Annotated in this window: 45 protein-coding genes (2 of these 45 cut by a window edge); 31 read left to right on the top strand and 14 right to left on the bottom strand. The window is 74.2% G+C overall.

Annotated features, from left to right (window positions below; all coding sequences use genetic code 11):
* A protein-coding gene (locus tag ACFY0X_RS09690; protein WP_387751290.1) for an ArsR family transcriptional regulator crosses the window boundary here: on the top strand, positions 1-722 show its 3' portion. The gene continues 277 nt to the left of window position 1, outside the view; 722 of the gene's 999 nt are visible here — the last part of the coding sequence; its start codon lies beyond the left edge, outside the window; the stop codon is at positions 720-722.
* Between the two features lie 114 nt (positions 723-836).
* Here the strand turns inward: ACFY0X_RS09690 and ACFY0X_RS09685 are convergent, their stop codons facing one another.
* The 3 genes from ACFY0X_RS09685 to ACFY0X_RS09675 are packed head-to-tail and all read right to left on the bottom strand — an operon-like array spanning position 837 to position 4,324.
* Positions 837-1,397 carry a flavin reductase family protein gene (locus ACFY0X_RS09685; protein ID WP_387751288.1) on the bottom strand — a complete coding sequence of 187 codons (561 nt, stop codon included), beginning with the start codon at positions 1,395-1,397 and terminating at the stop codon, positions 837-839.
* Positions 1,394-2,743 carry a cation:proton antiporter gene (locus tag ACFY0X_RS09680; protein WP_387751285.1) on the bottom strand — a complete coding sequence of 450 codons (1,350 nt, stop codon included), beginning with the start codon at positions 2,741-2,743 and terminating at the stop codon, positions 1,394-1,396. The genes ACFY0X_RS09685 and ACFY0X_RS09680 overlap by 4 nt, the downstream gene beginning before the upstream one ends.
* 30 nt (positions 2,744-2,773) lie before the next feature.
* Positions 2,774-4,324 carry a tryptophan halogenase family protein gene (locus ACFY0X_RS09675; RefSeq protein WP_387751282.1) on the bottom strand — a complete coding sequence of 517 codons (1,551 nt, stop codon included), beginning with the start codon at positions 4,322-4,324 and terminating at the stop codon, positions 2,774-2,776.
* Positions 4,325-4,617: 293 nt separating this feature from the next.
* Between ACFY0X_RS09675 and ACFY0X_RS09670 the strand changes: the two genes are divergently transcribed.
* From ACFY0X_RS09670 to ACFY0X_RS09660, 3 genes are all read left to right on the top strand, one after another.
* A complete protein-coding gene (locus ACFY0X_RS09670; RefSeq protein ID WP_387751279.1) occupies positions 4,618-5,745 on the top strand; it encodes a 2,3-diaminopropionate biosynthesis protein SbnB in 1,128 nt (375 codons plus the stop codon).
* A 309-nt stretch (positions 5,746-6,054) separates the two neighbouring features.
* On the top strand, positions 6,055-6,855 hold the full coding sequence (locus ACFY0X_RS09665; protein ID WP_387751276.1) for a BTAD domain-containing putative transcriptional regulator: 801 nt from the start codon (positions 6,055-6,057) through the stop codon (positions 6,853-6,855).
* 217 nt (positions 6,856-7,072) lie between these two features.
* On the top strand, positions 7,073-8,188 hold the full coding sequence (locus ACFY0X_RS09660) for a LysR family transcriptional regulator (protein WP_387751273.1): 1,116 nt from the start codon (positions 7,073-7,075) through the stop codon (positions 8,186-8,188).
* On the opposite strand, the gene ACFY0X_RS09655 is transcribed toward ACFY0X_RS09660, so the two are convergent.
* From ACFY0X_RS09655 to ACFY0X_RS09640, 4 genes are read right to left on the bottom strand one after another with little or no spacing between them, the layout of a single operon-like run.
* Complete coding sequence (locus ACFY0X_RS09655) at positions 8,080-9,438, bottom strand: ABC transporter permease (protein ID WP_387751271.1); 1,359 nt, start codon at positions 9,436-9,438, stop codon at positions 8,080-8,082. The two genes, ACFY0X_RS09660 and ACFY0X_RS09655, sit on opposite strands and share 109 nt — an antisense overlap.
* On the bottom strand, positions 9,438-10,253 hold the full coding sequence (locus ACFY0X_RS09650) for an ABC transporter ATP-binding protein (protein ID WP_387751268.1): 816 nt from the start codon (positions 10,251-10,253) through the stop codon (positions 9,438-9,440). Before ACFY0X_RS09650 ends, ACFY0X_RS09655 begins: the two co-directional genes overlap by 1 nt.
* 29 nt (positions 10,254-10,282) lie before the next feature.
* Positions 10,283-10,522, bottom strand: coding sequence for a hypothetical protein (locus tag ACFY0X_RS09645; RefSeq protein WP_387751265.1), 240 nt, complete (start codon positions 10,520-10,522; stop codon positions 10,283-10,285).
* 55 nt (positions 10,523-10,577) lie between these two features.
* Positions 10,578-10,901 (bottom strand): ArsR/SmtB family transcription factor, encoded by a 324-nt coding sequence (locus ACFY0X_RS09640; RefSeq protein WP_387751924.1) that lies wholly within the window; start codon positions 10,899-10,901, stop codon positions 10,578-10,580.
* A gap of 163 nt (positions 10,902-11,064) precedes the next feature.
* On the opposite strand from ACFY0X_RS09640, the gene ACFY0X_RS09635 reads away from it, so the two are divergent.
* From ACFY0X_RS09635 to ACFY0X_RS09595, 9 genes are read left to right on the top strand one after another with little or no spacing between them, the layout of a single operon-like run.
* Complete coding sequence (locus ACFY0X_RS09635) at positions 11,065-11,325, top strand: acyl carrier protein (RefSeq protein ID WP_387751263.1); 261 nt, start codon at positions 11,065-11,067, stop codon at positions 11,323-11,325.
* Between the two features lie 37 nt (positions 11,326-11,362).
* On the top strand, positions 11,363-12,634 hold the full coding sequence (locus ACFY0X_RS09630; RefSeq protein ID WP_387751261.1) for a beta-ketoacyl-[acyl-carrier-protein] synthase family protein: 1,272 nt from the start codon (positions 11,363-11,365) through the stop codon (positions 12,632-12,634).
* Entirely contained in the window at positions 12,631-13,434 is an 804-nt protein-coding gene (locus ACFY0X_RS09625) for an alpha/beta fold hydrolase (protein ID WP_387751258.1), read from the top strand. The genes ACFY0X_RS09630 and ACFY0X_RS09625 overlap by 4 nt, the downstream gene beginning before the upstream one ends.
* On the top strand, positions 13,431-14,393 hold the full coding sequence (locus ACFY0X_RS09620) for a hypothetical protein (protein WP_387751255.1): 963 nt from the start codon (positions 13,431-13,433) through the stop codon (positions 14,391-14,393). Before ACFY0X_RS09625 ends, ACFY0X_RS09620 begins: the two co-directional genes overlap by 4 nt.
* Complete coding sequence (locus ACFY0X_RS09615) at positions 14,390-15,511, top strand: beta-ketoacyl synthase N-terminal-like domain-containing protein (RefSeq protein ID WP_387751252.1); 1,122 nt, start codon at positions 14,390-14,392, stop codon at positions 15,509-15,511. The genes ACFY0X_RS09620 and ACFY0X_RS09615 overlap by 4 nt, the downstream gene beginning before the upstream one ends.
* A 53-nt stretch (positions 15,512-15,564) precedes the next feature.
* A complete protein-coding gene (locus ACFY0X_RS09610; RefSeq protein WP_387751250.1) occupies positions 15,565-15,960 on the top strand; it encodes a hypothetical protein in 396 nt (131 codons plus the stop codon).
* Complete coding sequence (locus ACFY0X_RS09605; protein WP_387751247.1) at positions 15,957-16,454, top strand: 3-hydroxyacyl-ACP dehydratase FabZ family protein; 498 nt, start codon at positions 15,957-15,959, stop codon at positions 16,452-16,454. The genes ACFY0X_RS09610 and ACFY0X_RS09605 overlap by 4 nt, the downstream gene beginning before the upstream one ends.
* Positions 16,454-17,194 carry a 3-oxoacyl-[acyl-carrier-protein] reductase gene (gene fabG, locus ACFY0X_RS09600; protein WP_387751245.1) on the top strand — a complete coding sequence of 247 codons (741 nt, stop codon included), beginning with the start codon at positions 16,454-16,456 and terminating at the stop codon, positions 17,192-17,194. Before ACFY0X_RS09605 ends, fabG begins: the two co-directional genes overlap by 1 nt.
* On the top strand, positions 17,191-17,904 hold the full coding sequence (locus tag ACFY0X_RS09595; protein WP_387751242.1) for a 2-hydroxychromene-2-carboxylate isomerase: 714 nt from the start codon (positions 17,191-17,193) through the stop codon (positions 17,902-17,904). The genes fabG and ACFY0X_RS09595 overlap by 4 nt, the downstream gene beginning before the upstream one ends.
* Before the next feature lie 93 nt (positions 17,905-17,997).
* Here ACFY0X_RS09595 and ACFY0X_RS09590 read toward each other — a convergent pair whose 3' ends face one another.
* Positions 17,998-18,726: an aspartate/glutamate racemase family protein gene (locus ACFY0X_RS09590; RefSeq protein ID WP_387751239.1), complete on the bottom strand. Its 729-nt coding sequence runs from the start codon at positions 18,724-18,726 to the stop codon at positions 17,998-18,000.
* A 188-nt stretch (positions 18,727-18,914) separates the two neighbouring features.
* On the opposite strand from ACFY0X_RS09590, the gene ACFY0X_RS09585 reads away from it, so the two are divergent.
* The 13 genes from ACFY0X_RS09585 (at position 18,915) to ACFY0X_RS09525 (ending at position 45,737) form a co-directional block, all read left to right on the top strand.
* The gene (locus ACFY0X_RS09585; protein WP_387751236.1) at positions 18,915-19,643 is read left to right on the top strand and encodes a DUF4097 domain-containing protein; all 729 of its coding nucleotides are present in this window, start codon (positions 18,915-18,917) and stop codon (positions 19,641-19,643) included.
* Between the two features lie 111 nt (positions 19,644-19,754).
* The gene (locus ACFY0X_RS09580) at positions 19,755-20,684 is read left to right on the top strand and encodes a 3-oxoacyl-[acyl-carrier-protein] synthase III C-terminal domain-containing protein (protein WP_387751233.1); all 930 of its coding nucleotides are present in this window, start codon (positions 19,755-19,757) and stop codon (positions 20,682-20,684) included.
* The gene (locus tag ACFY0X_RS09575; protein WP_387751231.1) at positions 20,684-22,075 is read left to right on the top strand and encodes an ATP-grasp domain-containing protein; all 1,392 of its coding nucleotides are present in this window, start codon (positions 20,684-20,686) and stop codon (positions 22,073-22,075) included. The genes ACFY0X_RS09580 and ACFY0X_RS09575 overlap by 1 nt, the downstream gene beginning before the upstream one ends.
* Complete coding sequence (locus ACFY0X_RS09570; protein WP_387751229.1) at positions 22,072-23,355, top strand: type III PLP-dependent enzyme; 1,284 nt, start codon at positions 22,072-22,074, stop codon at positions 23,353-23,355. The genes ACFY0X_RS09575 and ACFY0X_RS09570 overlap by 4 nt, the downstream gene beginning before the upstream one ends.
* 50 nt (positions 23,356-23,405) lie before the next feature.
* The gene (locus ACFY0X_RS09565; protein ID WP_387751226.1) at positions 23,406-23,675 is read left to right on the top strand and encodes an acyl carrier protein; all 270 of its coding nucleotides are present in this window, start codon (positions 23,406-23,408) and stop codon (positions 23,673-23,675) included.
* Between the two features lie 2 nt (positions 23,676-23,677).
* On the top strand, positions 23,678-24,592 hold the full coding sequence (locus tag ACFY0X_RS09560; RefSeq protein ID WP_387751223.1) for a hypothetical protein: 915 nt from the start codon (positions 23,678-23,680) through the stop codon (positions 24,590-24,592).
* Positions 24,589-25,287, top strand: a complete 699-nt coding sequence (locus ACFY0X_RS09555) for a hypothetical protein (RefSeq protein ID WP_387751220.1) — start codon at positions 24,589-24,591, stop codon at positions 25,285-25,287. The genes ACFY0X_RS09560 and ACFY0X_RS09555 overlap by 4 nt, the downstream gene beginning before the upstream one ends.
* The gene (locus tag ACFY0X_RS09550; RefSeq protein ID WP_387751217.1) at positions 25,284-26,462 is read left to right on the top strand and encodes an acyl-CoA dehydrogenase family protein; all 1,179 of its coding nucleotides are present in this window, start codon (positions 25,284-25,286) and stop codon (positions 26,460-26,462) included. The genes ACFY0X_RS09555 and ACFY0X_RS09550 overlap by 4 nt, the downstream gene beginning before the upstream one ends.
* A 131-nt stretch (positions 26,463-26,593) precedes the next feature.
* Complete coding sequence (gene sbnA, locus ACFY0X_RS09545; RefSeq protein ID WP_387751214.1) at positions 26,594-27,613, top strand: 2,3-diaminopropionate biosynthesis protein SbnA; 1,020 nt, start codon at positions 26,594-26,596, stop codon at positions 27,611-27,613.
* The gene (locus tag ACFY0X_RS09540) at positions 27,613-42,633 is read left to right on the top strand and encodes an amino acid adenylation domain-containing protein (protein ID WP_387751211.1); all 15,021 of its coding nucleotides are present in this window, start codon (positions 27,613-27,615) and stop codon (positions 42,631-42,633) included. The genes sbnA and ACFY0X_RS09540 overlap by 1 nt, the downstream gene beginning before the upstream one ends.
* Positions 42,627-43,445, top strand: a complete 819-nt coding sequence (locus tag ACFY0X_RS09535; RefSeq protein ID WP_387751208.1) for an ABC transporter permease — start codon at positions 42,627-42,629, stop codon at positions 43,443-43,445. The genes ACFY0X_RS09540 and ACFY0X_RS09535 overlap by 7 nt, the downstream gene beginning before the upstream one ends.
* A 23-nt stretch (positions 43,446-43,468) precedes the next feature.
* Positions 43,469-44,731: a cytochrome P450 gene (locus ACFY0X_RS09530; RefSeq protein WP_387751205.1), complete on the top strand. Its 1,263-nt coding sequence runs from the start codon at positions 43,469-43,471 to the stop codon at positions 44,729-44,731.
* Positions 44,732-44,795: 64 nt separating this feature from the next.
* Positions 44,796-45,737: an ATP-binding cassette domain-containing protein gene (locus ACFY0X_RS09525; protein ID WP_387751202.1), complete on the top strand. Its 942-nt coding sequence runs from the start codon at positions 44,796-44,798 to the stop codon at positions 45,735-45,737.
* Here the strand turns inward: ACFY0X_RS09525 and ACFY0X_RS09520 are convergent, their stop codons facing one another.
* From ACFY0X_RS09520 to ACFY0X_RS09510, 3 genes are all read right to left on the bottom strand, one after another.
* Positions 45,738-46,706 carry a Gfo/Idh/MocA family protein gene (locus tag ACFY0X_RS09520; protein ID WP_387751200.1) on the bottom strand — a complete coding sequence of 323 codons (969 nt, stop codon included), beginning with the start codon at positions 46,704-46,706 and terminating at the stop codon, positions 45,738-45,740. It lies immediately after the preceding gene.
* A gap of 52 nt (positions 46,707-46,758) precedes the next feature.
* Positions 46,759-49,395: a hypothetical protein gene (locus tag ACFY0X_RS09515; protein ID WP_387751198.1), complete on the bottom strand. Its 2,637-nt coding sequence runs from the start codon at positions 49,393-49,395 to the stop codon at positions 46,759-46,761.
* A 134-nt stretch (positions 49,396-49,529) separates the two neighbouring features.
* Complete coding sequence (locus tag ACFY0X_RS09510) at positions 49,530-49,724, bottom strand: hypothetical protein (RefSeq protein WP_387751195.1); 195 nt, start codon at positions 49,722-49,724, stop codon at positions 49,530-49,532.
* A gap of 238 nt (positions 49,725-49,962) precedes the next feature.
* Between ACFY0X_RS09510 and ACFY0X_RS09505 the strand changes: the two genes are divergently transcribed.
* From ACFY0X_RS09505 to ACFY0X_RS09495, 3 genes are all read left to right on the top strand, one after another.
* On the top strand, positions 49,963-50,322 hold the full coding sequence (locus ACFY0X_RS09505; protein WP_387751192.1) for a hypothetical protein: 360 nt from the start codon (positions 49,963-49,965) through the stop codon (positions 50,320-50,322).
* A gap of 133 nt (positions 50,323-50,455) precedes the next feature.
* The gene (locus ACFY0X_RS09500) at positions 50,456-51,310 is read left to right on the top strand and encodes an alpha/beta fold hydrolase (protein WP_387751189.1); all 855 of its coding nucleotides are present in this window, start codon (positions 50,456-50,458) and stop codon (positions 51,308-51,310) included.
* Positions 51,311-51,496: 186 nt separating this feature from the next.
* Positions 51,497-51,925, top strand: coding sequence for a hypothetical protein (locus ACFY0X_RS09495; RefSeq protein ID WP_387751186.1), 429 nt, complete (start codon positions 51,497-51,499; stop codon positions 51,923-51,925).
* Positions 51,926-52,121: 196 nt separating this feature from the next.
* Here ACFY0X_RS09495 and ACFY0X_RS09490 read toward each other — a convergent pair whose 3' ends face one another.
* From ACFY0X_RS09490 to ACFY0X_RS09480, 3 genes are all read right to left on the bottom strand, one after another.
* Positions 52,122-53,735, bottom strand: coding sequence for a tannase/feruloyl esterase family alpha/beta hydrolase (locus tag ACFY0X_RS09490; RefSeq protein ID WP_387751183.1), 1,614 nt, complete (start codon positions 53,733-53,735; stop codon positions 52,122-52,124).
* A 197-nt stretch (positions 53,736-53,932) separates the two neighbouring features.
* Positions 53,933-54,601, bottom strand: a complete 669-nt coding sequence (locus tag ACFY0X_RS09485; protein ID WP_387751181.1) for a cytochrome b/b6 domain-containing protein — start codon at positions 54,599-54,601, stop codon at positions 53,933-53,935.
* Complete coding sequence (locus ACFY0X_RS09480; RefSeq protein WP_387751178.1) at positions 54,549-55,271, bottom strand: molybdopterin-dependent oxidoreductase; 723 nt, start codon at positions 55,269-55,271, stop codon at positions 54,549-54,551. The genes ACFY0X_RS09485 and ACFY0X_RS09480 overlap by 53 nt, the downstream gene beginning before the upstream one ends.
* A gap of 510 nt (positions 55,272-55,781) precedes the next feature.
* On the opposite strand from ACFY0X_RS09480, the gene abc-f reads away from it, so the two are divergent.
* Together abc-f and ACFY0X_RS09470 are read left to right on the top strand one after the other, a co-directional pair.
* Positions 55,782-57,416, top strand: coding sequence for a ribosomal protection-like ABC-F family protein (gene abc-f, locus ACFY0X_RS09475; protein WP_387751175.1), 1,635 nt, complete (start codon positions 55,782-55,784; stop codon positions 57,414-57,416).
* Positions 57,417-57,495: 79 nt separating this feature from the next.
* Positions 57,496-57,671, top strand: partial view of an ABC-F family ATP-binding cassette domain-containing protein gene (locus tag ACFY0X_RS09470; protein WP_387751173.1) — the 5' portion only. 1,558 nt of this gene lie beyond the right edge of the window; only the first 176 of its 1,734 coding nucleotides appear in the window; it begins with the start codon at positions 57,496-57,498; the stop codon falls past the right edge of the window.

The following is a 57,671-nucleotide window of genomic DNA, read 5'->3' as shown; positions in this document are numbered from 1 at the left end:
AGCGCCCGGGGGCGGGCGTGGACGCCTGCCTGCTGGAGGCCTGGCGGCTGGCCGTGGCGCCGTTCTGGCAGCACCTGCACGCCTACCTGGTGGCCGAGTGCGAGGCGCGCGGCCGGATCGTGATGGCCGGCGGGGTGGAGCTGCTGCTGTCCACCGCGCACCCCCGGATGACCTGGCGGGCGCCGGTGCTGGAGATCCCCGGCGGGCCGGACCAGGACATCCGGCTGGGCGGCCGGGGCCTGGTGCTCACGCCCTCGGTCTTCCTCAACCACCGGCCGGGCGTGGCGATCGACGCCGAGGGTCCGGACGAGCAGGTGGTGCTGGTCTTCGCGGCCCCGCCGCACGCCCTCAAGGGCGCGCAGCTGTGGCAGGAGCGGGACCGCAGCTCGCGGCCGCTCGGCGCGCTGGTCGGCCAGACCCGGGCGGCCGCCCTCCGGGCCCTGCGGGCGAGTTGTACGACCAGTCAGCTCGCCGACCGGCTGGGCATCTCGGCGGCCAGTGCCAGTCAGCACGCGGCGGTGCTGCGGCAGACCGGGCTGATCACCACCCGCCGGGTGCGCAACACCGTGCTGCACTCGGTGACGCCGCTCGGCATGGCGCTGCTGGACGGCGGTCCGGTGCGGCCGGTGCCCGCGGTCGGGAACCGCGACCGGACCGACCGGGCCGACCGGCCGGGTTGCGGCGTCCGGCCCCGGAGCACCTCGCGCCTCCTCGCGTCCTAGCCGGCCGCCGGCCCCACCGCCGTGGCCCCCGGCGCCCCCGGCACCCGTCCCGTGCCGGGGGTACCGGGGGCGCCGGGGGTGCCGGGGGTCCACGACCGTCCCGGCCCGCCGGGATCAGCTCCGCGGCCAGGCCCGGAACTGGCGCAGCCCGTACAGCAGCGGCCGCTGGTGGTGGCGCCGTACGACCCGGCGGACCTCGCCGTACACGGTGACGTGGTCGCCCACCCGCTGGGTCAGCACCACGCCGCAGTCGGCCACCGTGTGGGCGTCGCGCACCAGGTGCGGCCCGGCCGCGTCCGGGGTCTGCTCCCAGGGGAGCAGTTGGAACCGGTCCGGGTCGCCGGAGGCGAACAGTTCGGCGGTCCCCTGGGCGTCCTCGTGCAGCAGGTTGACCGCGAACAAGCCGCTGTCGGTGACGGCTTCGAGCGTGGGGCTGCCCTCGCGCAGGCAGACCAGGAGGGTCGGCGGGTCGAGTGAGACGCTGCACACGGCGGAGCAGGTCATGCCCCTCGGGAGGCCGTCGGGGTCGGTGGCGGACACCACGCTCACGCCCGTGGGGAACCCGCTCATCATGGTCCGGAACTCGTCGGGAGCGGCCCCGGCCGTCTTCACGGCCCCTGCCGTCCCCACCGCCCCGGTCCGCGCGCGGACCGGTTCACCGGCGTACTCGGTCATCTCGCACCGCTTTCTGTGTCGACGGACTCCCTCGGCGCCACGGCCGTCGCGCTGATCGCTTCCACCTCGGAGGCCGCCTCCACCTCCGAGGGCGCCTCCGCGGCGGCCGGGCGGCCCTCCATCCGGTCGAACAGTTCCAGCAGCGGCCCGGTGGCCGCCGTGGTGGCCAGCGCCATCACCACCAGCGCCAGGACCATCGGCGCGGGCAGCACCCCGGAGGCGTAGCCGGCCTGGAGGACGATCAGCTCGGTGAGGCCGCGGGTGTTCATCAGCGCGCCGATCCGCCGGGCGGCGGGCGGCCGCTGGCCGCCCAGCCGGGCCCCGAGGTAGCCGCCGAGGCCCTTGCCGAGGAAGCCGAGCAGGACCGTGGCCGCGATCAGCACCGCGGAGGTGGCGGAGAAGGCGCGGGTGAGCACGGTGACCCCGGTGACCACGAAGAAGGCGGGGGTCAGGAACTGCCCGGACCGGGAGACCGTGGACACCACGCGGGTCCACGGTCCGCCGTCGTCGTGCGGGACCGCCAGCCCGGCCAGTGCGGCGCCGAGGATCGACGTCATGCCGAGGTGCTCCATGGCGAAGGCCACCGCGAGGGCGGCCGCCCCGACCAGGACGGCCATCCCCCGGGGCGAGCGGCCGCACAGCCTGGAGGCGGCGCGGGTGCCCAGCGCGTAGCGGATGGCCAGGGCGCAGAGCACGCCGACGGCCAGGGCGCGCAGCGAGTGCAGCGAGCGCGCCAGGTCCCCGGCGCCGAGGCTGATCGCCACCGAGAGCAGCAGCCAGCCGAACGCGTCGATGACGACGGCCGAGGCCAGCGAGAGCCGGCCCGGCACGGTGTCGCCCATCCGGCGGTCGGCCAGGATGCGGGCCATCACCGGGACGGCGGTGATGGACATGGTGACGGCGACCATCAGGAGGTAGGCCGGCAGCGGGGCGCTGCCGCGGGCCGCCCGGTCGCCGGTGAGCGCGATCAGTCCGACCAGCACGCAGCCGGTGGCCAGCGGCGGCACCAGGGCCCCGGCGGTGATCCAGGTGGTGGCGCGCCGGGGCAGGCGGTCCCGGCCCCGGCGCAGCTTGTGGGCGAGGCCGACCAGGAAGAGCACCAGGGCGGCCTCGGCGACGTTCTTGACGAGGTCGAACACCGGCCCCGGCAGCACGTCGTCGAAGGCGGGCCGGCCGACCAGGGCGATCACGGCGGGCCCGGCCAGCAGGCCCCCCGTGATCTCCCCGATCACCTCCGGCTGCCTCAGACGGCGCGCGACTCTCCTCCCCGCCACGGCGATCAGCAGCACGACGCCGAGGACGGCGGCCGCGTGCGCGACGTGGATCAGGAACTGGAGGACGTCCATGATGAACGGGCCCCTTCCCGGGGATCGGGGTCAGCGCATCCGGGCGAAGTAGTCGTACGCCTTGGGCAGGGTCGCCACGAGCCGCTCGGTCTTCTCCCGGATCTGGGCGAACTCCCGTTCCGCGGCGGCGCCGTCGGACAGGTCCAGGGCCGGCGAGTGCGCCACGTCGATGCCGCCCATGCCCAGCAGGACGCACATGTAGGAGTACGGCGGCAGGCCGTGGTAGTACGGGAAGACCGTCTCGGAGTCGGGGAGCCGGGACTTCCAGAGTTCGAGCCGCTCGGCCAGCGAGTCGGGGATGCTCCGGGTCTTGGTGTCCCGCCAGTACTGGGTGTCGGTGCGCTTGGCCGCGACGTAGTGCAGCACCAGGAACTCGCGCACCCCGTCCATGACGTGGGCGACGGCCCGGTTGTAGAGGTCGCGCGGGACCGGGTTCCAGTCCTCCGCCGGGAAGTACTTGACCAGTTGCTCGATGGCGTGGTGGATGAAGAAGATCCCGGTCGACTCCAGCGGCTCGACGAAACCGCTGGCGAGGCCGATGGCCACGCAGTTGCGGGACCAGGAGTTGCGGCTGCGGCCGATCCGCATCCTGATGTGGTTGGCCTCGACGTCGGCGGCGGCGGGGCCGACGAAGGAGCGCAGGGTCCGCTCGGCCTCCTCCGGGGAGAGGTAGTCCTTCGCGTAGACGTACCCGGTGCCGACCCGGCCCATCAGCGGGATCGTCCAGATCCAGCCGGCGTCCTGGGCGGTGGCGGTGGTGCACGGCAGCATGCCGCGCTTCTCCATGTCCATCGGCACCTGGAGGGCGACCGCGCTGTCGTTGGGCAGGGTGTCCTGGTAGGAGATGAACGGCTCCTCCAGCGCCTGGTTGAGCAGCACGCCGCGGAAGCCGGTGCAGTCGACGAAGAGGTCGCCGGTGAGCTCGCCGTGCTCGGCGGTGCGCAGTCCGCTGATCCAGCCGCGCTCGTCGAGCTTCACCTCCTGGACGTCGTCGACGATGCGCCTGACCCCTCTGTCGGTCGCGTACTGCGTCAGGTACTTGGCGAGCAGCGCGGCCTCGAACTGGTAGGCGTACGGGAACTGGGTCTTGCCCTGGTGCTCGGACATGGTGAGGCCCTGCATCTCGTCCGCGCCCTCGTCGAAGGGCTGGTCGATGAGGGTGCCGTCGAGGTGGCGCGGGCTGAGGCCGGCGTCGATGACCGAGGCCATCACGAAGCAGTCCTTGTCGAACCGGCCGGTGGGGCGCTGCTTGAGCCACCAGTCGGTGAGCGGGAAGCCGTTGACCGAGCGCATCTGCTCGAACGGGTGGTAGAAGTAGTGGCCGGGCTCGCGCCAGTTCTCGAACCGCACGGCGAGCTTGTACGTGGCGTTGCAGGCCGGCATCCAGTCCTTCTCCTTGAGCCCGAGGAACTCGAAGAAGTGGCGGATGTCGCTGAAGGTGGCCTCGCCGACGCCCACGGTGGAGACGTTGCCGGACTCCACGAGGGTGATGTCCACCCGGTCCTCGAACGCGGCCTTCAGGTACGAAGCCGTCATCCATCCCGCTGTTCCGCCGCCTACGATCACAACCCGGTCGAGCACTGGTGACTCCTCTTCGGTGGTCCACGTGTTCCGGCAGGGGTGGTGCCGGATACCGGCAGCGGTGGCACCGTCGGTCGTCACCCCGCTGGAAGAAGCTGAGGGCGGCGCCACCAGAGAGTGACTCTAGGCAACGGCGTAAGGTCCGACCAGGTCATTTGGCACTGGCCGAAAGTCGCAGGTCGGGTTGATCCGTACCTGTCGACGAATCGAACACCTGACGGTTCGTCAGCGCGGTGTCAGCGCAGGTCAGCGACACTGCTGTGGCCAGATCTCCCCCCGAGACGGAGCCAGCCATGACCCAGCAGAGGCCGATCCCGCAGTTCGCCGTGATCCCCGGCGCGCAGGTGCACAGCGTGCTGTCCGGCAACGAGAAGCACACCCTCGACCTGGTCGCGGCGACCTACCGGGTGCACGGCGAGGGCGGCACGGTCAACCCGCCCTCGTACTTCCTGCGCTTCCCGGACCGGCCCTCCTCGCGCATCATCGCGCTGCCGGCCTCGGTGGGCGGCGACACGCCGGTCGACGGGATCAAGTGGATCTCCAGCTTCCCGGAGAACGTGGCCTCCGGCCTGCCCCGGGCCTCCGCGGTGCTGGTGCTCAACGACCCCGCGACCGGCTACCCGATCGCCTGCCTGGAGAGCTCGATCATCAGCGCCGCCCGCACCGCCGCCTCGGCCGCGCTGGCGGCCGACCTGCTCTGCGCCGGCCGGCCCCGGCCGCGGCGGGTCGGCTTCATCGGCACCGGCCTGATCGCCCGGCACATCCACACCTACCTCGCCCGCACCGGCTGGGAGTTCGACGAGGTCGGGGTGCACGACCTGTCCGCCGAGCACGCGGCCGGCTTCCGCGCCTACCTCGAACGCGCGGACCCGGAACGCCCGGACGCGGAAGGCGCGGAGCCGGAAGGCGAAGGCCCGGCGGGCGCCGGCGAGGCGGGCGCCGGCGCCGCGCCGCGGATCACCGTGCACGCGAGCGCCGAGGAGCTGGTCCGCTCCTCGGACCTGGTGGTCCTGGCCACCGTCGCCGCCGCGCCGCACCTCACCGAGCCCTCGTGGTTCTCCCACAACCCGGTGGTGCTCAACGTCTCGCTGCGCGACCTGGCGCCCGAGGTGCTGCTCGCCTCGGCCAACGTGCTGGACGACGTCGAGCACTGCCTGAAGGCCGACACCTCCCCGCACCTGACGGAACAGCTCACCGGCAACCGGGACTTCGTCGACGGCACGCTCCACGAGGTGATGGCCGGGCGGGTGGCGGTGCCGACCGACCGCCCGGTGGTGTTCTCCCCGTTCGGGCTCGGCGTTCTCGACCTCGCGGTCGGCAGGTTCGTCTACGATGAACTGGCGGCACGGGGCGAACTCGCCGTGGTGGAGGGCTTCTTCCACGAGCTGGACCGCTACGGCCGGAACACCCGGCAGCCGTAGCCGCCGCCCCGACTCCCCATGGACAGCTCAACCCGTCACCTGTAGCATTCTTCTGACAGGTCGACAGATCAGGACCCGCCGTCACGGTGCGTCCCCGTCGACCCGTTCCGGGCGGTGCGGCGAGGCCGCGCCCCCGCCTCCGAGCAGGGCGCCGGATCGCTCCCCCGTCGATCCGGCGCCCCCCCGGCTGTCATGGACAGCGCGTGTCATACCACCCGTCCGCGGCTCCGCCGCCCGGCTGGTATCTCCCGCTCCGCACCGGCGTCGCGCAGACTCGCCTGGACGGATCGGAAATTGGGGGATGCTGTTTTGGAAATCAAGCTTCTCGGCCCGCTGCTCCTGTCGCACGAGAACGCGCACTACACCATGGCGTCGAAGCGGACCAGCGTCGTGCTGGCCCTGCTGGCGACCTCCCCGGGGATACCCGTCCCGTTCGACGAGATCGTGGACGAGTTATGGGGCGACCAGCCGATGGCCAATGCCCGCAACGCCCTCCAGGCGAATGTCGGCCGGCTGCGCCGGCTGCTGGAATCCGTGACCGGCCGCAAGGGCGACGAAACCCTCCGCACCGCCAACGGCGGCTACCTCCTCGACGTCCCGCCGGACGCCATCGACGCCCACCGCTTCCTGCGGCTCTCCGACGAGGGCGGCGACCTCGTCCGCCGGGACCCGGCCCGGGCCATCGCGGCCCTGGAGCAGGCGCTCGCCCTGTGGCGCGGCGGAGCGCTGATGGACTCCTGCGACGGCCTGCGCTGCCGGATCCGGGCGGACCACCTGGAGGAGCGCAGGATCAGCGCGTACGAGGACCTGACCGCCGCCAAGCTCGCCGTGGACTCGGCCCGCGTCCCGGTGTCCGAACTGCGGCAGCTCGCCGACGAGCACTCCGAACGGGAGCGCCTGAGCGAGCTGTTGATGCTGGCGCTCTACCGCGACGGCCGGCAGGCCGAGGCGCTGGAGGTCTTCCACAGCACCCGCCGGCGCCTCGCCGACGACCTGGGGCTGGAGCCCGGCCGGGCGCTGCACCACGCGTACCAGGCGATCCTGCGGCAGGCCGACCTGCTCGGCGAGCCGCGGCGGGCGCTGGACTTCGCCGGACCCGTACCGGCCTGATTCCGTTTGGCATATGCCCGTTCCGGAATCCCTGGAACGGCGCTCACCGTTCGTGCCGTTTCCGGGCCCGCAACCACCGCCCGATTTCACCCCGTTCGCGCCTGTCCGGCTGTGGACGCTCCAGGATCGCTCTGTTAGCGTGGCGACCGCCTTGGAATTTTCCTGGTGGTTGCGCGAGGAAGTGGAAATCGCGGACGGGGGCCCAGTGGACGTCGAGTTGAGGCATGCCAAGATCGTCACCACCATCGACCGGCTGGGCAGCATTTCCAGAGCCGCCGCCCAATTGAGCCTCCCGCAATCGAGTCTCACCGCGCAATTGAAGCGGATCGAAAGGGCGGTGGGCGGCGAACTGTTCGTGCGGACCAGGACCGGAATCATTCCGACCGCCTTGGGCGAGCGGATCATCCCGATGCTGGCCGAACTCGTCCGGCACGCCGACCGGGTGATCGCCGAGGCGACCGCGCACTTCACGGAGGTGTTCCGGTTCGGGAACGCCGAGTGGACGCCGCCGTCGCTGCGCAGCGCGCTCAAGTCCGCCCTGCCGGTCAAGGAGGTGCAGACCGAGACGCTCAGCCCCGACGCGGCCATCGCCCAGGTGTCCCGCGGCGCCCTGCACGCCGCGATGGTGCCCGGAGTCGCGCTGGCCGCCTCGACCGAGGCGGACGAACTCGCCCTGGCCAGTACGGTGATCGTGCGGGAGCCCGTCTGGGTGGCGCTCCCGCACGACCACTGCCTGGTCGGCCAGGACGCCGTGAGCCCGGCGCAGCTCGCCTCGCTGCGGTGGGTCCGCTACACCCGCGACCACTGGTTCCACCCGATCGAGAAGCAGCTGTTCGCCTCCGTCGGCCACGCCGAGCTGGAGGTGCTCCACTACGTCGACGGCCACCACGAGGCGATGAACTGGGTCCGGGACGCCCGGGCCGCCGCGCTGACGCCTCCCACCGGCGCCACCCGAGAGGTGCGGCTGGTCCCGATCTCCGTCGCCGAGGGCACCGACATGCTGCTGGTGTGGCGCAGCGACTCGGTGACCTGCGACATCCAGCGAAGACTCCTGAACACGCTCCGCCGCTACTACTGCGAGTACGCCCGCACGATCCCCTGGTACTGGTCGTGGGTCACCCAACACCCCGACGAGTTCACGGAGTTGGAGTCGTTCCTGCCGCCCCGGGCGCCGTTCGTCCCGCCCGGCCGGCCGGGCCCGGACCGCTCCGGGCCCGGGGCCGGTCACAGGGTGGCGAGCGCCTCGGCCGGCGGCGTCCGCAGGGCCGCCCCGGTGGCCGAGACACTGGCCAGGGCGGTCAGCGCCCCGACGAACCCGACGATCGAGAGGTAGATCCAGACCGGTCCGCGGGGCATCCAGGAACCGTCCAGCGCCATCCCGAAGGGCGCGAGCGTCGCGCCGGCGACGAAGGTGCCGAGCACCGTGCCGACGGTGGTGACCAGCACCGACTCGATGCCGGTCATCGCCAGGATCTGGCCGGGGGTGGCGCCGACGAGCCGTTGCAGGGCGAACTCCCGGCGGCGCTCGGAGGCCGCCACCACCAGGGTGTTGACCAGCGAGATCACCGCGTACGCGATGATGCTGCCGGCCAGCAGGTAGTCCACCCAGGCGCCGACCCCGTCGCCGCCCTGCGCGGCGGACAGCGTGGTCTGGAGGTAGATCAGCGCGGTGGACAGCCCGGTGGCCAGCATCACGGGGCTGACCGCGCCCGCGATCCGGATCCGCCGGGCCCGGGCGTTGTCCATCGCCAGGTCCCCGGTCAGCCCGAACAGCGCGCGCAGCGGGCGGTGGAACACCGCGGTGAGCGCCTTGGTCAGCCCGGGGCTGAGCAGGGCGATCCCGCCGGCCCAGAGCATCGCCGAGGGGCCGGCGGTGCTGGCGGCGACCTCGCCGTTCATCACCGTCCCGGTGACCACGGCCAGGGCGGTGCCGCCGGCCAGGCAGAACACCGCGAAGGCCAGCCGCGGGCCGCTCAGCCAGCGGTGCTGGAGGCGGGACTCCGCGAGCGCGTCGGCGGGCCGGGACAGCGCCGCCCGGCGGGAGGCGATGAAGGCCGCGCTCAGCGCGGCGAGCAGCGAGGTGCCGCCCGCGGTGAGCATCGGGATCCAGCCGGCGGTGTAGTCGATCCCCTTGGGCACCACCCCGCTGGCCGCGATCTGCTCCAGCATCCACTCGCCGGCGAGGTAGCCCGGCGCCAGGGCGAGGCCGACGGCGACCAGCGCGACCGCCAGGGTCTCCACCACGATCATCCGGCGGAGCTGTCCCGGCAGGGTGCCGATGGCGCGCAGCAGCGCCATCTCGCCGAGCCGCTGCTGGACCACCAGGGCCAGCGTGGAGCCGACGATGAAGACGGTGACCATCGCGGCGATGCCGCCGAACACCGCGGACATCGAGATCAGCCGGCTGGCCGCCTGCTGGGTGCCCGGCGGGACGTCCGCGAACGGCGGCACCCGGTGGCGGATGCCGGTCTCCATCAGCCCGCCGCAGGCGGTGAGGATCACCGCGCCGAAGAACAGCGCGACGGTGGAGGCGACGAAGCTCGTCCGGCGGAACCGCAGGGTCTGCAGGGCCAGGGTGAACATCAGCGGGCCGCCTCTCCGGCGCGGGTGACGCGGGTGACGGGGAAGTCGGGGCCGGGACTGTCGCCCCAGGCGCCGAGCCGGGTCATCCGCTCGGCGATGGTGTCGGCCGAGGCGCCGCTCAGCTCGTCGACGATCCGTCCGTCGGCCAGGAACAGCACCCGGTCGGCGTAGGAGGCGGCGACCGGGTCGTGGGTGACCATGACGGCGGTCTGCCCGTCGCCGTGGACGGCCTGGCGCAGCAGCCGCAGGATCTCCACCGCGGTGCGGGTGTCCAGCGCGCCGGTCGGCTCGTCGCCGAAGAGCACCGCGGGCCGGGTGATCAGGGCCCGGGCGATGGCGACCCGCTGCTGCTGGCCGCCGGACAGTTCGCCGGGCCGGCGGTCGCCGCGGTCGCCGAGGCCGACCTGCTCCAGCACCCGCTCGACGCTCTCCCGTGCGGGCCGGCGCCCGGCCAGCCGCAGTGGCAGGGCCACGTTGTCGGCCACGCTGAGCGCGGGCAGCAGGTTGAAGGCCTGGAAGATGAAGCCGATCCGGTCCCTGCGGAGCCTGGTGAGCTCCTTCTCGCCGAGCCCGGCGAGTTCCAGGCCGTCCAGCGAGACCGAGCCGGAGTCCGGCCGGTCCAGCCCGGCGGCGCACTGCAGCAGCGTGGTCTTGCCCGATCCGGACGGTCCCATCACGGCGGTGAAGGTGCTGCGGCCGAAGCCCACCGACACGTCGTCGAGGGCGACGACCCGGTTGCGCTCGTTGCCGTAGCGGCGGCAGACGTTCCTCAGTCGCACGGCATCGGCGATGCCGTGCACGGTTGCGGTGGTCATGGGCATCTCCTGAGTGACCGGGCCGGATATCAGTGTTCGTCGACGCTTCGCAGCAGGTCCTCGACCGACGCCAATCTGGCGGTCAGCGCCCGCAGTTCACCCCGGAGCAGCTTCTGGCCGGCCAGGGTGTCCTCGGCCAGCCGCCGGTAGGCGGCCATCGCCGCGGCGTCCGCGCGGTGCCGCTGGAGGGTGAAGTACGAGACGATGCTGACGCTGATCCCGCCGATGACGATCAGTGTGATGACGATGGCGATCACGCCGCCACTCATGAGGGTCCCTTCTGTTCCTTCGCGCGCCGTGCTTCCTTCCGACGCCGGGTCTCCTTCAGGCGTCGTGCTGGGTCCGCTCGACCTGCGCCCGGTCCTCCCGGAGGGCGGCGATGACGGTGTCGACCGTGACGTGGATGTCGAACGGGGTGAGTTCGAAGAACTTCATGGCCTTCCCGTCACCGGAGAGCTCCAGCGCGCCGGCCACCAGGCCGGCGTGTTCGAGCCGCTCCAGGTGCATGTAGAGCAGCGGCCTGGACATGCCGAGCCGTCGGGCCAGTTCGCTGACGTGGACCCGGCCCTGCGCCAGTTCGCCGATGATCCGCAGGCGCTGGGTGTGCCCGACGGCGGCCAGCAGGGCCAGTAGCTCCGCGCTTGTCAGCACCCCCACCCTCTTCCTCCTACCTGAAAGTTGAGACTGACAGGTGTGAGCAAGCACTGTCAAGCCGACCAACGACCGTCAGCTGTACGTCAGTTGCCCGTCAGCGCGGCCGAGAAGAATTCAGATCATCAATCTGTCGCACCCACCCTCACCGGGAGGCGAAATGCCCAGCACCGCGGTCGTCACCGCCGAACAGCGCGCCCAGATCAAGGACATCGTCTGCGACATCCTCGAACTGGAGGCCGACGAGGTCACCGACACCAGCCGCTTCAAGGAGGACCACAACGCCGACTCGCTCGGCGCCATCGAGATCCTCTCCTCGCTGGAGCGCACCTTCGGGATCGAGATCGACCAGGCCGAGCTGATCCGGATGGTCAACCTCGACGGCGTCGTCGCCGTCGTCCAGGAGAGCCTGTCCAAGTAGCCCGCCACAGCGCCGAGTCGACAGAACGGAGTCAGCAATGGCGAGCAGCGGGCACCGGCCACCGCGCCGGGTCGTCATCACCGGGCTGGGAGCGGTCACCAGCATCGGCACCGGGGCGGCCGAGTTCCTCGGCGGACTCCGCAGCGGCCGCAGCGGCGTCAAACCGATCACGTCCTTCGACACGACGGGCTACGCGCACGCGAACGGCTGCGAGATCGACGACTTCGACCCGGCCCAGTGGATCGAGCACGGCGATCCCGAAGAACTGGGCCGGGCCAGCCAGTTCTCCGTCGCGGCGGCGAGGATGGCGGTGGCCGACGCGGGGCTCGCCCTGGAGGAGCTGCGCGCCCGGCGGGTCCTGGTCTCGGTCGGCACCACCGACGGCGAGTCCCGCGACCTCGACGCCCTGACCGAACGCCAGCTCCACCAGGGGCCCGAGGACCTGCCCGCGGTGGTGGCCCGCCGCTCCTCGGCCGGCCTGCTGTCCAGCAGCGTGGTGCGCGAGCTGGAACTGGTCGACGTGGAGGCCGTCACCATCGCCACCGCCTGCGCCGCGGGCAACTACGCCATCGGCTCCGGCTTCGACGCCATCCGATCGGGCGAGGCGGACGTGGCCCTGTCCGGCGGCGCCGACGCGGTCTGCCGCAAGACCTTCACCGGCTTCTACCGGCTCGGCACCATCGCCCCGGAGGTGAGCCAGCCCTTCGACGTCGGCCGCAAGGGCATCCTCACCGGCGAGGGCGCCGGCGTCCTGCTGATGGAGAGCCTGGAGTCGGCGCTCGCCCGCGGCGCGGACATCTACGCCGAGGTGCTCGGGTACGGGCTGAACTGCGACGCCCACCACCCGGTCGCCCCGGACCAGGACAGCCTGGCCGCCTGCATCGAACTGGCCCACCGCAACGCCGGGGTGAAGCCGGAGGACATCGACTTCATCTCCGCCCACGGCACCGGCACCAAGGCCAACGACGTGACGGAGGCCGGCGCGATCCGGCAGGTGTTCGCCACCCCGCCGCCGACCGTCTCCATCAAGTCGATGCTCGGCCACACCATGGGCGCGGCCAGCGCCCTCGCCTCCGCCGCCTGCGCCCTGGCGATCAAGGAGGGCTTCATCCCGCCGACGATCAACCACCGCCGGACCGACCCGGAGTGCGGCCTCGACCCCGTCCCCAACCGGGCCCGCACCGCCGAGGTGCGCATCGTGCAGAACAACGCGCTGGCCTTCGCCGGCAACAACGCGGTGCTCATCCTCGGCGCGTACCGGGACGACCCGCAGGCGGGGCGGGCGGACCCGGGGCAGCCGGACGCATGAGCGCGCCGATCCCCCGGCTGCGCAGGGCCGCCGAGGACCCCGACCCGATCCGGGTGCTGCTGCTGCACGGCCTGGGCGGCAAGCCCTCGGTGTGGAGCCCGCTGGTGCGGCGGGCCGGGGCCGGATTCGAGCTGTGGGACGTCGAACTGCCGTGGCGCGCCCAGTCCGAGGGCGACGGCTGGGGCGCCCGGCCCGATCCGGGCCGCTTCCTGGTCGAACTGCTGGACGAGCGGTTCGACGCCGTCGTGGCCCACTCGTACGCGGCGAACCTGGTCGTCGAGGCGACCGCGGCCGGCCGGACCGCACCCCGGCCCACCGTCCTGATCAGCCCGTTCTACCGGCCCAGCCCCAAGGACTTCGACTGGTCGGTGATCTCGTACTACCTGAACGACTTCCACCGCGTCTTCGAGGAGGCGCTGGAGGTCGGCGAGACCGCGCGCTTCGCCCGCTCCCACCGCGACTGGATGGCGCGCCAACTGCGCGACCAGGTCGGGCCGTACGGCTGGATGCGGTTCTTCGAGGCCTACCTGCGCTCCCCCACGCTCGACCTCGGCGCGGTCCGCTCGCCGCTGCTCGTGCTCTCCGGGCAGCAGGACACCGCCGCCCGGCCCGAGGACGGCCGGGCGCTCGCCGCCCGGGTGCCCCGGGCGCGGTACGAACCCCTGCCGGGCTGCCGGCACTTCCCGATGGTCGAGCGGCCCGACCTGGTCGCCCGGCTGGTGTGCGACTTCCTGCGCACCGCCGTGGCCGGGGCGCCGCCCGCCGACGCCACCACCCTCTCATCCCTGGAGTCGCCATGACCAGCAGTGCCCCGGCCGCCGACCCGACCACCCGGGTCGAGCTCCGCCCGCGCTACGAGGGCTCGAACATCTGCACCTGGATCGGGTTCAAGCACGTCAACTACCTGGTCGAGGAGGCCGTCTACGACCACGCCCGGCAACACGGGTTCCCGCCCGGGGAGCTGTTCGAGCGGTACGGCCTGGGCGTGGACCTCACCGACCTCGACACCAAGATCCTCACCGCGCTGCACATCGACGACGTCGTGACGGCCACCGTGCGCCGGCTGCCCGCCCAGGACGACGGACTGCGCCTGGGCGTGGAGCTGACCGTGGAGCGCTCCGGCGAGACCGTGAAGGCCGTCGCCGCCAAGGTCACCCTCCACCTGCGGTCCGACCCGCGCGGCCACGCCGTCGCCGAGCCGCCCGCCGAGCTCGCCGCCCTGACCGTCGACCGGCTGGGCGCGGGCGGCGCGCCCGTCCCGCTGGAGCCCGGCGCCGACCCGCTCGAACAGCTGACCGCGGGGCGCAACGCCTTCGGCTGGGCGTGGCGGATGCCGTACTTCTACTGCCACTTCACCGAGCGGGTCCAGATGTCCGGCTACCTGCGGCAGATGGAGGAGGTCGTCGACCTCTTCCTGGCCGACCGCGGCGTCTCCATCAAGACCCTGCTGGACGAGCAGGACTGGATCCCGGTCGTCCCGCACTCCCGGATCACCCTCCTGGACGAGGCGCTGATGGAGGAGACCCTCTACACCGTCTACACCGTCGAGAGCGTCTTCAAGCGGCTGACCTACACCGCCCGGATGGACGCCTACGTGCTGCGCGACGGCGTCCTGGTGCCGACCGCCACCGGCCGGATCACCCACGGCTGGGCGGTGATCGAGAACCGCCGCGACTGGAGCCTGGTCGACTTCGACGACCGGCTGACCGACGCCCTGACCGGCAAGGCGGGCAGGGCCCTGGGCCGGGGCCGGGTATGACGGCCACCGACAGTCCGGCCCGGGCCCGGCCGGCCGACGGCGCGCCCGCAGTGCGCGAGCCGGTGTTCTCCGCCTGGTCGGCGGTCTCCCCGTTCGGGGTCGGCGCGCGGGCCTTCGGCGCCGGGCTGCGGTCGGGCGCCGGCGCCGTCACCGCCCTGGACCGCACCGCCTACCCGGGCCCGTACGAACAGGCCGCCCTGGTACCGGACTTCAGCGCCGCCGGCGCCCTGGGCCGCAAGGGCACCAGGACCATGGACCGGGTCACCGCGCTCGCCGTGCACACGTTCGGCACGCTGCTCGACGGCTGCGGGCCCGGCCTGCTGGAGCGCCCCGAGCGGGTCGCCCTGGTGCTGGGCACCGGCTCGGGCAGCGTGCAGAGCATCATGGACTTCACCAGGGACTCGCTGACCGGCGACCGCCCCTACCTGGTCGACCCGGCCAGGTTCCCCAACACCGTGATGAACCGGGCCGCCGGCCAGTGCGCGATCTGGCACGGCATCAAGGGCCCCAACAGCACCATCGCGGGCGGCTGGTCGGCCGGTCTGCTCGCCCTCGGCTACGCCGCCCGGCTGTTCCGCGGCGGGCACTGCGACCGGGTGCTGTGCGGCGCCGCCGAGGAGTACTCGGTCCAGCGCGCCTGGCTGGAGTGGCACAGCGCGGACGAGGACGCCCGGACCCCGCTCGGCGAGGGCGGCGTGGCCTGGCTGCTGGAGTCCGCCGACCAGGCCCGGGCGGCCGGCCGCCCGGTGCTGGCGCGGCTGCTCGGCACCCGCTTCCGCGCCTACCACCGGCCCGGACAGGCCGCCGCGGCGCTGACCGAGTGCGTGCGCGCGGTGCTCGCCGAGGCCGGTGCGGACGGCCGGGACGTACGCCTGGCGGCCCCGCTCGGGGCCCCCGGCGAGGAGGCGGCGGTCCGCGCGGCCCTGCCGGCCGGCGCGGACCCGGAGTGGATCCGGTGCCGGCCGCTGCTCGGCGACGCCTCGGCGGCCGCGACCGGCCTCCAGCTGGCGGCGGTGCTGGCCGCGGCCGACGAGGGCCGGCTGCCCACGGCCGGGCTGGCGCTGGTGACCTGCGTCGACCGGGACGGCACGGTCGGCTGCGCGCTCCTGGGCGGCTGAACCCGGCGGCCGTCCCGGTGGGGGCCGTCCACGTGACAGAGGAGGGACAGACCATGATGCTCAGAGCGTTGACCGTGGTGGAGCCGGAAGGCCGCCCCGAGCCCGGCGGCACGGCCGGCGAGCCGGTGGCCCGGCACGTCCGGGGCACCGTCGTGCTGAGCGCGGACGAACCGTTCCTGCGCGGGCACTACCCCGGCCTGCCGGTGGTCCCCGGCTTCGGCCTGGTGCAGTACGTCCACGAGCTGGCGGCCGCGGCCGCCGTGCCCTGCCCCGGCCGGGCCGAACTCACCCGGGCCCGGTTCCTGAGCCCGGTGCGGCCCGGCGAGGAGGTCGCCGTCGACGCCCGGATCCAGCGCGACCACGACGGCGTCCGGGTTTCCGCCCAGGTCTCCGCCGACGACCGCCCCGCCGCCGAGATCGCCCTGTTCTACCCCCGGGAGGTCCTGTGAAGGACACCGCCGCCATCAAGTCGGTCGTCCCGCACCGCCACCCCGCGCTGCTGGTCGACCGGATCGCCGAGATCGAACCGGGCCGCCGGCTGGTCGCGTACAAGGCGGTCACCCTCGCCGAGCCCGCCTACCAGGACGTGCCCGACGACGCCCCCAACGAGGAGTACGACTACCCGCTGGGCCAGATGCTGGAGTCCTGGGCGCAGTGCGCGGTGCTGCTCGCCTGCTGGGAGAAGCCGAACGCCGACGTGCTGACCGGGCAGGTCGTGCTGCTGGCCAGGACCCGGGACGTCCGGGTGCTCGGCCCGGTCCGCCCCGGCTCGGTCATGGTGCACGAGGTCACCATGGTCCGCGACCTCGGCGACACCTTCATCACCTCCGGCCGCAGCACCGTGGACGGCCGGCCGGTGCTGGAGGTCGGCCAGTTGACCCTGGCGCTGCGCCCGGCCGAGGTGCTCCGGGCCCCTGGAACCACGACCGGCGGGAGGCCGTGATGTCCGCACGACGGGTCGCCCTGGTGACCGGCGGGTCCCGGGGCATCGGGCGCAGCGTGGTGGCGCGGCTCGCCGCCGACGGCTACGACGTGGCGTTCTGCTACCAGTCCCGGGAGGAGGCCGCGGCGGAGACCGCCAAGGAGGCCGAGGCGGCCGGCGCCCGGGTGCTGGCCCGCCGGGTCGACGTGGCCGACCGCGCGGAGGCCGAGGCCTTCGTCCGGGCGGCCGAGCACGAGCTGGGCCCGCTCCACGCGGTGGTCTCCTCGGCCGGCATCGTCCGGGACAACCCGCTGGTGCTGCTCACCGAGCAGGCCTGGCAGGACGTCATGCGGGTCAACCTGGACGGCACCTACCACGTCTGCCGGGCGGCGGTGTTCGCCATGATGAAGCGCCGCGCCGGTGCGCTGGTGACGATGTCCTCGGTGGCCGGCGTGTACGGCAACGCCACCCAGACCAACTACTCGGCGTCCAAGGCCGGGATCATCGGGTTCTCCAAGGCGCTGGCCAAGGAGGTCGCCCCGCGCGGCATCCGGGTCAACGCCGTGGCGCCCGGCTTCATCGAGACCGACATGACCTCCGGCCTGGCCGGGGACGTCGGCGGCGGCCTCGCCGCCCGGATCCCGCTGGGCCGCTTCGGCCGCCCCGAGGAGGTCGCCGACCTGGTGGCCTTCCTGCTGTCGGACCGCGCCTCGTACATCACCGGGCAGGTCTTCGGGGTCGACGGCGGGCTGGTGCTGTGAGCGGCTCCGGCAGGGCGCCGCGGTTCTACTTCTCGCTGCGCAGCCCGTACTCCTGGCTCGCCTACCGGGAGCTGCTGGAGCGGCACCCGGACGTGGCCGACGCGGTGGAGTGGCGGCCGTTCTTCGAGCCCGACCCCACCAGCGAGCGGCTGCTGGCCGAGCTCGGCGGCACGTTCCCGTACACCGCGATGTCCCGCGCCAAGCACCTGTACGTCCTCCAGGACGTGCGGCGGCTCACCGCCGCGCGGGGGGTGGAGTTCCGCTGGCCGGTGGACCGCGACCCGGTGTGGGAGGTGCCCCACCTGGCCTACCTGCTGGCCGTGCGCGGGGGTCGCGGCCCGCAGTTCGTGGCGGCCGCCTACCGGGCCCGCTGGGAGGAGGGGCGGGACATCTGCGACCGTACGGTCGTCGCCGGGATCGCGGCCGGACTGGGCCTCGACCCGGTGGCGGCGGCGGGGGCGAGCGACGATCCCGAGCTGCGCCGGCAGGGGGCTCGGCTGCTCAAGGACATCTGCGACGACGGGGTGTTCGGCGTGCCGTTCTTCGTCCAGGGCTTCAGCCGCTTCTGGGGCCTGGACCGGCTGCCGGACTTCGTCGCCCACCTGCGGGCCCGGGCGGTGCCCGCCGGGGCGCTGCCGCCGCCGGCCGCGCCCGCGGTCGGACTCGGCGCCCGCTCCGTCGACGACGGCCACGCCGGCGGCTGCGGCTGACCGGCCCGCGAACGGCACGAACCGGAACGGAACGCCCGACGGAGAACGGCCCCGGCGCTGCTGCGCCGGGGCCGTTCTCCGTCGCGACAAGCTTCAGGTACGGACCGGCACGCTCCGGTAGAGTTCGGCGATGCACGCGCGGGAGAGCGCGGCCAGGCTGGAGACCATCAGCTCCGCCGGCAGGCCCGCGCTGCGGTAGGCGAGCGGCAGCTCGGTGCAGGCGGCCACCACCGGCAGCCGCCGGCGCCGCCACAGCCCTCCGACGGCGTCCCGGAAGGCGGCGCCGGCCTCCTCGACCCGTCCGGCCTTCACCCGTTCGGCGGCCCCGTGGACGGCCTGCTGCGTCCTGTCGTCCGGCAGCAGCAGCCGGTAGCCGCGGGCCGCGGCCCGCCGCTGGTAGAGGCCGCTGAGCACGGTCCCGGTGGTCGCCGTGAGCCAGCCGCCGTCCGGGCTCAGCCGGACGGCCTCGTCCAGGGTGGCGTCGACGATGTCGACCACCGGCACGGGCGAGGTGGCGGCGAAGCCGTCCAGGAAGACGTGCGCCGTGTTGCAGGGCACCGCCAGCAGGTCCGCGCCCCAGCCGACCAGCGTGCGCAGGCACTCCCGCACCCGCCGGGCCGGCTCCTCGTCGCCGCCGAGGATCGCGGCGGTGCGGTCCGGGATGCCCGGCTCGGACAGCAGCAGCAGCCGGGGGTGCTGCTGGTCCCGGGCGGCCGGCGCGTCGGCGGCGAGCAGCCGCAGGAACTCCGCGGTCGCCGCCGGGCCCATGCCGCCCAGTACGCCCAGGGTCCGCTCGGGGGCCCGTGCCGTCAGCGCTGTCATGGCTCGACTCTGGACGGGTGCGCTGACCTGGAACTGACATTCGCCTGACGTCCGCCGTTTGGGGGAACTCCCCATCGGGACAGGGGGGTTAGCCCCATGGTCCGCCGGTTTTCCGGCGCGCTAGCGTCGTGGGGTACGCCCCGCGACGGGGCCTTTTCCGGCAACGCCTTCCAGATCTGGGGAATGACATGCGCCAGCAGTCCGGCCGTCTCGCGTCCTTCGTCGTCCTCGCGGCCGCCGTGGGCGGTCTGAGCGCCTGCGGCTTAGCTCCCGACAACACCTTCGACGACGACGCCACGGTGGGCGACAGGATCACCGCGGTGAAGCTCGACACCACCTCCGGCGGGGTCACCCTGCGCGGCAAGGAGGGCCTCGACAAGATCTCCGTGCACCGGTCGGTCAGCTACAAGAACGACAAGCCGGGCGCGACGAGCCGGGTCGAGAACGGCGTCCTGGTGCTCGGCGGCTGCGGCCAGTACTGCTCGGTCACCTACACCGTCGAGGTCCCCGCCGGGCTGCCGGTCACCGGCCAGACCTCCTCCGGCTCGGTCAGCCTCACGCAGGTCGGCAGCGTGCAGGTCTCCACCCACTCCGGCGGGGTCAACCTGGACGGGGTGAACGGCAGCACGGAGGTGAAGACCACCAACGGCGCCATCAGCGGGCGCGGGCTGAACGGCGACCGGATCCGGGCCGAGACCCACAACGGCGCGATCAACATCACCTCGACCAAGCCGCAAGACGTCTCCGCGTCGACCTCCAACGGCGCCATCACCCTGGTCGTGCCGGCCGCCAAGTACAAGGTCTCCGCGAAGACCGGCAACGGCCACAAGGACATCGGGGTCTCCGACGACCCGTCCGGCCAGTACCAGCTCACCCTGAGCACCAGCAACGGACGCATCTCGGTCAAGCAGGCCTGACGCGACCACCGGCTGCCTGCCGTCCGGCGATCAGCCGGGCGTCAGCAGCCTGTCAGCGTTCCCGGCGACTCTGGTGGGGCTCCGATCCTTGTCGCGAGGAGGCCCCGTCGCATGACGTCGATAGAAGCGGTATCGAGCTACCTGCCACCGACGGTCTCGGTCGAACAGCTGCGGGAGCCGCTGGGGCTGACCGACCAGCAGGTGCGCCGGTTCACCAGGCTGTACGGCCTGGACCGGATCTGCCAGGCGCCCGACCAGTCCGAGGCGGAGCTGCTGACCACCGCGGCGGGCAAGCTGGACGCCCTCGCCGGGCAGGAGGACCGGATCCGGTACGTGGTGCGCGCCAAGGGGCTGCGCACCACCGCACCGTACCCGGTCAGCCCGCTGCGGACGGTCTGCGAGTCGCTCGGGCTGCGCCGGGCGAAGGTGTTCTCGGTGGCCGACCACGGGTGCGCGACCGGCCTGCTCGCGGTGGACGCGGCCGGCACCCTGCTGGCCGAGGACGGGGACCCGGACGCGCTCGCGCTGGTCCTGGCCGGCGACAAGACGCTCACCCCGTTCTCCCAGTGGGTCGAGGACGTGTCGATCATGGGCGAGGGCGTCACCGCCCTGCTGGTGGGGGCCGGCGGCGACCGCAACCGGGTGCTCGGCTACCACGCCCGGATCCACGGCCGCGAGGACGGCGTCATCGACCTCGACGCCGAGGGCGCCCGCGAGGCCAAGCGGATCTACCAGGACGCGATGGCCGAGGTCATCGACGGCGCCCTGGCCGCGGCCGGGCTGGCCGTCGGCGACCTCGACCTGGTGCTGCCGCACAACGTCAACCGGGTCTCCTGGACGGTCGCCGCCAACGCGCTCGGCATCCACCGGGACCGGATCTTCCTGGAGAACATCGCCCGGACCGGCCACTGCTTCTGCGCCGACCCGTTCATCAACTACCAGTCGGCGCTCGAACTCGGCCTGCTACGGCCCGGGGACACCTACCTGATGACCTCCGCCGGGCTCGGCCAGTCCTTCGCCGCCATGGTCGTGAGGCACTGATGGCCGCCCACCCGGGGCCCCCGGCCCAGGACTTCGCCGGCCGGCTGTCGCTCGCCCTGACCGGATCGCCGGACGCCCGCTTCCTCTTCCTGGGCAACTTCGAGGTGGAGCAGCAGTGGGCGCTGGGCGAGCACACCCTGCCCCGGCTGTCCGCCGCCGCCTCCAGCGCCGTGGTCAACCGGATGGACGAGTTCGCCCTGCTGCTGGCCGGCGGCCGCGACCACGTGGTGCTCAAGACCCACCCGGACCGGGACTACCTCGGGTACCTGGCCGGCCTCGGCCTGGAGCTGCCGCGCGTCCACGTCCCGGCCGTCCAGGACCCGCAGCGCACCGTCACCGAGGACGCCCTGGCCGACCCGGCGCTGCTCGCCGCGCTGGCGGGCCTGGCCGCCGAGGACTGCCGGATCGCCGTCCACGGCGTGTCCGAACCGGAGGAGCGCCTCGCCGCGGCCACCGGGCTGCCGCTCGCCGGGCCGGACGCGGCCACCTGCAAGGCCGTCAACAGCAAGGTGTACAGCCGCCGGATCGCCGACGAGCTGGGCCTGCGCCAGCCGAGGGGCTGGGCCTGCGAGACGCTCGCCGAACTCGCCGCCGCCTTCGCGGCAGTGGACGCCGAACTCGGCGACGGCCGGGCCGTCGTGAAGGAGGCGTTCGGCGTCTCCGGCAAGGGCATCGCCCGGCTGACCAGCCGGCGCCGGGGCGAGCGCATCCTCGGGTTGGTCGCCAAGCAGGTCGAGGGCTCCGGCCGGGAGCGGATCGCCATGGTCGTCGAGGAGTGGGTCGACAAGGCCGCCGACCTCAACTACCAGTTCACCGTGGGCCTGGACGGCTCGGTGGCGTTCGACTTCGTCAAGGAGCAGCTGACCGAGGACGGCGTCCACAAGGGCCACCGGATGCCGGCCCGGCTCACCGCCGCCCAGGTCGACGAGCTGCGCACCGCCGCGGACCGGCTCGGCAAGCGGCTGGCCGCCGACGGCTTCCACGGCGTGGTGGGCGTGGACGCCATGGTGGACCCGGACGGCGGGCTCTACCCGGTCGTGGAGATCAACGCCCGCAACAACATGTCCACCTACCAGGTCCGTCTGCAGGAACGGTTCGTCAAGCCGGGACAGGTCGCCGTCGCCCGCCACTACCCGCTGCGGCTGACCGAACCCCTGGCCTTCGACGAACTGCGCCGGCTGCTCGACGGCCTGCTGCTCGACCCGGCCGGCGGCCGGGGCCTGCTGGTGAACAACTTCGCCACCGTCAACGCGGCGTTCACCGGCGCCGACGCCCCCGTCGACGGCCGGCTGTACGGGATCGTCGTCGCCGACTCGGCGGAGGAACTGACCACCATCGACGCGCAGATCGCCGTCCGCCTCGACGGACGGGAGAGGGGAGACCGGCCGTGAGCGGAGTCTTCGAGATCCAGGGCACACCCGTCACCGAGATCGCCGAGCGGTACGGCACCCCGCTCTTCCTCTACGACGGGGACGCCCTGACCGGGCGGATGCGCGAACTGCGCGAACAGCTGGACCCGCGCCTGCAGGTGTTCTTCTCGCTCAAGTCCAACCCCAACCTGGCCGTCTGCGCCCTGCTCCACGCCCACGGCGCCCGCGCCGAGGTCTCCTCGCTCACCGAGCTGCGCACCGCCCGGCGGGCCGGGGTGACCGGCCCGGACATCATCTTCCTGGGGCCCGGCAAGAGCCGGGAGGAGCTGGCCGCCTGCCTGGACGAGCGGATCGCGGCGATCGTCTGCGAGTCCTTCCAGGAACTGGCGCTGATCGACGAACTCGCCCGCGAGCGCGGGGTGGTGGCCCCGGTGGCGCTGCGGGTCAACCCGAGCTTCTCGGTCAAGGGCTCCGGCCTCACCATGGGCGGCAAGGCCCGCCAGTTCGGCATGGACGAGGCCCAACTGCTCGCCGATCCGGGGCTGGTGGCACGCCACCCGGCGGTGCGGGTGATGGGCGTGCAGGTCTACATGGGCACCCGCATCCTGGTCGAGGACACCGTCGTCGAGAACACCGAGCGGATCTTCGCGCTCGCCGAACGCCTCTCCGCCGCCCTGGACTTCCCGCTCGAGCTGGTGGACGTCGGCGGCGGGCTCGGCGTCGCCTACTTCGACGGCGAGCGGGACCTCGACCTGCCGAAGCTCGCCGCCGGGATCAACCCGCTGGTCGCCGGGTTCGCCGAACGCCACCCCGGCACCCGGCTGGTGATGGAACTCGGCCGCTACCTCACCGCGCTGGCCGGCACGTACGTCACCCGGATCCGGTACGTGAAGGAGTCGCTGGGCGAGCGCTTCGCGGTCGCCGACGGCGGCACCCACCACCACATGGCGGCGGTCGGCATCGGCTCCTTCGTCAAGCGCAACTTCCCGATGCGGCTGCTCAACCGGATCGACGAGCCCGCCACCGAGGTCTGGAACGTCACCGGCCCGCTCTGCACGCCCAACGACACGCTGGCCAAGAAGGCCGAGCTGCCGCCGGTGCGCCCGGGCGACCTGCTCGGAGTGCTGCGCTCCGGCGCGTACGGACCGACCGCCTCCCCCGTGCACTTCCTCAGCCACGGCTACCCGGCCGAGGTCCTGGTGCTCGACGGCGAGGCGCACCTGGTCCGCGAACCCGACCGGCCCGAGGACCTGCTGCGCCACCAGCGCCCGATCGCCCCCGAACTCCTCCGGCGCGCCTGAGAATCCGCGCCCGAGAACCCCCCGCCCACCCACCGGAAGGAGTGCTGACCATGACCGGAGCGACCGGCACGGACCGCGCGCGGATCGTCACCGAGATCTCCGCCGCCCTCGGCGAGGTGCTCGACTACGACCTGCCCGAACTCACCGAGGAGTCCCGGCTCTTCGACGAGCTCGGCCTCGACTCGACCGGCGTCTTCGAGCTGCTGATGCGGCTGGAGGAGTCACTGGACGTCGAGTTCGACACCGACTCCCTGGAGATGGCCCACTTCGCGAGCGTGCGCTCGCTGGCCGACTTCGTGGCCACGGAACTGGACGGCTGAGGATGCCGGTCCGGACCGCACCGACGAAGGGCCCCTGGGAGGCGCCCGCCGTCTTCCCGCTCGGGCTCGCCGCGATCACCCACCGGAGGTTCCCGCCGGGCCCGGCACGGATCGACGACGCCTTCTCCCGGCGCCACTTCGCCGACCTGACGGCGGCCTACGGCGTCGACCACCGGCCGGACCTGGTCCAGGACGCGGCCGGGAACACCTTCGCCGCGATGGCCGGGGAGCTGCTCGCCGGGCTCGGGCCGTCAGCCCCGCCAGCCCCGTCGGACCCCTCGGCCCCGCACGACGCCCGGAGCGCGCCGATCGACCTGGCGGTGGTCGCCCACGCCACCCCGGACCTGGACTGCCGGCTCGCCGCGGTCACCGCCCTGTCCGAGCTCGTCCCCGGCGGCCCGCTGTCCTTCACCGTCTCCGAGTGCGGCTCCAACGCCCCCTTCGCCGCGCTGCGGCTGGCCGCCGCCTACGCCCGGCGGCACGGCCACCGCCGGGTCGCGCTGTTCGTACTCGACCAGGCCACCTTCCCGTACCGGAGCGGACGGGAACTCGCCGGCGACGCGGGCCTCGCGCTGCTGCTGACCGACACCGGCTCCCTCGGCCGGCTCACCCTGTGGCAGCGCACCGCCACCGGCCCGGACGACGTGGCGGCGGCCGTCCGCACCGCCCTGGCCGACCTGGACGCCACCGGCTGCCCGGTGGTCGCCGGCGCCGCCGTCGACCCCGCGCGCGACCTGCCGGGCCACCCCGGCCGGATCGTGCGCACCCCGCCGGGCCACCCGGCCTCCGGCGCGCTCACCGCCCTCGCCGCCGACCCCGCCTGGTCGGCCGGCCGGGAGCAGCGGATCGTCGTCGTCGACCACGAGCCCGACACCGGCGACCTCGCCGTCTGCCTGATCGAACGGGGCGGTCGATGACCACCGTGACGCGGCAGGACGCGGGCCTGTGGACCCGCTGCCGGGACGCCGCCCGGCACCAGGGACTCGCCCCGGCGCTGCGGCTGCTCGGCTCCTCCCTGACGCCCGGCCTGCTGCCCTGCGGGCCCGGCGGGCACACCGTCGCCGACGCCGGGACCTTCGCCGCGGCCGACTGGCTCTGGGTCGACGGCACCACCCGGCCGCGCCGCCCCGGCGACGAGGCCGTGCTGTCGCGCACCCCGCTGCCCGGCGGCGAGGTGGTCGCCGCCGCCGTCACGACCGCCCCGCAGCCGGCCGGGCGCAGCGCGGCCGAACGGGACGCCGGCTCCGCCTTCGTCCTGGGCCTGGCCTGGGTGCGGCTCGGACTGTCGGAGTCGCTGCGCTCGGCGTGCCTGGACTACCTCGGCCGGCGCCGCAGCGGCGACACCTACCTGCTGCAGCAGCAGCTGGTGAAGGGCACCGTCGCCGAGGCGGTGGCCGACCACCTGGAGGTCGAGGCGGTGCTGTCCGGCGCCGGCCCCGGCGACCTGTCCGCCGCGGTGCTGGCGGACCTGCACGCCCGGATCACCGCGGCCGACCGCGAGCAGGTCCGGCTGCTGGGCGCCAGCGGCTACCTGCGGGACGGCCCCGGGATGCCCTGCTACCTGTCGGAGCTGGTGGCGGAGGTCTTCGTGACCGGGGAGGAGCCGCGGTGACCGGGCCGGACGGGCACCTGGCCGCGCTGCGCGCCCGGGCCCGCGAGTGGGGCGCCGACCTGCGCCCGCTCGCGCTGGAGATCGACCGCGACCCGGAGGCCATCCGGCACCACCTGGACCTCCCGGCCGTCCGCTACCTCGCGACGATGGGCATCCCGGCCGAGTACGGGAACGAGCCGGAGAAGATCGACGGGCACCGCCACTGCGGCGACTCGGCGCTGGAGCGCGCGGTCGTCATGGAGGAGCTCGCCCGCGCCGACGTCGGCTCGATGGTCGCCTCGCCGGGGCCGTTCCTGGCCGGCGTCGCGGTCGGCCTGTGCGCCGACGAGCGGCAGAAGCAGTGGTTCTACGGCCGGATGCTGAGCGAACCGCTGTGGACCTGCTTCGCGCTGACCGAACCGGACCGCGGCTCGGACGCGACGGCCCTGACCACCGCGCTGACCCCCGCCCCGGGCGGGGCGCTGCTGAACGGCGAGAAGCGCTACGTCGGCAACGCCTCGCGGGCCCGGCTCGCGGTGGTCTTCGCCCGCACCCGGCCCGGGCCGCTCGGCATCACCGCCGTGCTGGTCGACACCGCGACCCCCGGGTTCCACGCCGAACCGCTGGACATGCTGGGGCTGCGCGGCGCCCGGATCAGCTCGATCCGGCTGGACTCGGTGGCCGTCCCCGAGGAGCGGTTCCTCGGCCGCCACCTCCCGGCCAGCCGGCGCGGGGTGTGGGCCTTCGTCCAGACCTTCAACCTGCTGCGCCCCGGCGTCGCGGCGATCGCGGTGGGCATCGCCCGCGCGGCCCACGACTACGTGGCCGAGCACCGCGGCCCGCTGCGCACCGCCGAGCGGGAGCGGCTGGACGCGCTCGGCCGCCGGATCGACGCCGTCCGCCACCTGGTGCTGCGGGCCGCCGCGGCGGTCGACGCCCGGCCGGCCGACGGGCACCTCGCCTCGGCCGCCAAGCTGCGCGCCGCCCGGCTCGCGGAGGACGTGACGCTGGCGGCCTGCGGGTTCTTCGGGCCCGGCGCCCGGCTGGCGCACCCGGTGCTGGACAAACTCGCCCGCGACGCCCGGGCGATGGAGTTCCTCGAGGGCGCCGCCAACATCCACAGACTGAACCTCTTCCAGGGGCTGCTCACCGGGAAGGTCGGGCGCGCCCCGGGCGCGGCCGACGGCCGGCCCTGAGGCTCGGACCAGGGCTTTCGCCCCATCAGCTGCGGATCAGTGCGACGTCAGCGCGTTCGGAAACCATGGGGCCATCGCTTCGGACCGATTGGGCACCCGCTACCACGGAACGACCGGGTGGGAGTAGACGCATGCCAGTTATCACGACACCGCAGGAATTCGACGTCGAGGACCTGTACGTCGACCTCCGACGGATGGTCGGCCGTCCGCTGTACCTCAAGTGCGAGGGGTTCAACTTCGCCGGCTCGGTCAAGCTGCGGGCGGCGAGCGAGATGGTGGACTCCGCCCTCCGGTCCGGGCAGCTGCGGCCGGGGATGACGGTCGTGGAGAGCTCCTCCGGCAACCTCGGCGTGGCGCTCAGCCTCGTCGCGGCCAGCCGGGGGCTCACCTTCGTCTGCGTCACCGACTCCCGCTGCACCTCCGTCTCCCGGCGGCTGATGCAGCGCCTGGGCGCCGACGTGCGGGTGGTGACCGAGCCGGACCCGCAGCGCGGCCTGCTCGGCGCCCGGCTCGACCTGGTCGCCCGGCTGTGCGCCGAGCACCGGGACTTCCACTGGCTGAACCAGTACGCCAACCCGGGCAACTGGACCGCCCACTACCGCACCACCGGGCCGCAGATCGCCAAGGCCTTCCCGGAGCTGGACGTGCTGTTCGTCGGCGCCGGGACCACCGGCACCCTGATGGGGTGCGCCCGGTACTTCCGGGAGAACAACCCGGGGGTGACGATCGTCGCGATCGACGCCGTCGGCTCGGTCAACTTCGGCCACGAGCCGCGCGGCCGGCTGATCCCGGGCATCGGCACCAGCGTCCGGCCGCCGATCCTCGACGAGTCCTACGTGGACGACACCGTGCTGGTCCCGGAGACCGACACCGTCCGGGCCTGCCGCGCCCTGCTGCGCGAGGGCTTCCTGCTCGGCGGCTCGACCGGCACGGTGCTCAGCGGGGCCACCCGCTGGCTGCGCGCCAACCGGCCGGACGAGGAGCTGACGGCGGTGGCCATCGCGCCCGACCTCGGCGAACGCTACCTGGACACCGTCTACGACGACGCGTGGGTGCTGGACTCCTTCGGCCCGGACGCCCTGGACGGCGCGGCGCCGCCGCCCGGCTCCGGCCTCGCCTCGATCGGCCCGACCTCCGTGGGGAGCCTGTGATGACATCGGTCCTGGGGACCACGCTGCCGCTGACGGCCGGCCAGACCGAGATCTGGCTGGACGTCCAGGGGTCGGCCGGGAACAACGCGTACAACTCGGCCGGCTACCTGGACGTCCGCGGCCCGCTGGACCGGGCCCGCTTCCGCGCCGCGCTGGCCCGGCTGGTCGAGGAGGCGCAGTGCCTGCGCGCGCAGTTCCTCGACGTCGACGGCGAGCCCCGCCAGCGCCTGCGCGAGATCGCCGGACTCCCGCTCGACGAGGTGGACTTCAGCGCCGAGGCCGATCCGTCGGCGGCGGCGGCCGGCTGGATGGACGCGGACCTGGCGAAGCCGTACGACCCCGCCGGCTTCCCGCTGTTCCGGCTCGCCGTGCTCACCCTCGGCCCGGACCGGGCGTTCTTCTACCTCTCCGTCCACCACCTGCTGTGCGACGGCTTCAGCCAGGTGGTCCTCTGGCGCCGGCTGGCCGAACTGTACGGGGCCGACGGCGGCGACCCCGGCCCGGCGCTGCCCCCGCTGGCCGACCTGCTCGCCGCCGAGGCGGCCCACCGCGGCTCCGAACGGGCCCGGCGGGACGCGGAGTTCTGGCAGCGCCGGTTCCCCGAGCCGCCGGAGCCGGCCGACCTCTCCCACCGGGAGCCCCCGGCGGCCCCGCCGCGCGGCTTCCTGCGCCGCACCGCCGCCCTGTCCCCCGCCACCTGCGTCCACCTGCGCGCCACCGCCGGCCGCGCGGACGTCACCTGGCCGACCGCGGTGATGGCCGCGGTCGCGGTGTACACCCAGCGGATGACGGGCGTCGAGGACGTCCTGCTGACCCTGCCGGTGACCGCCCGGCTGACCGCCCACGAGCGGTCGATCCCCGGGATGCTGGCCAACTACCTGCCGCTGCGGGTGCCCGTCCGCCCCACCGTGACCAAGGCCGGCCTGCTGCGGCGGACCTCCCGGGAACTCGCCCAGGTGCTCCGCCACCAGCGCCACCGGGTCAGCGCGATCCGCCGCGCCATGGGGCTGCGCAGCGACGACCGGCGGCCGTTCGGACCGTTCGTCAACCTGCTGCCGCAGCAGACCGAGCTGGCCCTCGGCCCGTGCACCGCCCGGGTGGTCAACCTGTCGACCGGGCTGATCGACGACCTGATGGTCACCGTGGTCGAGACCGCCGGGGCCGGCATCGAACTGCACCTCAACGGGAACCCGGACCGCTACACCGGGGCGGAGATCGACGGGCACCTCGCCCGGCTGGTGGCCTTCCTGGACCGGTTCGCCGAGGCCGGGGACGACCGGCCGGTCGGCGGCCTGGCCGTGGCCACCGGGGACCGCGCCGACTGGCTGCGGCGGGCGAGCGGGCCGGAGCGCCTGGCGGAGTTCGACTGCCCGGTGGCCCGGATCCGCGAGGTCGCCGCCCGGCACCCCGAGGCGGTCGCGGTCGTCGAGGACGGCGGCACGACCGGATACGCCGAACTGGTCGGCCGGGCGAGCGCCCTGTCCCGCCGGGTGGACGGCACCGGCCCGGTCGCCCTGCTGGTCGCCCCGGGCGCCGACTTCATCGCCGCGGTGCTCGGCGTGATCGGCGCCGGCGCGGCCTACGTCCCGCTGGACCCGCACGCGCCGGAGGCCAGGACCGTCGCCCTGCTCGTCGACAACGGGATCGGCACCGTGGTCGCGGACGCCGCCCACCGGCCGCTCGCCGAGCGGGCGGTGGCCGCCGCCGGCCGGCCGATCCGGGTGCTGGAGGTCTCCGCCCGGGACCGGGACGCCGCCGAGGACCTCGCGCCCGTCCTCGGTGCCCCGCTGGACCTGGCGTACGTGATCTTCACCTCCGGGTCCACCGGGGCGCCGAAGGGTGCCATGGTGCATCGCGCGGGGATGGTCAACCACCTGCTGGCGAAGGTCGACGACCTGGCGCTGGACCGGGCCGACACCGTGGTGCACAACGCCCCGGTCACCTTCGACGTGTCGGTGTGGCAGATGCTCGCGCCGCTGGTGGTCGGCGGCCGGGTGCGGGTGGTGCCCCGGGAGACCGCGGCCGACCCCGACCTGCTGTTCTCCCTCGCCGACACCGAGGGCGTCACCGTCCTGGAGGTCGTCCCCTCGCTGCTGCGCGCGGCCCTGGACGCCTGGGACCTGACCGCCGCAGGCCCCCGGCTGGCCGCGCTGCGCCACCTGGTGGCGACCGGCGAGGCGCTGCCCGCCGACCTGTGCCGGCGCTGGACCGACCGCTACCCGCTGGTCGGGCTGGTCAACGCGTACGGGCCCACCGAGTGCTCAGACGACGTCGCCCACGCCCACCTCGGGCCCGGGGGCCCGGCGCGCGGCTCCGTCCCGATCGGGCGCCCGGTGCGCAACACCCGGCTCTACGTGCTCGACGACGCCCTGCTCCCGGCACCCCAGGGCACGCCCGGCGAGCTGTACGTCGGCGGCGCCGGCGTCGGGCGCGGCTACCTGGCGGACCCGGCCCGCTCCGCCGCCGCGTTCGTGCCCGACCCGTACGGCCCGGCGGGCAGCCGGATGTACCGCACCGGCGACCGCGTGGTGTGGGACGGGGACGGGCAGCTGGTCTTCCTGGACCGCCGGGACAACCAGGTGAAGGTGCGCGGCCACCGGATCGAGCTCGGCGAGATCGAGGCGGCGCTACGCGCGCTGCCGGACGTCTCGGACGCCGTGGTGCGGGCGGTCGACGGCGCCGGCGGCGGCAAGCGGCTGGTGGGCTACTGCGTCCCGCGCGCCGGGGCCGAGCTGCGGCCGGCCGCGGTCCGCGAGCGCCTGGCCGCCGTCCTGCCGGACCACCTGGTGCCGCGCGACGTCCTGGTCCTGGACGCCCTGCCGCTGACCGCGCACGGCAAGGTCGACCGCCGGGCGCTGCCGGACCCGGGGCCCGCCGCCGAGGCCCCGGCCCGGCCGGACACCCCGCGCAGCCGGGCCGAGGAGATCGTCTGCGCCGCGTTCGCCGAGGTCCTCGGCGTGCCGGAGGTCCGCCCCACCGACAACTTCTTCGAGCTGGGCGGAGACAGCATCAGCGCCATCCTGGCGGTCGGCCACGCCCGCCGGGCCGGACTGACCGTCACCCCGCTGCAGATCCGCACCCACCACACCCCCGCGGCCGTCGCGGCGCTCGCCGCGCCGGGCTCCCCGGGTGCGGCGACCCGCCCGGCCGCCGCGCCGGACGACACCGGCGAGGTCGAACTCCTGCCGATCGCCCACCAGTTGCGCGAGGACCTGGCCGTCCTGGACGAGCGCACCCGGCAGTACAGCCAGTACCAGGTGCTCACCACCCCGGCCGGCCTGGACCTCGACCGGCTGACCGCGGCCGCCGCCGTCCTGCTGGACCACCACGCCGCGCTGCGGTCGCGGCTGACCGTGGTGGCCGACGGCCTGTGGTCCCTGGAGGCCCTGCCCGAGGGCGCCGTCCGGGCCGCCGACGCGGTCCGCCGGGTCGACGTCTCGGCGCTCGCCGACGACCCGGACGCGCTGGCCGCCGCCGTCGGCGAGCAGATCGACGCGGCCCGCGCCCGGCTGGCCCCGGAGGCCGGCACGGTGACCCAGCTCGTGCTGCTCGACGCCGGGCCCGGCCGCCCGGGCCGGCTGGTGTGGCTGACCCACCACCTGTGCGTGGACGGGATCTCCTGGCGCGTCCTGGTCGACGACCTCGCCGCCGCCTGCCGGGGCCTGGACCCGGACCCGGTCGGCACCTCCTACCGCCGCTGGTCGCAGCTGCTCGGCGAGCAGGCCCGCACCGCCGAGCGGGTGCGCGAGTTCCCGCTGTGGGCCGAGCAGTCGGCGGGCCGGGAGCCGCTCGGCGCCCGCCCGCTGGACCCGGAGCGCGACGTGTACGGCACCGCGCACCGGCTCCGGCTGGAGCTGCCCGCGGACACCACCGCGGCCCTGCTCGCCGCCGCCCGCCGCGGCTACGGCGGGGAGATCAACGACCTGCTGCTGACCGGCCTCGCGCTCGCCGTCGCCGACTGGCGCCGGCACCGCGGCCGCCCGGCCGGCGCCGTCACCGTCGAACTGGAGGGCCACGGCCGCGAGCCGTTCACCGACGAGGCCGAACTCTCCCGCACCGTCGGCTGGTTCACCAGTGTCTTCCCGGTGCGGCTGGACCTCGGCGACGCCGACCGGGAGCCGCTCGACGCGGCGGTGCGCCGGGTGCGCCGGCAGCTGGGCCGGCTGCCCGACCACGGGCTCGGCTACGGGCTGCTGCGCCACCTCAACCCGCAGACCGTCGCCGCGCTGGCCCGGCACGGCGTGCCGGAGCTCGGCTTCAACTACCTCGGCCGCTTCCAGACCGACCCGGACGAGAGCGCCGGGGACTGGCTGCCGGACTCCCGGCACGCCGTCGTCGGCACCGGGGTGCACCCGCGGATGCCGCTGCGGCACGTGCTCGCGGCCACCCCGGTCACCGAGGACCGGCCGGACGGGCCGCACCTGGTCGCGGACTGGCTCTGGGCCCCGGAGGCGCTGGCCGACGAGGACGCCGAACACATCGCCCGCGCCTGGTTCCGCGCGCTCGAAGCCCTGGCCGCCCACGGCTCCCACGCCCGGCGGGGCGGGGCCGCCGCGACGGACGGGGAGGCCCTGGAGCTGTCACCGCTCCAGAAGGGCCTGATCTTCCAGACGGAGTTCGACAAGCAGGGCATGAACTCCTACCTGATGCAGGCCGTCCTGGACATCGAGGGGCCGTTCGACCCGGCCGCGCTGCGCGCCGCGGCCGCCACCCTGCTGGCCCGCCACGACGGCCTGCGGGTGCACTTCCCCGAGCGGTCCACCGAGGACGCCCGGCAGGTCGTGGCCGCCGCGGTGCCGGTGCCCTGGGAGGAGGTCGACCTGTCCGGCCTCCCGACCGCGGCCGAGCAGGCGGCCGAGGCCCAGCGGCTGACCGACGCCGACTGGACCCGCGGCTTCGACCTGGCCCGGCCCCCGCTGCTGCGCTTCACCGTGATCCGGCTGGCCCCCGACCGGGTCCGGCTGCTGTGGACCCTGCACCACCTGCTGGTGGACGGCTGGTCGATGGGCGTGATCGCCCAGGAGCTGTTCACCCTGTACGCCACCGGCGGCGACCCGTCCGCCCTGCCCCCGGCGCCCTCCTACCGGGCGTACTTCGACTGGCTCGCCGCCCAGGACACCGAGGCCGCCCGCGCCGCCTGGCAGCGGGCGCTGGACGGGCTGGGCGAGCCGCTGCGGCTGGGGACGGCCGACCGCCCGGGCGACCCGGGGCTGCCCGAGGCCGTCGACCTCGCCCTCCCCGAGGAGCTCACCGCCCGGCTGGTCGCCTGGGCCCGCGCCGAGAACCTCACCCTCAACACCGTCCTCCAGGGCTGCTGGGCGCTGTTGCTCGGCCGCCTCACCGACGCCTCCGACGTGGTGTTCGGCGCGGTCAACTCGGTGCGGCCGCCGGAGCTTCCGGGCATCGAGTCGCTGGTCGGCCTCTTCCTGAACATGCTCCCGGTGCGGGTGCGGCTCGACCCGGACCTGCCCGTCGCCGAGCTCTTCCACCGGATCGACGAGGAGCAGACCGCCCTGCTCGACCACCGGCACCTCGGCCTGGCCGAGGTGCAGCGGATCGCCGGCGCCGGCGAGCTGTTCGACACCGTGTTCAGCTACCAGAACCAGCCGCAGGCCGACGTCGGCCGGCTCAACGCGCTGGTGCCCGAGCTGCGGCTGGGCGACGCGCGGACCCGGCTGGCCGGCGAGCGCGGCCTCGCGGTGCTCGCGTACCCGGACACCCGGCTGACGCTGAGCGCGCAGTTCCGGCCCGACCGCTACGACCGCGGCGAGGTCGTGCGCATCCTGGACCGCTTCGCGCACGTGGTGGAGAGCGTCCTGGCCGCCCCGGACGTCCCGGTCCGCCGGCTGCCGCTGCTCACCGACGAGGAGCGGCACCGGATCCTCGGCGACTGGGCCGGCCGGGCCGACGCCGCCCCGCGGACCGTGGTCCCCGCGCTGTTCGCCGCCCGGGTCGACCAGGCGCCCGACGCCGTGGCCGTGGTTTTCGAAGGCCGCGAGACGACCTACCGCGAACTGGACGAGCGGTCGAACCGGCTGGCCCGGCTGCTGATCGCCCGCGGCATCGGACCGGAGCGGATCATCGCCCTGGCCGTACCGGACCCGGTCGAGATGACCTGCGCCGTCCTGGCGGCGCTCAAGACCGGCGCGGCGTACCTGCCGATCGACCCGAAGTACCCGGCCGACCGGATCGCCTTCATGCTGGCCGACAGCCGGCCCGCCGTGCTGGTCACCACCCGCGACCTCGCCCCGCGGCTCGCGGACGGCGGCCGCGCCGCGGTGCTGCTCGACGACCCGGCCACCGCGGCGGAACTGGCCGCCCTGGCGCCGCACGCCCCGCAGGACGCGGAGCGGACCGCCCCGCTGCTGCCCCGGCACCCGGCGTACGTCATCTACACCTCCGGGTCGACCGGCCGGCCCAAGGGCGTGACCGTCGACCACTCCGGCTTCGCCGCCATGGTGGCGAGCCTGATCGAGCGCTTCGGCGCCGGCCCGGACACCCGGGTGCTGAAGTTCGCCTCGTTCAGCTTCGACGCCTCGGTCTGGGAACTCAGCCTGTCGCTGCTCGGCGGCGGCACCCTGGTGGTGGCCGACGAGGAGTGCCGGGTCCCCGGCCGGCCGCTGGTCGACCTGATCCACCGCCACCGGGTGAACCTCGCCGGGCTGCCGCCGGTGGTCGCCGCCGCGCTCCCGGAGGACACCCGGCTGCCCGCCGACCTGACCATGGTCGTCGCCGGTGAGGCGTGCCCGCCGCACGTGGTGGCCCGCTGGTCCGGGCGACTGCGGATGATCAACGGCTACGGCCCCACCGAGGCCGTGATCGCCTCCACGGTGAGCGAGCGGCTCGGCGGCGCGGGCCGGCCCCCGATCGGCCGGCCCACCCGGGCCCACCGGGTCTACGTGCTGGACTCCGTGCTGCGGCCGGTCCCGGCCGGGGTGGTCGGCGAGCTCTACGTCGGCGGCAACCTGGCCCGCGGCTACCTGGACCGGCCCGGCCTGACCTCCGAACGCTTCGTCGCCGACCCCTTCGGCCCCGCCGGCGAGCGGATGTACCGCACCGGCGACCTGGCGAGCTGGCGCCCCGACGGCCAACTCGACTACGCCGGACGGGCCGACGACCAGGTGCAGCTGCGCGGCTTCCGGATCGAGCTGGGCGAGATCGAGTCCGTGCTGACCGGCCGGCCCGAGGTGGCGCAGGCCGCCGTCGTGGTCCGCACCGACGACGGCGAGGACCGGCTGGTGGCCTACGTGGTCGCCCGGCCCCCGGCCGTACCGGACCCGGGCGCGCTGCGGGAGCGGGTCGCCGAAGCGCTGCCCGAGTACATGGTCCCGTCGGCCGTCGTCGTGCTCGACGAACTGCCGCTGACCCCGCAGGGCAAGCTGGACCGCCGGGCCCTGCCCGCCCCCGACAGCGCCCCCGCCCCGGTGGGCCGGCTGCCGCGCACCCCGGTCGAGGAGATCCTCGGCGGGATCTTCGCGGACGCGCTCGGCCGGGCCGCCGTCGGCATCGACGACGACTTCTTCGACCTCGGCGGCCACTCCCTGCTGGCCACCCAGGTGATCAGCCGGGTCCGCTCCGCGCTGGGCACCGAGGTGCCGATCCGCACGCTCTTCGAGCAGCGGACGGTGGCCGGCGTCGCCCGGGAACTCGCGGGCGGCGGCGAGGTGCGGCCACCGCTGCGGCGCGCCGCCCACGGCCGGTCCGACGGCCGGCTCTCCTTCGCCCAGCGGCGGCTGTGGTTCCTGAACCGGCTGGAGCCCGGCTCGGCGGCCTACAACGTGACCTTCGCGGTCCGGCTGTCCGGGCCGCTGGACACCGCCGCCCTGGACGCGGCGCTGGCCGACCTGGTCGGGCGGCACGAGGTGCTGCGCACCGTCTTCCCGGAGACCGACGGCGAACCCCACCAGCAGGTCCTGGGAGCGGAGGCCTGGACCGGGCTGGCCGTTCGGGACGGCGGCCCCGCCGAGGCCGCCGGGGAGGCGGGCCGCGGCTTCGACCTGTCGACCGAGATCCCGCTGCGGGCCACCCTGCTGCGCACCGGCCCGGCCGAGCACCTGCTGCTGCTGATCGTCCACCACATCGCCTGGGACGGCTGGTCCGCCGCCCCGCTGACCCGGGACCTGACCCGGGCGTACACGGCGCGGGCCCGCGGAACGGCCCCCTCCTGGGAGCCGCTGCCGGTGCAGTACGCGGACTACTCCCGCTGGCAGCGGGAACTGCTCGGCGAGGACGGCGACCAGGGATCCCTGGCCGCACGGCAGTTGGCGTACTGGACGGAGCAGCTGGCCGGCCTGCCCGAGGAACTGGCCCTGCCCTTCGACCGCCCCCGCCCCAAGGTCGCCACCCACCGCGGCGGCACCGTCCCCTTCCACGTCACCACCGACACCCACCGACGGCTCGCCGAACTCGCCCGCGACAACGGCGCCTCCCTCTTCATGGTCCTCCAAGCCGCCCTCGCCGCCCTCCTCACCCGCCTCGGCGCCGGCCACGACATCCCCATCGGCTCCCCCATCGCCGGACGCACCGACGACGCCATGGAAGACCTCGTCGGCTGCTTCATGAACACCCTCGTCCTACGCACCGACACCAGCGCGAACCCCACCTTCACCCAACTCCTCGACCGCGCACGCGAAACCGCCCTCAAGGCCTACGAACACCAGGACATCCCCTTCGAACGACTCGTCGAAGTCCTCGACCCCGCCCGCTCCATGGGCCGCAACCCGCTCTTCCAGGTCATGCTGGTGCTCCAGAACAACACCCGCCCCGAGCTCTCGCTGCCGGGCGTCCGGGCGGCCTTCGAACCGCCGGCCGCCGACTCGGTCAAGTTCGACCTGAACTTCTTCCTGGCCGAACAGCAGGACGCGCTCGCCGCCCCGACCGGGATCGACGGCTTCCTGGAGTACAGCGCCGACGTGTTCGAGCCGGCCACCGCCGAGGCCCTGGTCGCCCGGCTGGTCCGACTGCTCGACCAGGTCGCCCGCGACCCCGGGCTCCCGCTCGGCCGACTGGACCTGCTCTCCGCGCAGGAGCGCCGGCAGGTGCTCACCGACTGGAACGACACCGCCGGCGGCCACCCCGCCACCACCGTGGTCGCCCTCTTCGAGGCCCAGGCCGCCCGCACCCCCGACGCCGTCGCCGTCCGCACCGAGACCGTCGTCCGCACCGAAGCCGCCGTCCGCACGGCAACCGCCGCCCGTACGGAGACCGCCGCCCTCACCTACGCCGAACTCGACGCCCGGGCCAACCGCCTGGCCCGCCACCTGATCGGCCTGGGGGTCGGACCGGAGCACACCGTGGCGCTCGCGGTGCCCCGGTCGCCGCGGATGGTCGTCGCCCTGCTGGCCGTGCTCAAAGCCGGCGGCGCGCACCTGCCCGTCGACCTGGCGTACCCGGCCGACCGCATCCGGCTGATGCTGGACGACGCCGCGCCCGTCCTGCTGCTCACCGACACGGCGACCGCCGGACGGCTGCCGGAGACCGGCCTGCCCCGGCTGCTGCTGGACGACCCCGCGCTGGACCGCGCCACGGCGGCGCTGGCCGGCACCGCCCCCACCGACGCGGACCGCACCCGCCCGCTGCTGCCCGACCATCCGGCGTACGTGATCTACACCTCGGGCTCCACCGGCCGACCCAAGGGCGTGCTCGGACTGCACCGCGCCCTGGTCAACCGGCTGACCTGGTTCGCCGAGGAGCTGCCCGGGCAGCGGAAGGCCGCGATCCTGGCGAAGTCGCCGGTCAGCGTGATCGACGGGATCACCGAGCTGCTGGCGCCGCTGCTGTCCGGCGGCTCCACCGTCCTGGTCGACGCCGACACGGCCCGCAGCGTGCCCGAACTGGCGGCGGCCACCGCCCGGCACGGCATCGCCCGGCTCACCGTCGTCCCCAGCCTGCTGAACGCCTTCCTGGACGGCTTCCGGGACGGTGAACTGTCCGGCGCGGCGGGCTGCGCGGTCTGGATCTGCAGCGGGGAGCAACTGCCCGCCGCCACCGTCCGCGCGTTCCGGCGGGCCCTGCCCCGGGCCCGGCTGCTCAACTTCTACGGCGCCTCGGAGGCCGGTGCCGTCGCGACCCGGGGCGAGGTCCTCGCCGGGCCGGACGGCGCCGACACCCTGATCGGCCGTCCGATCTGGAACATGCGGGCGTACGTGCTGGACGACGGACTGCGGCCGGTGCCCCCGGGCGTCACCGGGGAGCTGTACCTGGCCGGCGCCGGACTCGCCCGCGGCTACACCGGACGCCCCGGCCTCACCGCCACCCGCTTCCTCGCCTGCCCCTTCGCACCCGGCGAGCGGATGTACCGCACCGGCGACCTCGTCCGCTGGACCACCGACGGCCAACTCGTCTACCTCGGCCGCGCCGACACCCAGGTCAAGATCCGCGGCTTCCGCGTCGAACCCGGCGAGATCGAAACCGTCCTGGCCACCCACCCCACCGTCCGCAACGCCGTCGTCATCGCCCGCACCGACGGCCCCACCGGCCCCACCCTCGTCGCCTACGTCACCCCCACCCCTGACACCACCCCCGACCCCGCCGCCCTGCGCGACCACACCACCGACCACCTGCCCGACCACATGGTCCCGGCCGCCGTCGTCGTCCTCGACGACCTCCCGCTCACCCCGAGCGGCAAGATCGACCGCAACCGGCTGCCCGCGCCCGACTTCACCCCCGTCGGCACCCGGCCGCCCCGCACCCCGGCCGAGGAGAGCCTCTGCGCGCTCTACGCCGAGGTCCTCGGCCTGCCCCGGGTCGGCATCGACGACGGCTTCTTCGACCTCGGCGGCCACTCCCTGCTGGCGACCAGGCTGGTCAGCCGCATCCGTACGGCCCTGGGCTCGACCGTCTCGATCCGGGACGTCTTCGAGGCCCCGACCGTGGCCCGGCTGGTCGGCCGGCTGCGCCAGGACCGCTCCGCGCGGCCCGCGCTGCGGCCCGGACCGCGCCCCGCGGCCCTGCCGCTGTCCTTCGCCCAGCGGCGGCTGTGGTTCCTGAACCACCTGGAGCCCGGTTCGGCGGCCTACAACATGGCCTTCGCGGTCCGGCTGTCCGGGCCGCTGGACACCGCCGCCCTGGACGCGGCGCTGGCCGACCTGGTCGGACGGCACGAGGTGCTGCGCACCGTCTTCCCGGAGACCGACGGCGAACCCCGCCAGCAGGTCCTGGGAGCGGAGGCCTGGAAGGGGCTGACCGTCCGGGAGACCACCCCTGCCGAAGCCGCCGGGGAAGCGGCCCGGGAGGCGGCCCGCGGCTTCGACCTCGCGACCCAGCTGCCCCTCCGCGCGACCCTGCTGCGCACCGGCCCGACGGAACACCTGCTCCTGCTGGTGGTCCACCACATCGTGGCCGACGGCTGGTCCGCCACCCCGCTGGCCCGGGACCTCTCCCGCGCCTACGCGGCCCGGTCCACCGGCACCGCGCCCGGCTGGGACGCCCTCCCGGTGCAGTACGCCGACTACACCCTCTGGCAGCAGCGGCTCCTCGGCGAGGACGGCGACCAGAACTCCCTGGCCGCACGGCAGTTGGCGTACTGGACGGAGCAGCTGGCCGGCCTGCCCGAGGAACTGGCCCTGCCCTTCGACCGCCCCCGCCCCAAGGTCGCCACCCACCGCGGCGGCACCGTCCCCTTCCACGTCACCACCGACACCCACCGACGGCTCGCCGAACTCGCCCGCGACAACGGCGCCTCCCTCTTCATGGTCCTCCAAGCCGCCCTCGCCGCCCTCCTCACCCGACTCGGCGCCGGCCACGACATCCCCATCGGCTCCCCCATCGCCGGACGCACCGACGACGCCACGGAAGACCTCGTCGGCTGCTTCATGAACACCCTCGTCCTACGCACCGACACCAGCGCGAACCCCACCTTCACCCAACTCCTCGACCGCGCACGCGAAACCGCCCTCAAGGCCTACGAACACCAGGACATCCCCTTCGAACGACTCGTCGAAGTCCTCGACCCCGCCCGCTCCATGGGCCGCAACCCGCTCTTCCAGGTCATGCTGGCCCTTCAGAACAACGACCAACCGACGCTCTCCCTACCGGGGTTGACGGTCACCGAGGAGCCGGTCGGCGGGGACAGCGCCAAGTTCGACCTGTCCCTCGCCGTCGCCGAGCGCCGCCACGAGGACGACTCCGCGGACGGTCTGGTCGGCACCCTGGAGTACAACGCCGACGTGTTCGAGCCGGCCACCGCCGAGGCCCTGGCCGCCCGGCTGGTCCGACTGCTCGACCAGGTCGCCCACGACCCCGGGCTCCCGCTCGGCCGACTGGACGTCCTCACCGCGCAGGAGCGCCGGCAGGTGCTCACCGACTGGAACGACACCGCCACCGAGGACGCCGCCGACGACGGCACCGCACACAACGGCACCGCCACCGACGACCCCGGCACCACGGTGGTCACCGCCTTCGAGGCCCAGGCCGCCCGCACCCCCGACGCCGTCGCCGTCGTCACCGACTCCACCGCCCTCACCTACGCCGAACTCGACGCCCGGGCCAACCGCCTGGCCCGCCACCTGGTCGGCCTCGGGGTCGCCCCGGACCGGCCGGTGGCCCTGTCGCTGCCCCGGACGGCGGAGATGGTGGTGGCGCAGCTGGCCGTCCTGAAGAGCGGCGCCGGCTACCTGCCGGTCGACCCGGCGCTCCCGGCCGACCGCATCCGGCTGATGCTCGACGACGCCGCGCCCGTCCTCCTGCTGACCGAACTCGCCATCGCCGCACGGCTTCCGCGCACCGACGTGCCCACGGTCGCCCTCGACGACCCCGAGGTCGACGCCGCGCTGGCCGCGCTGGACGACCGGCCGCTGACCGACCCCGACCGGGCCGCGCCACTGCACGGCTCCCGGCTGGCCTACCTGCTCTTCACCTCCGGCTCCACCGGGCGGCCCAAGGGCGTCATGGTCGAGCACCGGTCGCTGATGAACCTGCTGCGCTCCGTCCGGGAGCGGTTCCCGCTGGAGGCCCACGACCGGCTGCTGGCCGTCACCACCTGGTCCTTCGACATCGCCGGCCTGGAGGTCTACCTGCCGCTGCTGTCCGGGGCCGGCCTGGTGGTCGGCGCGGAGGGCGTCGCCCTGGACCCGGCCGCGCTGGCCGGCTCCCTCGAACGCGACGGCATCACGATCATGCAGGCGACCCCGGCGCTCTGGCACGAACTCGTGCTGCACCGGCCCGAGTCGGTGCGCGGGCTGCGCGTCCTGATCGGCGGCGAGGCGGTACCGCCGGCCCTGGCCGACGCCCTGGCCGCCCGGGCCGAGGAGGTCACCAACCTGTACGGGCCGACCGAGACCACCATCTGGTCCACGGCGGCCGGGCTGGCGGGCGACGGCGTCGTGACGCTGGGCCGTCCGATCCGCAACACCCGGGCGTACGTGCTGGACGACGGGCTGCGGCCGGTGCCCCCGGGCGTCACCGGGGAGCTGTACCTGGCCGGCGCCGGGCTCGCCCGCGGCTACACCGGACGCCCCGGCCTCACCGCCACCCGCTTCCTCGCCTGCCCGTTCGCCTCCGGCGAGCGGATGTACCGCACCGGCGACCTCGTCCGCTGGACCACCGACGGCCAACTCGTCTACCTCGGCCGCGCCGACACCCAGGTCAAGATCCGCGGCTTCCGCGTCGAACCCGGCGAGATCGAAGCCGTCCTCACCACCCACCCCACCGTCCGCAACGCCGTCGTCATCACCCGCACCGACGGCCCCACCGGCCCCACCCTCGTCGCCTACGTCACCCCCACCCCCGACACCACCCCCGACCCCGCCGCCCTGCGCGACCACACCGCCGACCACCTGCCCGGGTACATGGTCCCCGGCGCCGTCGTCGTCCTCGACGAGCTGCCCCTCAACCCCAACGGCAAGATCGACCGCAACCGGCTGCCCGCACCCGACCTCACCCCCGCCGGGGCCGCGCGCCGGCCCCGCAACCCCGTCGAGGAGACCCTCGCCGCGCTCTACGCCGAGGTCCTCGGCCTGCCCCGGGTCGGCATCGACGACAGCTTCTTCGACCTCGGCGGCCACTCCCTGCTGGCGGTCCGGCTGGTCGGCCGGGCGCAGTCGGCCGGCCTGCGGCTGGCGGTGGCGGACGTCGTCCTGCACCGCACCGTCGCGGCCCTGGCCGAGCGGGCCCGGCCGACCGTCTCCGCCGAACAGTCCGCGGACGCTTTCTCCCCGGTCCTGCCGATCCGGCCGGACGGCGACGCGCCCCCGCTGTTCCTGGTGCACAGCGGACTCGGCTTCAGCCTGCCCTACCTGGGGCTGGCCCGGTACCTCGATCCGCGCTACCCGCTGTACGGCCTCCAGTCGCCCGCGTTGGACGCCGCCGCCCCGCTGCCCACCGACATCCGCGACGCGGCGGAGCACTACGTGCGGACCATCCGGCAGCTGCGGCCGCACGGCCCGTACCGGCTGCTCGGCTGGTCCTACGGTGGCGTGCTCGCCCACGAGATCGCCGTCCGGCTCCAGGAGGCGGGCGAACGGGTCGACTTCCTGGCCGACCTGGACGGGTACGTCGGCCCCACCGGCCGCGACGAGAGCGGGCAGGACGACCGCGAACTCCTGCTCCGCGCCCTGGAGGCGCTCGGCCACCGGCGCGGCGAACTGACTGGCCCCGGCCGCACCCGCGACGCGCTGCTCAACCTGCTCCGGCGCGAGGCCGGCCCGCTGGCCGACCTCGACGAGGAGTCGCTGCTGCGGCTGCTGCGGCTGTCGCGCCACCACGGCGCGCTGATGGAGCGCTTCGCCCCCGGCCGGTTCACCGGGGACCTCCACCTCTTCGCGGCCGCCGAGGAGTGGACCGCGGACCAACTCGCCGACCAGACCGGCCGATGGGAGCCGCACGTGAACGGACGGGTCGTCGTCCACCGGATCGCCGCGGGCCACGAGTACCTGATGCACCCCGGGCCGCAGGCCGTCATCGGCCGGCTGGTCGACGCCGAGCTGCGCCGCCTGGACGCGGGCCGGGGCACGGGTGCGGACCGGAGCTCGGCCGGTGGCCGGGATCCGCGCGAGGGCACGGACGGGGGCCGGGCATGCTGACCGCCGTCACCCCCCGCCCCCGCTCGGCCCCGCTGGCCCTGCTCGTCGAGTCCGTCGCCGTCGCCGGACGGCGGCTGCGGCGGCTGCGCCGGGCGCCCGGCCGGCTGATCGGCATCGTGATGAACCCGCTCATCTCGATGATCGTGCTCGGCTTCCTGTTCCAGGGCTCGCTGTCCTTCTCCGGCAGCGGCAGCTACCAGGAGTACATCTTCGCGGGCGTGGCGGCCCAGGTCGGCCTGGCCGGGATCGGCCCGACCGCGGTCGCCGTCGCGGCGGACCTGCGCGGTGGCCTGGTCGACCGGTTCCGCAGCATGCCGATCTCCAGACCGGCCGTGCTGCTCGGCCACACCCTCGGCGACCTGGTCGTGGGGCTGGTCGGCCTGGCCGTGGTCACGGTGGTCGGCCTGCTGTTCGGCTGGCGCCCGCACAACGGCCCGCTGTCCGTCGTCGCCGGGCTCGCCCTGCTCGCCGCCTTCATGTACGCGATGCTCTGGGTCGGCCTGATGCTCGGGATGTTCTCCCGGAACATGGAGACCATCAACGTCGTCGCCGGGCTGGTCACCGTCCTGCTGACCTTCCTGTCCAACGCCTTCCAGTCCGTCGACCGGCTGCCGGGCTGGCTGCGGCTGGTCGCCGAGTGGAACCCGGTCAGCGCCGTGGTGACGGCCCTGCGGCGGCTGTGGGGCAACCCGGACGCCGCCGGCAGCGCCACCACCCCGAACCTCACGCTCACCATCGCCGCCTCGCTCGGGGCCGTGTTCGTCCTCACCGTCCTGCTGAGCCTGCGCCGCTACCGGACCGCAGTCTCCTGACCCCGTCACAGAAACGGCCGACCATGCCCCTGGAGAACCTGGACCACCCGACGGTCGCCGGCCCCGCCGGCCCCGCGGACGTCTCCGGCCTCGACCTCGACGCCATCGACCTCACCGACCCCCACACCTACCTCGACCTCGACGTCCGGGCGATGTGGGCCCGCTTCCGGGCCGAACGGCCGGTGCACCCGCACCCGGCCACCGACCAGGGCCCGCCGTTCTGGGCCGTCTCCCGCCACGCCGACGTGCTCGCCGTCTACCGCGACAACAAGCAGTTCACCTCCGAACGCGGCAACGTGCTCACCACCCTGCTGCAGGGCGAGGACTCCGCCTCCCGCAGGATGCTCGCCGTCACCGACGGTCCGCGGCACCGGGAGATCCGCAACCTGATGCTCAAGTCCTTCTCCCCGCGGGTGCTCGCCCCGGTGGTGGCCGGCGTGCACGAGCGGACCGCCGCGCTGCTGGACGAGGGCCTCGACCGCGGCTCCTTCGACTTCGTCACCGACCTCGCCGACCACATCCCGATCAACACCATCGGCGACCTGATGGACGTCCCGGTCGAGGACCGCGAGCGGCTGGTCCACTGGAACACCCAGACCCTCTCCCGCACCAGCGCCGAGCACACCGCGACCGAGGAGTGGCTGGCCCGCAACGAGATCCTGCTCTACTTCTCCGAGCTCGCCGCGAAACGGCGCAGGCACCCCGGGGACGACGTGATCAGCGCCCTGGCGACCGGCACCGTCGACGGCGAGCCGCTGAGCCAGGAGGAGGTCGTCTTCAACTGCTACAGCCTGATCCTCGGCGGCGACGAGTCCAGCCGGATGTCCTCCATCGGCGCCCTCATCGCCCTCTCCGAGCACCCCGACCAGTGGCGGGCCCTGAAGGACGGCACGGTCGGCCTGGAGACCGCCGTGGAGGAGGTCATGCGCTGGACCACCCCGGCCATGCACTTCGGCCGGCGCGCCCTGACCGACGTGGAACTCGGCGACCGGACGATCCGGGCCGGCGACGTCGTCACCCTGTGGAACAGCGCGGCCAACTTCGACGAGACGGTCTTCGCCGACCCGGACCGCTTCGACCTGGCCCGTACCCCGAACAAGCACGTCGCCTTCGGCTACGGCCCGCACTTCTGCCTGGGCGCCTTCCTCGGCCGGACCCACGTCGAGGCGATGCTCGCCGCCCTGCGCGACCGGGTCGGCCGGATCGACCTGCTCGGCGAGCCGGTCCGGCTCTACTCCAACTTCGTCCACGGCTACACCAGCCTCCCGGTCCGCCTCACCGCCTGACCGCACCCCGCCTCCCTCGCCTCCCCTCCTCCCTCCCCTCCACGCCACCGACCGGGAGCCCCACATGGACATGGCCATCCGCGCCGAGGGCCTGCACAAGCGCCACCGGGACGTCGTGGCGGTCGCGGACATCCACCTCGACGTCCGGACCGGCACCGTCCTCGGCCTGCTCGGCCCGAACGGCGCCGGCAAGACGACCACCGTGCAGATCCTCACCACGCTGGTCACCCCGGACGGCGGCCACGCCGAGGTGGCCGGCTACGACGTCGTCCGCCAACCGCAGGAGGTCCGGCGCCGGATCGGCCTGGCCGGCCAGTACACCGCCGTGGACGAGGTCCTCACCGGCCGCGAGAACCTCGTCCTGCTCGGCACCCTGCTCCACCTCGGCCGCCGCGAGGCCCGCCGCCGCGCCGACGAACTCCTGGAGCGCTTCCGCCTGTCGGAAGCCGCCGACCGCCCCGCCCGCGCCTACTCCGGCGGCATGCGCCGCCGCCTCGACCTCGCCAGCTGCCTGATCACCGCGCCCCCGGTGCTCTTCCTCGACGAACCCACCACCGGCCTCGACCCGGTGAGCCGGATGGAACTCTGGGGCCGGGTCCGCGAACTCGTCGACGCCGGCACCACGGTGCTCCTCACCACCCAGTACCTGGAGGAGGCCGACTACCTGGCCGACCAGATCGTGGTCGTCGACTCCGGCCGCGTCATCGCCGACGGCACCCCCGACGAACTGAAGCGCAAGGTCGGCAGCGAATGGCTGGAGCTGACCGTCCGCTCCCCGGAAGACCTCGCCCCCGCCCTCGCCGCCCTGCGCCCCGCCCTCACCACCGAACCCACCGTCGACCCCCAGAAGGGCCGCCTCTCCATCCCCCTCGACGACGGCCTCAACGACATCGCCACCGTCGCCGCCGTCCTCCGCCGCACCGACATCCCCGTCGCCGACTTCACCATGCGCCGCCCCACCCTCGACGACGTCTTCGCCCACCTCACCGGCCACCCCACGCCCTGACTACTCCGGGTCGGGCACCGCCCGGTGGATCGCGGTGATCCGCTCCGCGGCCTCGAAGCCGATCACCGGATCGGGCCGGCCGGAGAACAGGCTGGCGTAGAGCGGACGGTAGTGGGCGACCTTCCGTTCGGTCCTGCCGTCGTTCCCGAACGCCGCCAGCAACTCGCCGTCCCTGGCGGCGAACCCCGTCATGGCGGTGTGGTCGATCCACACCTCCACGCCGGAGCGGCCGAACGCCAGGCTGCTCTCCTTGCTGCTGGACCCGGTCAGCCAGCTGCTGCGCAGCCGTGCCGTCCCCGCCTCGCCTCGGGAGCGGAAGTCCACCGCGCACCACGCGCTCGCGCCGCTGTCCGTCTGCCGGAAGGACCTGACTCCGACGAGGTCCACGAAGCGGGTGAGCATGCTGAGCTGGTTCACCCCGGAGTCCGTCCAGCTGGAGACGTACGAGGCGAAGGCCTCCGGTCCGCGCAGGACGTACGGGTCGTAGAAGGCCGAGGTGACGGTCGTGACCGGCCCCCAGTCCGGGTGTGCGGCGATCAGGTCCGCCGCCCAGTCGACCTCCGGGGAGAACGCGAAGTGGTGCGCGGTGAACACCCGGCCCCGCACGTCGGACTTCCCGTCCAGCGCGCGCAGCGCGGCGAGGGAGGCGCGGTCGTGGACGAGCGGCTTCTCCACCAGGATCCTGGCCGTGGAGCGCAGCAGTGCTGTGGTCAGCAGCTCGGCGTGGGTCTCCGTCGGGGTGGCGAGGACCAGCAGGTCCGGCCGGTGTCCGTCGAGCGCCTCGCCCAGCCCGCCGTAGTGCGGCGGCCGCCCGCCCCGGAACTCCACTGGCTCCACCGGCCCGGGGTCGACCGTGAACTCCAGTTCCACGTCAGGCCGTTCGGCGAGGACGGTGAGGTGGGTGGCGGCGATGACGCCGATCCCCACCAGCCCGACACGTACCGGTTCGACGCGCTCCCGCTGGGTCATGGTCCCTCTTCCCCTCGTCCGTACCGGCCCCGCGCACCGGGGCGCCGATGTCTCATCCTCGCGCGGCGACCTCCGCCCAGCGGCCCAACGACTCGGCCGGCCCGTCCACCCACTCGACCGTCGGGTCGTGCTCCGCGGCCTTCGGGACGCCGTCGATCCAGCTGGTCACGATCGGGACCCAGTAGGTGTTGCCGCCCGACCTGCGGGTTCGCGCGTCGAGTTCGGCCCGGGTGCGGCGAGCGCCGTCCCGGTCCTCGCCGAGCACCCCGATCAGGACCTGGGCCACGTCGGCCAGGTTGTGGCCGCCGCGGTAGCCGATGCCGTCGGCGAGCTGCCGGGTGCTCCTGACCGCCTCCACAGCGGCCCCGTCCTCGCCGGCCACCGCGTGCGCGACCGCCTCGGCCGAGCGGATCTTGACCAGTTCGACCGGGTTGGGCACCAGATCGAGCAGGTCCCTCGCCCGGGCCGCCGCGTCCGCGACCACCGCCGTGTCGCCGGCCCAGCAAGCGGTCTGCGCGAGATTGGCCAGCGCCTTCGCCTCCGCGGCGGCGAGGTCCTCCCGCCGGGCCAGGTCGATCGCCTCGGTGTACACGGCGGTCGCCTCGTCGAAACGGGCGTTCACCCGCCAGATGTGCCCGATCAGCCGCAGGCGTTCGCCCTCCTCCTCCGGGCCACTGCTGCGCTGCTCCCGGAGCGAGCCCAGCGCCGTGCCGAACCGTCCGTTGAGGTAGTCGTAGTCGCAGAGCCAGTACCGGGCCGCCGCGTCGAACTCGCCGCCGACCAGGCCGCAGTAGATCTCCGCGGCCTCGGTGTAGTCGCCGTGGTTGCGCAGCGCGTGGGCGAGGTGGATCCGGAGCAGCTGCGCCGTCGAGCTGCCCTGCCGCACGCCCTCCGCGGCGCCGCCGAGCAGTTCGATCGCCTCCGCGGCGCGGCCCGTACGGCGCAGCTGGACGCCGCGTATGGCGGCGAGCACGGCCCGGTACTCCGGCGTTGCGGCCCGGTCGGCGGCGAGCCCGGCGCCCAGCTCCGTCCACTGCCCGGCCTCGACGAGGCGCTGGGTGGCACGGGCCATCCAGTCCTCGAAGACGCCGTACGCCGCCGAGAGCCTGAGTCCGGATCCGAGCGCCTGGGCGACGGCGACCCGGCCGGCGGACGGCCCGATGCGCCGGCCCAGCCAGGTGAGCAGCCGGGCCGCGACCTCGCTGCGGTCCCGGTCGGACCAGCCGTCCGGGAGCGTCCGGTCCGCCTCGCCGATGGCACGGCGCAGCGCCGCGTGCAGGGCGTAGGGCAGGGCGTAGGCGTCGTCGTGGGTCAGGAACGGCCGGCGCAGGAAGCGTGCCACGCTGCCGTCGGAGACGTGGGGCTGTCCCGCCCGCAGCAGCTCCGCCCCGACCCGTTCGGTGAGCGCCGCGGTCCGGACCAGGTCGCGCTCCTCCCGGGGCAGGTCGCGGATCGACCGGGTGGCCACCGCCGTGAACGTGCCGCCGAAGTCGGCCGGTGACGGCTGCCCGCCGCGGGCGAGGAGGGCGGCGAAGTGCGAGACCGAGAGGTCCAGGTACAGCGGCAGCCCCTGGCCGCCCGCGATGATGCGCCGGCGGACCTCGGCGGGCATGACCGGCTCGCCGTCCCGGGTGAGCGCCTCGCTGAGGTAGCTGTCGGCGTCGGAGTCCGAGAGGTAGCCCACGAGGTGCTGGCGGGGTTCGACGGTGTCGTTGCTGTAGTGCAGGTTGGGCCAGCACTGCGGGCCGGTGAAGTCCAGCTCGCCGCCCGCGCCCGCGTCGGCCCAGTCGACCCGGTTGCGGCCGGTGATCACGAACAGCACGTTCGGCATCAGGTACGCGCACCGCTGGATCAGTCGCTCCACCGTCCGGTCGGCACGGCCGTTGACCATCTCGAAGGTGTCGAGGAACACGCACACGGTGGGCCGCCGGGCGGGCCGGCCCCGGGGCGGCAGCCGCTCCAGGTCCCAGGCCAGCAGGTACGGGAAGTAGGAGAGCGTCTCGTAGTCGGCGTCGGCCTCGACCAGTTCGGCGAACAGCTCGCAGTCGGCCAGCAGGCGCCCCTCGCGGACCCGGTCCCGGACGGCGCGGTAGGTGGCGAGGGCCGCCCGGTGCGCCAGTCCGGCCAGGCCGCCGAGGCCACCGGGGTCGACCTCCTGCACGGTCTGGGTGATCTGGTCGCCGAGGCCGATGTTCCGGGAGGCCCGGCGCAGGGCCGGCGAGGCGTCGAGGAAGTCCTGGAGGGCCTCGCCGGGGTGGGCCCGGGCCCAGTACGAGGCGAGCGCCAGGTCGAAGGCCTGCCAGCGGCTGCCCAGCTGCCCCAGGCCGGCCCGCAGGCGCAGCAGCAGGCCCTCGATGTCGCGGGCGCCGTCCTCGGCGAGGTCGACGCGGACGGCCACCACGTCGTCGCGTTCCTCGGCCGCGGCGTCCGCGAGGAGCCGGCGCTCCAGCTCGTGGGAGAGCGTCGACTTGCCTATCCCGCCGACCCCGTAGAGCGTCAGGACGTTCCGGCGGCCCTGTGCCCGGTCCACGACCGGCGAGACCTCCGCCTCGTCGAGCGTGCGTGCCAGGCACTCCACCGACCACTCGAAGGCTGCCACTTCGTCGACCCGGTTGGTGAAGACCTGTTGCGCCGTGACGGTGGACGACAGCCCGCTCATGAACGCGGCCCGCAGGTTCACCCGTGCCATCCCGCCTCCTCCTCCGCGGCGCCCCGGGGCCACGCGTTCGCATCGGCCCGGGGACGTGGCCTGACATACTGTCAGCCCTCCGCGAGGTCCCACAAGGCGCGTCCGGCGCGCCGGACGGGCGCGGGCCGTCGGGGCTACAGGCCCAGGTCGACGGCCAGGCAGGAGTAGAAGTTCCAGGCGCGCTCGGGGTCGTAGGCGGTGTTCGCCGCGCCGCCGGGGCCGGTGGCCGACTGTTCGGTCATGTCCTCGAAGCGGATGCGCTCGGGGAGGCTGCCGTAGCGGGCGTGGCGCGACTCGGCGGCGGGGTCGCCCGCGGGCTGGTTGCTCATGGCCACTCTCCTGATCGGCGGTCACGGATGACGGTTTCAGGGTGCGATCCAAATTGTCACCTGTCAAGCCGGTGATGATGGAGATGGAGACACACCTGGCGGCGCACACGCGTTTGGCTGGATCGGCACTCCCAGGCGCTTTGTTGAAGATGCAAGGATCTGCCTCCCGGCCAGGGCCCGGCGACGGGTCGCGGGTCGGCTTTTCCGGCAGTTCCGCCACACGAAAGCAGGTGGTCGCATGTTCACATCCCAGGCGAGGCTCCGCGGCGCGGTCACGGCCGCGGCCATGGCCGCCGCCCTGGTCGCACTCGGCGCCGGGGCGGCCGGCGCCGCCGGCTGGCCGCCGCTGGAGCCGGGCGCGCGGCTCTATTCCGCGGCCGACGGAAAGGGGGCGGTGACCACCGTCGACCTCGCCGACCTGGGCACGTGCCACGCGCTGGCGGCGCCCGTCCGCTCGGTGCAGGTCGCCGACGGGGCGGCGTCGGTGGTGCTGTACGCCGACGCCGGGTGCGGCGACGCCCGGGCGTGGGCCACCGGGTCGCTGGCGCAGTCCAACCTGCCACTGGCAGCTCTGAGCTACCGGGTGGTCCCGGCGTAGCGACACCCCGCAGAGCGTTGATCGTCACCGCCTTGACAGGTGATGGACGGGGGCGGCATTCTCATCACCTGTCAGGGCGGTGACGGCATCGGTGATGCCGCCCGCCCACGCCGAAATCCGGGAGGGATCTGTCGTGGTGAGCATCAAGGGTGGACGCGGGCGGCCGGCGGCGAGCGCGGTCTCGGCGCTCACGGCGGGCCTGGCGCTCGGCGCCTTCGCCCTCGCCGGCACCGCCGACGGCGCGACCGCGGCCGAGGCCTTCGCGAACGGCCGGACCAGGGCGACCGTCGTCCTGGAGCACGGCGCCTTCGCCGACGGCTCCAGCTGGAACGGCGTCGTCGCCGCGCTGCGCGCCGACGGCTACCCGGTGGTCGCCGCCGCGAACCCGCTGCGCGGACCCGCCTCCGACGCCGCCGCGCTGCGCACCGTCCTGGACCACGTCAAGGGCCCCAAGATCCTGGCCGGCCACTCCTACGGCGGCAACGTCATCAGCCAGGCCGCCACCGACGACCCCGAGGTCAAGGCCCTCGTCTACGTGGCCGCCTTCCTGCCGGCCCCGGGCGAGAGCGCCCTCGAACTGACGAACAGGTACCCGGGCTCGACGCTGCCCGACGCCCTGGACCCGGTCGACTACCGGCAGGCCGACGGCAGCACCGCCACCGACCTGTACATCCGCCAGGACACGTTCCGCCACCAGTTCGCCGCCGACGTCCCCGCCGGCCAGGCCGCCCAGATGGCCGCCGGGCAGCGCCCCGTCGCCCAGGCCGCCCTGACGGAGAAGGCGACCTCCGCCGCCTGGCTGACCAAGCCCAGCTGGGCCGTCGTCACCACCCGCGACCTCAACATCCCGGCCGCGGCGCAGCGCTTCATGGCCGAGCGCGCCCACGCCGAGACCACCGAGGTCGCCGCCTCCCACTCGGTCGCCGTCTCGCACCCCCGGCTCGTCGCGGACGTCATCGAGCGGGCCGCCCGCGCCACCGCCCACTGACGGACCGCTGCCGGTCCGCCCCGCGCGCCCCTTCTCGCCCGGTGCCGCCATGTCGGCGGCGCCGGGCGCCGGCATGCCCGGGCCGGCGGGCCCCATTTCACCGTCACCACCTTGACCGGTGACGTAGCTTCATGAAAACCTACCGTCACCTATCAGAACAGTTACTTCCCGATGAGGACACCCACCATGGCAGTCGTACGGTTCCAGCTCCTCTCCACGCTCGGCACGGAGGACGTCCTGGCGGTGCTGACCGACTTCACCCCCGCCCGCGCCGAGACCTGGCCGACGATCGACGCCGAGCACTTCGAGGTCCACGCGCTCGGCGACACCTGGGCCGAGGTCACCGAGGGAACCGCCGCCGCCTGGGAGCGCGCCCACTACGAGTGGAAGCCGGGCGGCGACACCGTCACCGTCACCACCCTCGACTCCAAGCTCTTCGGCCCCGGCGGCGGCTGGGTGTTCCGGATGACCCCCGAGGGCGACGGCACCCTGGTCGACGTCCGGCTGACCCGGCAGCCGACCACCCTCAAGGGCCGGATGCTCGCCGCGCTGCTCCCCGTCGCCGCTCCCCCGGCCCTGCGCAAGTCCTTCGCGGGGCCGCTGCGGACCAGGTGAGACCCGCCACAGGACGGAAGGGGCCGACAGCACCGGCTGTCGGCCCCTTCGCCGTGCCCGGGCAACGCCCTCCGCGAGGCGGCGTGCCGGCGCGTGACGAAGGGCCGCGTGCCGGCGCGTGACGACGAGACCGACGCGGAAAGGCCCGGCCCGCGCCGTCGGGCGCGGGCCGGGCCGGGTCGGCACCGGGCGGGGATCAGTGCCGGGAGGGGAGGACGCAGCGGAAGCTAGCGGCGGCGGCCGGGTCCCCGTGGCCCCGGTAGCGGGACACCTCGGGGTAGCGGCAGACGTCACGCTCGACGCTGCGCCCGGAGGCGTCGATCAGCGTGGCGGGCAGCGTCCGCGGCGCCCTGCCCTGCTCGACCCAGGCCGTCAGGGCGGCGAGGTCGTCGACCGTGCCGGCGCCCTTGTTGAGGCCGCAGTGGGCCGCACCCGGGACGAGGAAGAGGCGGTAGAAGTCGTCCACGCGCTTGGTGCCGCCCATCTTCCGCTCGACCTGCCGCCGGTAGTCGACGGTGCCCTGGGTGGGGATGAACTGGTCGGCCTGGCCGTGCCAGGTCAGCAGCTTGCCGCCGGAGTCGCGGAAGGCGGACAGATCGGGGTCGTCGGTGCCGATGATCCGGTCGTACTCGGCCTGGGACTGCTCGAACAGACGGGTGAACTGGTCGTAGGTGATCGTCGAGACGTCGAACGACGGCTGCTTCTTCAGCCAGGTCGTCACCCAGAGCCGGGGCACCGGGAACGGCGTGCCCTTCACCTGGCCGTTCGCGTCCCGCTCGGTGCCGGCCAGCCCCGCCAGGTCGGCGCCGACCGGGACGCCGGACCACAGCTTCCGGCCCGACGCGGTGCGCGGACCGTCCCAGATCCTGCGCACCACGGCGGCGTCCGCGGCCGTGATGGTCAGCTCCTTCCCGTCGCAGACCACCGTGGTGCCGATCAGCCGACGCGGGTCGAAGTCGCACCGCGACGCGTCGGCGACCAGGTTGTCCCTGGCCCCGTCGAGCGGGTCGCAGGCCGCGACGGCGGCGTCGGTGAAGGCCTTGAACTCGCAGGCGGACGGGTAGGTCCGCTCGTTGTTCATGACCACCTGCGGCCACAGGGTGGCGACCTCGAACTCGTCCCAGTTGACGGCGGGCGCGTCGGCCAGGATGCCGTCGAAGTCGTCGGGGTGGCGCTGGGCCTCCAGGTAGCCCTGGCGCCCTCCGGTGGAGCACCCGTTGAAGTACGAGTAGGAGGCCGGTCGGCCGAAGTGCGCCGCCACCACCTGCTTGCCGACGAGTGCCGCCTCGTGCTGGGAGCGGGACGCGAGGTTCTCCAGCAGCGCGGTGTCGACCTCGCCCTTCGCGTTCAGCGCCCAGCCGATGTCGACGGCGTCGGCGAGCCCGCCGTCGGTGGTCGTCGCGGCGTACCCGTTCCTGACCGCCGTGCCCATCCCGACGCCGTTGTCCCCGGCCGCGAAGGCGCTCCCGCCGAGCGCCTGGAAACGGCCGTTCCAGCCGCTGACGGGCAGCCAGGTCCGCACCTTCGCGTGGTCGTCGTCACCGGGGTGGGTGAGGGTGACCACCACCTCGCAGAACGCGGGGACACCGGTGACGGTGCCGCCCACCACCCCTGTCCCGTCGATCGTGCCGCCCGCCCGGCGGTCCGCCGTCACGGACTCCACCGCCGTGCCGGCGGGGGCCCGCACGGCCGGCGCGGAACAGCCGGACGCCGCGGGCGCGGAGCCGTACGGCGTCTCCGCCGTCGCCGCCGGCAGGTTCACCGCGGCCAGCGCGGCGCCGGTCGCGAGCACGGTCAGGAATTTCTTCATGGGTGTCCCGTCCAAGGAAGTACGTGGGTGTGCGCCCGGCCGCGCGGGCACGTGTGTCCGGCGGCCGGGCAGGGTGGTCGAAAGCGGTGTGGCGAAGAAGGTGTGGCGAAGAAGGTTCGGCGAAGCAGGTGCGGCGAAGAAGGTGCCGCGAAGGAGTCGCGGCAAGGAAGAGGAAGGTGAGAGCCGGCCGTACGGGCTCAGGCGTCCGTCCGGTCCCCGGGCAGCCACCGGGAGTGGTGCCGCGCCGCCCAGGAGCGGCTGACGTACCCGGTGCGCATCCCGCGCCGCGCCTCCGGGTCCTGGAGCGCCTTGCGCAGGTGGCCGAGGACCACGAACGCGATCGCCCAGGCCAGGACGTCGTGGACGAAGATCGCGCTGGTGCGGGAGACGAACGGCAGCAGGTGGGTGAACCACATCAGCAGGCCCGTCGACGCCATCACCAGTACCGCGCCGGCGATCCAGCCCGCGTAGAGCTTCTGCCCGGCGTTGAACTTGCCCGCGGGCCGCGCCTCGGGCCCGGCCCGGCGCCGGCGGACGGCCCGCAGCCACTCCCGGTCGTACGGCGCGAAGCGGTTGAGCCGGCGCAGGTCCGCCCGGAACTCGGCGGAGAACAGTCCGAGCAGGAGCGGCAGCGGCAGCAGCACGCCCGACCACTCGTGGACGGTGGCCACCAGGTGGCGCCGCCCGACGAGTTGGGCCAGCGGCCCCAGGTAGAGGCAGGCCGCGGCGGCCAGGCAGAGCAGCATCAGGACGCCGGTGGCCCGGTGGACCAGGCGTTCCGCGGTGCTGAACCGCCGTACCCGGCCCCGGTGTTCAGGCCGCTTCGCCGCGCCGGTCGGCGCCGTCGAGCCAACCGTCGATGTCATAGCCGCGCTCCTCCCAGTAGCCGGGGACGACCCTGTCGGTGACCTCGATGCCGGACAGCCACTTGGCCGACTTGTAGAAGTACATGGGCGCCACGTAGAGGCGGACCGGCCCGCCGTGCGCGTGGGTGATGGGCTGGTCCTGCATGTTCAGCGCCACCAGGACGTCCGAGCGGCGGGCCTGTTCCAGGGTGAGGCTCTCGGTGTACTCGCCGTCGAAGCAGGTGAAGCGGACGGCTGCGCCCGGGGAGCGCACTCCGGCGGCGTCGAGGAGGTCCGCCAGCCGCACCCCCTCGAAGGGCGTCCGGTCCACCCGCCAGCCGTCCGTGCACAGCACGTCGTGGACCACCCGGGTCTGCGGCAGCGCGCGCAGTTCCGGCAGGGTGTAGATCGTCTGACGCTCCACCAGCCCGCCGACGCGCAGCTCGTAGTTCGTCTCGTCCTTGTGCGGCACCGAGCCGACGACGCTGTAGTACCGGAAGCCGCCGGGGTTGGGCAGCAGGCCGGTCAGGCCGGTCGCGTCACGCTCGGAGGCGGCGGCCAGGAACCCCTCCCAGCCGCGCTGGAGGTACGGCGCCGCGGCGATCCCCGCGACGCCCGCGCCGAGCATGCCGAGCACCGCTCGCCGCCCCACCGGGGCGCCCTCGGCCCTCCGCTTCGGTCTTCCCGCCATGGTCAGTGCGCTCCTTCGGGGTGGCGACGGTCCCGGCGGGCGGCCGCTCTCCGGCCGCCCGGTCGCGGGCGGGTCCACACGTGTGGCCTCGGTCGAGCGCCTCGACTCCGTCACCTGTTCAACAGGTGACGATGCTGGCACGGCCGCGCTCGGCCTGTCAACGGGAGCGCCGACGGGCCGGCGACGGCTGGCCGCGGAGCAGGAGCCCAGACGAAAGCGGGTGCGGTGAAGGGCAGTTGCCGGCCGACGCCCCCGGCGGCGCCCACCTGCCGACCGATCGACCACCCCCCGGCCCCTGCTACAGTGGATGTGACCTGTAGTCGTGTGATCGAGGAGTGGCAGACGTGGCGGGTGACGACGACATCTCCGGGTGAGATCCGGATCTGACGGCCACCGGCCGGTGCTTCAGGAGCGCCGCCGAGGTGGTCCGTTTCGTCGACCCTTTTTTCCCACACGTCTGCCCAGGGCAGAGGTCCGTCTCCCTGCCCTCATTCCCTTCGAGGTCATCCCATGTCCGACGCTGCCGTCGTCTGCTCGAACGTCTCCTTCGCCTGGCCCGACGACACCCCGGTCTTCCACGACCTGTCCTTCACCGTGCCCGCCGGCCGCACCGGCCTGGTCGCCCCCAACGGCGCCGGCAAGAGCACCCTGCTCAAGCTGATCGCCGGCGAACTCAAGCCCGCCACCGGCTCGGTGACGGTCACCGGACGGCTCGGCCACCTCCGCCAGAGCCTGCCGCTGACCTCCGACCTCACCGTCGCCGAGGTGCTCGACGTCGCCGGGATCATCCGGGCCATCGACGCCGTGGAGTCCGGCGACGTCGACGAACGGCACTTCACCACCATCGGCGACGACTGGGACATCGAGGAGCGCACCCGCGCCCAGCTCGACCGCCTCGGCCTGACCGACCTCACCCTGGACCGCGGCCTGAGCACGCTCAGCGGCGGCCAGATCGTCTCCCTCGGCCTCGCCGCCCAACTGCTCAGGCGCCCCGACGTCCTGCTGCTCGACGAGCCCACCAACAACCTCGACGTGGAAGCCCGGCACAAGCTCTACGACGTGCTCGCGGACTTCAACGGCTGCCTGCTGCTGGTCAGCCACGACCGCGCACTGCTCGACCGGATGCAGCACATCGCCGAACTCGGCAACGGTGAACTTCGCTTCTACGGCGGCAACTTCACCGCCTACGAGGAGGCCGTTCGGGCCGAGCAGGAGGTCGCCGAGAAGAACGTCCGCAACGCCGAGCAGGAGCTGAAGCGCGAGAAGCGCGAGATGCAGCAGGCCCGCGAACGCGCCGAGCGCCGCCAGAGCAACGCCGCCCGCAACCTCAAGAGCGCCGGCCTGCCCCGCATCTTCGCCGGGAACATGAAGCGCGGCGCCCAGGAGTCCGCCGGCCGGGCCGGCCAGATGCACGCGGCCCGGGTCACCGAGGCCAAGGCCCGGCTGGACGAGGCCGGCCGCGCCCTGCGCGAGGAGCAGCGCCTCTCCCTGGAGCTGCCCGACACCCAGGTCCCCGCCGGGCGCAACCTCTTCCTCGGCGAGGGCCTGCAGGTCCGCCACGCCGGCCGGCCGGTGTTCGCCGACGGCGGCGTCGACCTGAGCGTGCGCGGCCCCGAGCGCATCGCGCTGACCGGGCCCAACGGCGCGGGCAAGAGCACCCTGCTGCGCCTGGTCACCGGCGAACTCACCCCGGACGCCGGGGAGATCAGGCGCAACGACGGGCGGATCGCCTACCTCTCGCAGCGGCTGGACCTGCTGGACCTCGACCGCACCGTGGCGGAGAACTTCGCCGCCTTCGCGCCCGAGCGGCCCGAGACCGAGCGGATGAACCTGCTCGCCCGCTTCCTCTTCCGCGGCGCCCGGGCCCACCTGCCGGTCGGGGTGCTCTCCGGCGGCGAGCGGCTGCGCGCCACGCTGGCCTGCGTGCTGTGCGCGGAGCCCGCCCCGCACCTGCTGCTCCTGGACGAGCCGACCAACAACCTCGACCTGGTCAGCGCCGGCCAGCTGGAGAGCGCCCTGAACTCCTACCAGGGCGCCTTCCTGGTGGTCAGTCACGACGAGCGCTTCCTCGCGGAGATCGGGGTGAACCGCTGGCTCCGGCTGGCCGACGGCACGCTGAAGGAGACCGGGGCTCCCGCGGTGTGATCCGCCGGCGTTCGGCCCGGGCCGCGAGCGCGGTCCGGGCCCCGGCAGGCCCACCACCCCTCACCTCGGAAGGCTCCCCGTGCTCCAGCACGCCCTGCTCGCCCACGACCTCGTCCGCGTCCTCGGCGGCCGACGCGTCCTCGACGGCGTCGGCCTGACCGCCGCCCCCGGCCACCGGATCGGCCTGATCGGGGAGAACGGCGCCGGCAAGTCCACCCTGCTGCGGGTGCTCGCCGGCGTGGACGAACCCGACGC

The sequence above is a fragment of the Kitasatospora sp. NPDC001547 genome (assembly GCF_042894165.1).
GTDB lineage: Bacteria > Actinomycetota > Actinomycetes > Streptomycetales > Streptomycetaceae > Kitasatospora.
This window is presented reverse-complemented; position numbering and strand designations above follow the sequence as displayed.

Coding starts and splice junctions, on each gene's coding strand:
- ACFY0X_RS09685 (WP_387751288.1), bottom strand. CDS start 1,397: ATGACCGAGTACGCCGGTGAACCGGTCCGCGCGCGGACCGGGGCGGTG.
- ACFY0X_RS09680 (WP_387751285.1), bottom strand. CDS start 2,743: ATGGACGTCCTCCAGTTCCTGATCCACGTCGCGCACGCGGCCGCCGTC.
- ACFY0X_RS09670 (WP_387751279.1), top strand. CDS start 4,618: ATGACCCAGCAGAGGCCGATCCCGCAGTTCGCCGTGATCCCCGGCGCG.
- ACFY0X_RS09655 (WP_387751271.1), bottom strand. CDS start 9,438: ATGTTCACCCTGGCCCTGCAGACCCTGCGGTTCCGCCGGACGAGCTTC.
- ACFY0X_RS09650 (WP_387751268.1), bottom strand. CDS start 10,253: ATGACCACCGCAACCGTGCACGGCATCGCCGATGCCGTGCGACTGAGG.
- ACFY0X_RS09645 (WP_387751265.1), bottom strand. CDS start 10,522: ATGAGTGGCGGCGTGATCGCCATCGTCATCACACTGATCGTCATCGGC.
- ACFY0X_RS09635 (WP_387751263.1), top strand. CDS start 11,065: ATGCCCAGCACCGCGGTCGTCACCGCCGAACAGCGCGCCCAGATCAAG.
- ACFY0X_RS09630 (WP_387751261.1), top strand. CDS start 11,363: ATGGCGAGCAGCGGGCACCGGCCACCGCGCCGGGTCGTCATCACCGGG.
- ACFY0X_RS09625 (WP_387751258.1), top strand. CDS start 12,631: ATGAGCGCGCCGATCCCCCGGCTGCGCAGGGCCGCCGAGGACCCCGAC.
- ACFY0X_RS09620 (WP_387751255.1), top strand. CDS start 13,431: ATGACCAGCAGTGCCCCGGCCGCCGACCCGACCACCCGGGTCGAGCTC.
- ACFY0X_RS09615 (WP_387751252.1), top strand. CDS start 14,390: ATGACGGCCACCGACAGTCCGGCCCGGGCCCGGCCGGCCGACGGCGCG.
- ACFY0X_RS09610 (WP_387751250.1), top strand. CDS start 15,565: ATGATGCTCAGAGCGTTGACCGTGGTGGAGCCGGAAGGCCGCCCCGAG.
- fabG (WP_387751245.1), top strand. CDS start 16,454: ATGTCCGCACGACGGGTCGCCCTGGTGACCGGCGGGTCCCGGGGCATC.
- ACFY0X_RS09590 (WP_387751239.1), bottom strand. CDS start 18,726: ATGACAGCGCTGACGGCACGGGCCCCCGAGCGGACCCTGGGCGTACTG.
- ACFY0X_RS09585 (WP_387751236.1), top strand. CDS start 18,915: ATGCGCCAGCAGTCCGGCCGTCTCGCGTCCTTCGTCGTCCTCGCGGCC.
- ACFY0X_RS09580 (WP_387751233.1), top strand. CDS start 19,755: ATGACGTCGATAGAAGCGGTATCGAGCTACCTGCCACCGACGGTCTCG.
- ACFY0X_RS09575 (WP_387751231.1), top strand. CDS start 20,684: ATGGCCGCCCACCCGGGGCCCCCGGCCCAGGACTTCGCCGGCCGGCTG.
- ACFY0X_RS09565 (WP_387751226.1), top strand. CDS start 23,406: ATGACCGGAGCGACCGGCACGGACCGCGCGCGGATCGTCACCGAGATC.
- ACFY0X_RS09560 (WP_387751223.1), top strand. CDS start 23,678: ATGCCGGTCCGGACCGCACCGACGAAGGGCCCCTGGGAGGCGCCCGCC.
- ACFY0X_RS09555 (WP_387751220.1), top strand. CDS start 24,589: ATGACCACCGTGACGCGGCAGGACGCGGGCCTGTGGACCCGCTGCCGG.
- sbnA (WP_387751214.1), top strand. CDS start 26,594: ATGCCAGTTATCACGACACCGCAGGAATTCGACGTCGAGGACCTGTAC.
- ACFY0X_RS09540 (WP_387751211.1), top strand. CDS start 27,613: ATGACATCGGTCCTGGGGACCACGCTGCCGCTGACGGCCGGCCAGACC.
- ACFY0X_RS09535 (WP_387751208.1), top strand. CDS start 42,627: ATGCTGACCGCCGTCACCCCCCGCCCCCGCTCGGCCCCGCTGGCCCTG.
- ACFY0X_RS09530 (WP_387751205.1), top strand. CDS start 43,469: ATGCCCCTGGAGAACCTGGACCACCCGACGGTCGCCGGCCCCGCCGGC.
- ACFY0X_RS09525 (WP_387751202.1), top strand. CDS start 44,796: ATGGACATGGCCATCCGCGCCGAGGGCCTGCACAAGCGCCACCGGGAC.
- ACFY0X_RS09520 (WP_387751200.1), bottom strand. CDS start 46,706: ATGACCCAGCGGGAGCGCGTCGAACCGGTACGTGTCGGGCTGGTGGGG.
- ACFY0X_RS09515 (WP_387751198.1), bottom strand. CDS start 49,395: ATGGCACGGGTGAACCTGCGGGCCGCGTTCATGAGCGGGCTGTCGTCC.
- ACFY0X_RS09510 (WP_387751195.1), bottom strand. CDS start 49,724: ATGAGCAACCAGCCCGCGGGCGACCCCGCCGCCGAGTCGCGCCACGCC.
- ACFY0X_RS09505 (WP_387751192.1), top strand. CDS start 49,963: ATGTTCACATCCCAGGCGAGGCTCCGCGGCGCGGTCACGGCCGCGGCC.
- ACFY0X_RS09495 (WP_387751186.1), top strand. CDS start 51,497: ATGGCAGTCGTACGGTTCCAGCTCCTCTCCACGCTCGGCACGGAGGAC.
- ACFY0X_RS09490 (WP_387751183.1), bottom strand. CDS start 53,735: ATGAAGAAATTCCTGACCGTGCTCGCGACCGGCGCCGCGCTGGCCGCG.
- ACFY0X_RS09485 (WP_387751181.1), bottom strand. CDS start 54,601: ATGACATCGACGGTTGGCTCGACGGCGCCGACCGGCGCGGCGAAGCGG.
- ACFY0X_RS09480 (WP_387751178.1), bottom strand. CDS start 55,271: ATGGCGGGAAGACCGAAGCGGAGGGCCGAGGGCGCCCCGGTGGGGCGG.
- abc-f (WP_387751175.1), top strand. CDS start 55,782: ATGTCCGACGCTGCCGTCGTCTGCTCGAACGTCTCCTTCGCCTGGCCC.